Origin of the sequence: Novosphingobium guangzhouense, from assembly GCF_002896965.1 — a bacterium.
GTDB classification, from domain to species: domain Bacteria; phylum Pseudomonadota; class Alphaproteobacteria; order Sphingomonadales; family Sphingomonadaceae; genus Novosphingobium; species Novosphingobium guangzhouense.
This window is the reverse complement of the sequence record NZ_LYMM01000106.1, coordinates 108,874-165,203: the sequence shown is the minus strand read 5'-3', so window position 1 is coordinate 165,203 and position 56,330 is coordinate 108,874. Positions and strand designations below refer to the sequence as shown.

Below are 56,330 nucleotides of genomic sequence, written 5' to 3'. Positions count from 1 at the left end.
GCCAGGAGCGCGTTCGCCCCTCACGCGGCGATCCCCTTCCCGAGCAGCCCGTTCCGCGCCGAACCCGAAGCCGTGGACGACGCCGAAGAGGATACCGTGCTGCAGCAGGGCTATGCCTCGCTATTCAACCTTTCGCGCCAGACGGCGGTGCGCAAGCCCTTCCTCCAGTTCGGCGAAGCCGACGAGGACGGTGACGAGATCGCCCATGCCACGCCCGTCCTGCCCTCGGAACAGGCCGAAGAACCCACTCCGTTCGGTCGCCCTGTCCTGCTGCCCGACCCCACCGGCGAAGCGCCTGCGGAATATGAAGAGCGTCCTTTCGATGCCCCGCGCAACGATCCCGAAGCCACCGAACGCGCGCTGCGCGCGGCCTTGGCCACCCTTCAGAGGATGAGCGGAGCGGCCTGAAACACCCTTCCAGCGGATTCAAAAAACCCTGTCCGGCGCAATCCGGGCAGGGTTTTTGATAATAAAATGCCGAGAAATCCGTCATTCGCGCCATGTTGCTGCGCGACTGACCGTGTTCGCCATTGCAAAACCGTCCCGCAATCGTCATGGGGACCGTGGGGTCACTATGCCGCGTGGGGTCGTTTGCACGATTCGTGCGAATCCGCGGGCATGCCCAAGTGATCCCCGTCAAAAGAATATACAGGATGGGTTTTATCGATGGGATTTCCTAAGCCCCAGGGCCTTTATGATGCGCGCAATGAACACGACGCCTGCGGTGTAGGCTTCGTCGCCCATATCAAGGGCCAGAAAAATCACGCAATCATTACCCAGGCGCTGGAGATTCTGAAAAACATCGACCATCGCGGGGCGGTGGGCGCAGATCCCCTGCTGGGCGATGGTGCCGGAATCCTCACGCAGCTGCCCGACCAGCTGTTCCGCAGCTGGGCTTCGGCCGAAGGTCTCGAACTGCCGCAGCCGGGCGACTACGCGGTCGCCATGTGCTTCCTGCCGCAGGACGACGCCTCTCGCGAGATGATCGTCTCGATCTTCGAGAAGTTCATCAAGAAGGAAGGCCAGCACCTGATCGGCTGGCGCGACGTTCCCGTGACCACCGATGGTCTTGGCAAGACCGTGCTCGAATCGATGCCGGTCATCCGCCAGTGCTTCGTGGGCCGCGGTGAAAGCTGCGCGGATCAGGACGCGTTCGAACGCAAGATCCTTGCGATCCGCAAGCAGACCCAGAACCCCTTGAAGGCGCTGGCCGAAAAGCATGACATGCCGGGCCTGACCGAGCTGTACATGCCCAGCTTCTCGACCCGCACGATCGTCTACAAGGGCCTGCTGCTGGCAACCCAGGTTGGCTCGTTCTACGACGATCTGCGCAACCCGGAATTCGTTTCGGCCCTTGGCCTTGTCCACCAGCGCTTCTCGACGAACACCTTCCCCAGCTGGAAGCTGGCGCACCCGTTCCGCTTCATGGCGCACAACGGCGAAATCAACACCGTTCGCGGCAACGTGAACTGGATGAACGCCCGCCGTCGCACCATGGAATCCGAGCTTCTCGGCGCCGATCTCGACAAGATGTGGCCGCTGATCCCGCACGGCCAGTCGGACACCGCATGCCTCGACAACGCGCTGGAACTGCTGATCGCAGGCGGATACTCCATGGTTCACGCCATGATGATCCTGGTGCCGGAAGCATGGTCGGGCAACCCGCTGATGACCCCGGAACGCCGTGCGTTCTACGAATACCACGCAGCGCTGATGGAGCCGTGGGACGGCCCTGCTGCCGTCGCCTTCACCGATGGCCGCCAGATCGGCGCCACGCTGGACCGCAACGGCCTGCGTCCCGCACGCTTCCTTGTTACTGACGACGACCTGTGCGTCATGGCATCGGAATCGGGCGTCCTTCCGATCAAGGAAGACAACATCGTGCGCAAGTGGCGTCTCCAGCCCGGCCGCATGCTGCTGATCGACTTCGAGGAAGGTCGCATCATCGAGGACGAGGAGATCAAGACCAAGCTGGCCGAGGCCGAGCCTTACGAACAGTGGCTTGACCAGACCCAGTACAAGCTGGCCGATCTCGACGTGATCGAACCCGAACTGGCCGAGCTGCCGACCCCGGTGGGCACCCTGCTCGATCGCCAGCAGGCGTTCGGCTACACGCAGGAAGACACCACCCGCTTCCTCGAACCGATGGCCGTCAACGCCGACGATCCGCTCGGCTCGATGGGCACCGACACGCCGATCCCGGTGCTGTCGTCGAAGTCGCGCCTGCTTTACGACTACTTCAAGCAGAACTTCGCGCAGGTCACCAACCCGCCGATCGATCCGATCCGCGAGGAACTGGTGATGAGCCTGGTCACCATGATCGGCCCGCGCCCGAACCTGCTTGGCCATGACGCGGGCACGCACAAGCGCCTCGAAGTCAGCCAGCCGATCCTGACCGACCTTGGCCTTGCCAAGATCCGGTCGGTAGAAGCCGCGCTCGACGGCGCGTTCCGTACCGGCACGATCGACATGACCTGGGATGCCAAGAGCGGCGCCGCAGGTCTGGAACTGGCGATCAAGGAAATGTGCTGGGCCGCGACCGAAGCGGTGCTGGCGGACAAGAACATCCTCGTCCTGTCTGACCGTGCGGTCGGCCCGGACCGGATCGCCATGCCCGCCCTGCTGGCGACCGCCGCCGTCCACCACCACCTCGTCCGTCAGGGCCTGCGCATGCAGACCGGCCTTGTCGTCGAAACCGGCGAAGCGCGCGAAGTGCATCACTTCTGCGCTCTGGCAGGCTATGGCGCCGAAGCGATCAACCCTTACCTCGCGCTCGAAACCATCGAGGAAATGCGGGTCCGCAAGAACCTGCCGGTTTCGGCCGAGCAGGCGGCGAAGAACTACGTCTACGCCATCGGCAAGGGCATCCGTAAGGTCATGTCCAAGATGGGCATCTCGACCTATCAGTCGTACTGCGGCGCGCAGATCTTCGATGCGGTCGGCCTGTCCACCGCCTTCGTCGACAAGTACTTCTCCGGCACCGCCACCACGATCGAAGGTGCGGGCCTTGCCGAGATCGCGGAAGAAACCGTGCGCCGCCACGATGCGGCTTACGGCGATAACCCGGTCTTCAAGAACATGCTCGACGTGGGCGGCATCTACGGCGCGCGCGTGCGCGGCGAGGAACACGCCTGGACCAGCGAGAACATCGGCCTGCTCCAGCACGCGGTTCGCGGCAACGTACCCGAAAAGTACCGCGCCTTCGCGCAGACCATCAACGACCAGTCGGAGCGCATGCTCACGATCCGCGGCCTGATGGACTTCGTGCCCGGCCAGTCGATCCACATCGACGACGTCGAGCCCGCCAGCGAAATCGTGAAGCGTTTCGCCACCGGCGCGATGAGCTACGGTTCGATCAGCTGGGAAGCGCACACCACGCTGGCACTGGCGATGAACCGCATTGGCGGCAAGTCGAACACCGGCGAAGGCGGCGAAGACCCCAAGCGCTTCAAGCCGCTGGACAACGGCGACACCATGCGCTCGTCGATCAAGCAGGTCGCCTCGGGCCGCTTCGGCGTCACCACCGAATACCTCGTCAACGCCGACGACATCCAGATCAAGATGGCGCAGGGCGCGAAGCCCGGCGAAGGCGGCCAGCTGCCGGGCGACAAGGTGGACAAGACCATCGGCGCCACCCGTCACTCGACGCCGGGCGTCGGCCTGATCTCGCCGCCGCCGCACCATGACATCTACTCGATCGAGGATATCGCGCAGCTCATTCACGATCTCAAGAACGTGAACCCGACCAGCCGCGTCTCGGTCAAGCTCGTGTCCGAAGTGGGCGTGGGCACCGTGGCTGCGGGCGTGTCCAAGGCGCGTGCGGACCACATCACGATCTCGGGCTACGAAGGCGGCACCGGCGCTTCGCCGCTGACCTCGCTGACGCACGCTGGTTCGCCCTGGGAAATCGGCCTCGCCGAAACCCAGCAGACCCTGCTGCTCAACAACCTGCGCAGCCGCGTGGTGGTGCAGGCCGACGGCGGCCTGCGCACCGGCCGTGACGTTGCCGTGGCCGCGCTGCTCGGCGCTGAGGAATTCGGCTTCGCCACCGCGCCGCTGATCGCGGCGGGCTGCATCATGATGCGCAAGTGCCACCTCAACACCTGCCCGGTGGGTGTCGCCACGCAGAACCCGGTGCTTCGCAAGCGCTTCACCGGCCAGCCCGAGCATGTGATCAACTACTTCTTCTTCGTCGCAGAGGAACTGCGCGCGATCATGGCCGAGCTGGGCTTCCGCACGCTCGACGAAATGGTCGGCCGCGTCGATCGCCTCGACATGAAGAAGGCGATCCACCACTGGAAGGCCAAGGGCGTCGATCTGTCCAAGGTGCTCTACCAGGCGCCTCTGGGCGACAGCCCCTCGCTGGGCTGGAGCGAAGTGCAGGATCACGGCCTCGAACACGCGCTCGACAATGCGCTGATCGCGGGCGCTGCCGATGCTCTGGACAACCGCCAGCCGGTCCGCATCGAAAAGCCCGTCATCAACGTCAACCGCACGGTCGGCGCGATGCTTTCGGGCGAAGTGGCCCGTCGCTACGGCCATGAGGGCCTGCCCGACAACACGATCAACGTGAAGCTCACCGGCGTCGCCGGCCAGAGCTTCGCCGCCTGGCTCGCCCACGGCGTCACGCTCGACCTGACCGGCGATGCCAACGACTATGTCGGCAAGGGTCTCTCGGGTGGCCGCGTGATCGTGCGCCAGCCCGGCCACGTCGATCGTGATCCCACGAAGAACATCATCGTCGGCAACACCGTGCTTTACGGCGCGATCTCCGGCGAGGCGTTCTTCAACGGTGTCGGCGGTGAGCGCTTCGCGGTCCGCAACTCGGGCGCGATCGCGGTCGTCGAAGGCTGCGGCGATCACGGCTGCGAATACATGACCGGCGGCGTGGTGATGGTGCTGGGCAAGACCGGCCGCAACTTCGCGGCAGGCATGTCGGGCGGCGTCGCCTACGTCTACGACGAGGACGGTGAATTCGACAAGCTGGTCAACCCCGCGATGGTCGACCTGGTCAAGATCTCCGCCGAAGCCGACGAAGATGAGGGAACGGGTCGTCCCCAGCAGCGCACCGTCTCGGTCCGCGACCTGGGCATGGGCGACATGCTGCGCCACGATGCAGAGCGTCTGCGCATCCTGCTCGAACGCCACCACCTGCACACCGGCTCGAAGCGAGCCCGCGCGCTGCTCGACGACTGGTCGAACACGCTGGGCAAGTTCGTCAAGGTGATGCCGCGCGACTTCGCGAAGGCCCTGCGCCAGCAGGAGGCCGAACGCCTCGAAGCCGCCTCGGTCGCAGCAGAATAAGATTTAGGAACGTAAGAAGATGGGCAAGGAAACCGGCTTCCTCGAACTCGACCGCCAGGACCGTACTTACGGTCCGGTCGAGGATCGCCTGAAGAACTACAATGAGTTCGTCGTCCCCCTCTCGCCCGAGGCGCTGAAGGCGCAGGCGTCGCGCTGCATGAACTGCGGCGTGCCGCACTGTCACACCGGCTGCCCGGTCAACAACATCATCCCGGACTGGAACCACCTGGTCTACGAGGATGACTTCCGCAACGCGCTGGAAGTCCTCCACTCCACCAACAACTTCCCCGAGTTCACCGGCCGCATCTGCCCCGCCCCGTGCGAGGCCGCCTGCACGCTGAACATCATCGACGAGCCCGTGACCATCAAGTCGGTGGAATGCGCGATCGTCGACAAAGGGTGGCAGGAAGGCTGGATCACGCCGCAGGTGCCTGAAAAGCGCACCGGCAAGTCGGTGGCCGTCGTCGGCTCCGGCCCGGCGGGCATGGCTTGCGCCCAGCAGCTGGCGCGCGCCGGCCACTCGGTAACGCTGTTCGAGAAGAACGATCGCGTCGGCGGACTGCTGCGTTACGGCATCCCCGACTTCAAGATGGAAAAGCACCTCATCAACCGCCGCCTCGTGCAGATGATGGCGGAAGGGGTCGAGGTGAAGACCTCGGTTGAGGTTGGCGTCACCGTCTCGGTCGCTTCGCTGAAGGAAAACTTCGACGCGGTGGTATTTGCCGGCGGTGCGGAAGACCCGCGCCCACTGGCGATCCCCGGCTTCGAGCTTCCGGGCGTGCGCTACGCGATGGAGTTCCTGACCCAGCAGAACAAGCGTAACGCGGGCGACGACGAACTGCGCGCGGCGCCGCGCGGCACCCTGTCGGCCACCGGCAAGCACGTCATCGTCATCGGCGGCGGCGACACCGGTTCGGACTGCGTGGGCACCTCCAACCGCCAGGGCGCCGCTTCGGTGACCCAGCTGGAAATCATGCCCAAGCCTCCCGAAAAGGAGAACAAGGCGATGTCGTGGCCGTTCTGGCCGCTCAAGCTGCGTACTTCTTCCAGCCACGAGGAAGGCGCGGACCGCGATTGGGCCGTACTGACCAAGCGCGTCATCGGCGACAACGACGTCAAGGGTCTGGAATGCGTCCGTGTCGAGTGGAAGAACGGCAAGATGCAGGAAATCGAAGGCAGCGAGTTTACGCTCAAGGCCGACCTGATCTTCCTTGCCATGGGCTTCCTCGGCCCCCGCAAGGCAGGCATGCTTGATCAGTCGGGCGTCGAACTGGACGCACGCGGCAACGTCAAGGCGAACGTCTTCGAATACCGCACCAGTGACGAGAAGATCTGGTCCTGCGGCGACATGCGCCGTGGCCAGTCGCTGGTCGTCTGGGCGATCCGCGAAGGCCGCCAATGCGCCCGTTCGGTCGACGAAGCGCTGATGGGGGCAAGCAACCTGCCGCGCTGATCCTTCCGACATCGCGGATCAAGAGAGGGCGTGCCGCAAGGCGCGCCCTTTTTTGCTGGGCGATACGGCGATTTCGAGGCAGAATGGCGGGCAGGCCGGGGCATTTGCCCCTCACTTGCGGGAAGATGTCTCATGACACATTCCAGAACCCCATGGCTCGTTTGCATGCTGGCCGTGCTGCCTGCAGTCATCGGCCTGCTGGTCGGCTCACTGGCCGGCAGACACGCCATGATCGGCGCCAATCCACAGACCTTCTTCGTCCTGGGCATGCTGGCCGGCATTTCGCTGTGCGGGGTAGCCCTGGGGCTCTGGCAGGGCCTGCGCGCGATCCGCACCGGCACCCATCCCCTGTCCGAAGCGTGATGACGCTGGCGCGATCACTGCCTTGCTCGCCTTGACCGGCGGCACTGCACCCGGCTCATTCCTCCCGTAAAAGGGAGATCCGTCATGCTGCTCGAAATCGCAGAGATCGAAGTGCGCCCCGGCGCCGAAGATGAATTCGCCGCCGCCATGCGCAACAGCGGCGTCGCACATCTGGCTGCCTGCGAGGGCGTTGTCTCGGCCCGCTTCGGACGCGGCGTGGAGAATCCTTCGAAGTTCACCTTCAATGTCGTGTGGACATCCATGGAAGCCCACCAGAACGCCCGCACCCTTGACGCTTTCGGCAAGTTCCGGGCCTGCTTCGGAGACCTGTCGGTCGGCGGCGCGATGAGCCATTACCTGATGGACGATGCGCAATCCGGTCCATCGACCTGACCCGCACCGCGAATCAGCAAATCACCATTCGATCGTGCCGCGCCCGTTCTTGGCAAGGAACGCGTTCGCCTTGCTGAAATGGCCGCAACCGAAAAAGCCCTGATAGGCCGACAGCGGGCTGGGATGCGGAGCCGTCAGCACCAGATGCTGGCTTTCCAGCAAACCGGGGACGCTCAGCGCCTTCTTCTTCGCGTGGCTGCCCCAGAGCATGAACACGCACGGCTCGACCTTGGCTGCCACGGCCGCCACTGCGGCATCCGTGATCGCCTCCCACCCACGCTTCTGGTGCGAACCGGCCTGCCCGGCCTCCACCGTCAGCGCATTGTTGAGCAGCAGCACGCCCTGCCTTGCCCAGTGTTCAAGGTTCCCGTGCCCCGGCGCGACGACGCCGCAGTCTGCGCTAAGTTCCTTGTAGATATTCACCAGCGAAGGCGGCACCTTCACCCCTTCCTGCACCGAAAACGACAGGCCGTGGGCCTGTCCCGGACCATGGTAGGGATCCTGCCCCAGAATCACGACGCGCACGTCATCCAGCGGGGTCAATTCCAGCGCCCGCAGGCGTGAGCCGCGAGGGGGATAGATGACCTTGCCTGCAGCTTCTTCCGCCTGGAGCCAGCCGCCCAGCCGCCGTGCCTCGGGCGTGCCTAGCGCCGGTTCCAGCGCAGCCGCCCAGCTATCGGGGACCGTCTGGACATCCTGTGTTGCCGTCATGCCCTCGCCCTTCCGAAAAACCCGCATGGAAACGCGGCCACCATTGCGAAACCGCCAGCCAGTCCCTAAGCATTTTTGGATCATGGCTGTCTATCTCCACGAAGAAGATCTTCCCGAAGGCGTGCTCGCCGCAGGCCCCGTCGCTGTCGACACCGAAACCATGGGCCTCATCACCGCCCGTGACCGGCTCTGCGTCGTACAGATTTCCGACGGCAAGGGTGACGAGCACCTCGTCCGTTTCAACCCCGGCAGCGCTTACGCCGCCCCCAACCTGAAGGCGGTGCTGGCCGATCCGGCGCGCCTCAAGCTGTACCACTTCGCACGGTTCGACCTTGCCGCGATCGAGCATTACCTTGGCGTCACCGCAGCGCCGGTATTCTGCACCAAGATCGCCAGCAAGATGGTCCGCACTTACACCGATCGCCACGGCCTTAAGGATCTGGTGCGCGAACTGCTCGGCAAGGAAGTGTCCAAGCAACAGCAGTCGAGCGACTGGGGCGCCCCCGAACTGACCGATGCGCAGAAGGACTACGCAGCGTCGGACGTTCGCTACCTCCATGCGATGCATGACATCCTGGTGGTGCGCCTTGCCCGCGAAAACCGTACCGAACTCGCTCAGGCCTGTTTCGATTTCCTTCCGGCGCGCGCCCGTCTGGACCTTGCCGGCTGGCCGGACCACGACATCTTCAGCCACGAAGCAGCCTGACCCGTCCACGGGAGTTACCTGAACCACCATGTCCGTCGAAGCCGTCCAGATCCGCAACCGCCGCCGGCACTTCGCCGCGCCCGGAGGGTCGCATGATCGGCTCGTCAGCCTGCTGGCAAAAGTGCTCCCGGCCGGGATCGGTCTGGTCGCGGCCGTGATGATCCTTGTGCCGCTATCGCCGCGCGGAGAGATCAGCTTCCTGCTTGATCGCAACAAGGTGGCCGTGACGAGCGAACGCCTGCGCGCGGACGATGCCGCCTATCGCGGCAAGGATAGCAAGAACCGTGACTTCACGGTCAATGCCGGCACCGCCGTGCAGAAAAGCGCGACCACGCCCATCGTCGAGATGCTGGGCCTCAAGGCACTGCTGAACCTCAACGACGGCCCGGCCGAAATCGTCGCCCCGCGCGGTGCATATAATTACGATAGCGAGCAGATCGCGATCGACGGGCCGGTGAACTTTTCCGCCCCGGATGGCTACAAGATGACCACCCGCAATGTCGCCGTCGATATGAGGGGCCGCACTGCCGTCGGCTCCGGCGGGGTTGACGGCACGGTTCCGACCGGCACGTTCCGTGCCGAAACGATGAAGGCCGATCTGGAAAACCGTACCGTGACCCTTGAAGGCAACGCCCGCCTGCGCATGACGCCGGGCAAACTCAGGATACCGCAATGACCGCCGCCCCCCGCAAGTTCCACCGTGCCGCGCTGGTCGTCCCGTGCCTGGCGCTTGTAGCCCTTGCCGGATCGCAACAGCTGGGCGCACAGGTCCTGAGCGGCCACGATTCGAACGCGCCTGTAGACTACGCCGCAGACCGGATCGAACTGCAGGACAAGCAGGACCGCGTGATCCTTTCGGGCAACGTGGACGTCAAGCAGGCCGATCTGCGGCTGCGCGCGGCGCGCACGGTGGTGAACTTCACCAATCAGGGCTCGATGCAGATCCAGCGCATCACCGCCAGCGGCGGAGTGGTCGTTTCCCGCCCTGCCGAAACCGCAACCGGCGATGTCGGGGTCTATGACTTCAACCAGCGCATCATCACGATGACCGGCAATGCCACCATCAAGCGCAGCAACGGCGACGTGCTACGTGGCGGCCGTCTGGTCGTCGATCTGAAGAGCGGCGTGTCATCGGCATCGGCAGGGCCTAACGGGCGCGTGTCGGGCACTTTCTCGGTGCCCAAGCAGAACGGCAACTGATAGACCGCATCAAACGCAGTCACACAAAAAAGGCCGCGACACACGTCGCGGCCTTTTTTGTTGTAGCAGTCAGAATAGTTTAGAATGCCCGGTCGTGGACCAGCACCCGCATGGTCAGGAAGATGATCTGCAGATCGCGCATGATCGTCCAGCCCTCAAGGTACTCCAGATCAGCCTGCAGGCGGTTCACCAGATCCGATTCGTGGTCAGTAGCACCGCGGAAGCCCCGGACTTGCGCCAACCCCGACAGGCCGGGCTTGAGCGAGTGGCGCTGCCAGTATCGCAGGTCGACTTCCCAGAACAGCTTGTCGCCCGCCAGCGAGCCGGTAGCGTGCGGACGCGGGCCTACAAGGCTCATGTCACCCAACAGCACGTTGAACAGCTGCGGCAGTTCGTCGATGCTGGTGCGGCGGATAAAGCGCCCCACGCGGGTGATGCGCTGGTCGTCCTTCGACGCCGAGACGTTCCCGTTCGAGTCGCAAAGCGCCTGCGTCATCGATCGAAACTTGTACATGTTGAAGAAGCGGTTGCCCCGGCCCATCCGGCGCTGGGTGAAGAACACCGGCCCACCGTCCTGCAGCTTCACCGCCAACGCGACGACAATCAGCAGCGGCGACAGAGCAAGGATCGCACCGCCTGCAAAGGCTACGTCGAACAGACGTTTCACCGCGCGATCACGAAGGCCAAGCGGGCCTGCAGACACCAGCAGCAGGCCATGCTTGCCCACCACGCGAGCGCCCTGTGCACCCAGCCGCGCAACTTCATCGTCCAGCACTTCGCCATCGACGTTGGCGCCCTTGAGCATCATCGCCCACTCCGCCCGGCGGCCTGCGGGGCAGCTTACAATCACGCGGTCGATGTTGCGAAGGACAAGGCCGATGCGATCAAGAGCATTGGGGTCGTTGAGGTTGGGGCGCAGGCCCATTGCCGCCGCGGAGATGCGAATCGCACCACGCAGCTGCACTTGCGGGCCGCCATCGTCGATGATCAGTTCATTGATGATGTTTTCACCGCAACGCCAGCGCACGAAGCTGCGCAGTTGCAGGCGCATCCACGCGATCACCGCCATTGCAGCCAAAGCACCACCATTGAAACCGGAACGCGAAACATCCGCGTCGGGCCGGATCAGGAACTGCACGAAGACGACAACCACCACCGCAACGATTACGGCCAGCAACGCGCGAAACACACCCTTCCAGCCGTCCTGAAGCGCCGGAGTCGAATAAGCGCCGTTATAAAGCGCCAAAGTCAGGAAGATCGGGAGAATAAGCTGCGCGTGGACCAGGCTTTCACGAAGTCCCGTTGCCCCGGCAAGCAAGTAGCCGGTTGCAGCAAAGCCGATGAACGTTGAAACGACATCGCCTACGACCAATGAAAGATAGCACTGCAAGCGACGCCGTTCGAGCGACGGCGCGACGAGAAGGTCGTCGGCATCTGTACGCTCGCGCGCGAGCGAGCCAGTGGCAAACGGAGCATTCATGCTGCCAGCAACCAGACTTGCGAATTCACGCTGAATGCCTCCCTCATCAGAACCTCAGCGCGTGCAACATGGACACCATGCTGCGGCGCAATACGTATATGCTCGTATGTACTGAAGAGGCAACCCGAAAAGTAAATTCAGTCAGGACGTGGTAATTGTCGGTCGTTTCGAATTAGGACGCGCTGACCTTGCGATTGTCAGAAGTTCGTCAGCTAATAACAGTTCTGCATCCTGGCTGTTGGCAAGCAATGTCTGATGCAAAGCGACCAGCCGCGCCACCAGCCGTTCAAGCCGGTGCCCGCGCCAAAGTTGCAACTGGGCGGTCATCGCCCCCTGTTCTTTCCAGAAGATCCTCCGCGCGCCCGCTTCCGCCTTCACAAATCCGGCGACATCACGCCCGTCACCCAGCCGCGCATTGAGCCCGGCAAGCTGCGCGGCGCGTCGTTCGAAGGCCAGCAGCAGGCCGACCGGATTCATGCCCTGCTCGCGCATACGCCTGAGTTCAGGGCCGATCGCGTCACGTTTTCCGCCCAGCACGGCATCCACCAGCGGCGAGAAATCGTCATCCTCGGTCGATGCGCCGATCGCGTCGAGATCGCCCGCAGCGACCGGACGTGGCGTTTCGGGCGAAGCATCGAGGTACAGCGCCAGCTTGCTGACTTCCGAACGGGCAAGGCGGGTATCGAGCCCCGCTCCGCGCGCGATCCGTTCAGCAATCTCGCTACCCAGCTTGAGCCCGGCCGCGTTCGCCATCGTGCGGACCGACGCCGTCACCGAAGCAAGGTCCGGCGGATAGAACATCGCGACAAGCCCGTCCGGACGCGCGGCAAGCAGCTTGGCCGTGCGCGACTTGTCCGTAGCCCCGGTGGCGACGATCAGAACCGGGCAGCCTTCAACCTCGTTATCCAGAAGCGTCTGGACCGCGTCATGCGCCTCGTCGCCCTGGGCTCGCACCCAGATGTGACGCGCACCGCCAAACAGCGACGTCGAACGCGCCTCATCGCCCAGCCGCACAGGATCGCGCCGTAGTTCGGCCCCTGACATCTCGATGCGTTCACCGGGATCGGGGAGAAACGACAGGATTTTGGCTGCCGCATCCGACGCGCCCGATTCGTCCGGCCCGCAAAAGAAGAACACGCGGGCGTCTCGGGCCGCGCGCTGTGCAAGGCCGGAGAATTCCTTCTGGGTAGCCTTCACGACGCCTTACTGGGCGGTTTCACCGCGCAGGCGCAGCGCGATGTTGGTAACGATGCGCGAGGCAATGTCCTTGGACATGTTTTCCAGCGCAGTCTGTTCGGCAGCGATAGTCGCATAGTCGGAGGAAACGACATCCATGCCCGCGTCCGATCCTGCCGTCTGGTCCAGCACCACTTCACCGCTGCCCACGTCAACGAGCTGATAGCGAGCACGCAATGTGCGCCTTTCACGACCCACGGTATCGTCCGACAGCAGCGCGAAGCTTTCCAGCTTATCGTCAAGACGCACGTCGAGACGATACTTCGGCACGACGCCCCTGGCGCCGGAAACCCCAAGTTCATCGACCAGCGCATTGCGTACCAGCCAGCCCGCCTTGCCCTGGATCGCCGAAACCTCGACGGCGGCAAGCCCCTGCGCGACGGCAGCGCTGCCGCCGCCCGCATACATTGGCTGCAACCCGCATCCGGCGAGCAGCACCGCTCCAGTGAGGGCAACTAAAGCCTTCACGCGACGAGATTTACCAGTCGGTCGGGCACCACGATCACCTTGCGAATTTCCGCACCATCAAGCGCACGCTGCACCTTCTCGCTGGCGAGGGCAAGCGCTTCCAGCTCCTCCTTCGAGGTGCCCTTGGCGACGGTCAGGGTGTCGCGCAGCTTGCCCTTGACCTGGACGGCGACGGTAACCTCATCATCCACCAGCAGCGCCGGATCGACTGCGGGCCATGCCGCGTCGGCCACGAGACCTTCGCCGAACACCGACCATGCCTCTTCGGCAAGGTGCGGCATCATCGGCGAGATGAGCAGCAGGACGGTGCGGATCGCGGCGGTACGGCTGGCCGAAGGGGCTGCCTTCTCCACCGCGCCGGTCAATTCGTAGATGCGCGCCACGGCCTTGTTGAAGCCGAGCGATTCAATGTCGGCGGCAACGGCCGCAATGGTCTGGTGGACCTTGCGATCGAGCGCCTTATCGTCGCCGGTCGCGGCGGCGTCGAACTGGCCGAACAGGCGCCACAGGCGCTGCACGAAGCGGCCGCAGCCCTCGATGCCGGCTTCGGACCAGGGCAGGTCGCGCTCGGGCGGGCTGTCGGACAGCATGAACCAGCGGATCGCGTCGGCGCCATACGTCGCGACGATCTCGTCGGGGTCGACGACGTTCTTCTTCGACTTCGACATCTTGATCACGCGGCCCACGTCGACGGGCGCGCCGTCGGCCTTGAGCGTCGCGCCTTCGCCGGTGCGGTCGATCTCGCCGGGCGAGAAGAACACGGGCTGGCCGTTGGCGTCGTTGATGCGGCTATAAGTCTCGTGCGTGACCATGCCCTGCGTGAACAGGCTGCCGAACGGCTCCTTCACCTCGATCTTGCCGATGCGGGCCAGCGCGCGGGTCCAGAAGCGGGCGTAGAGCAAGTGCAGGATCGCATGCTCGATGCCACCGATGTACTGTTCCACCGGCAGCCACTCGGCGATCTTTGCGGGATCGAACGGGCGGTCGTCGGGCTGGCTGGCGAAGCGCAGGAAGTACCACGAGGAATCAACGAAGGTATCGAGCGTGTCGGTCTCACGCCGCGCCGGCTTGCCGCACTGCGGGCAGTCCACATGCTTCCAGGTCGGGTGGCGCACCAGCGGGTTGCCCGGCGTCTGGAAATCGACGTCCTCGGGCAACACGACGGGCAGGTGCTTCTTGGGCACCGGCACCACGCCGCAGACCTCGCAGTGGATGAACGGGATCGGCGTGCCCCAGTAGCGCTGGCGCGAAACGCCCCAGTCGCGCAGGCGCCACACCGTCTGGCCCGAACCCCAGCCTTCGCCCTCGGCACGCGCGATCACGGCGGCCTTGGCGTCGGCGACGGTCATGCCGTTCAGGAAGTCGGAGTTCACCAGAACGCCGTCACCCGCCTCGGCCTCGCCTGCGAAGGGCTTGTCGGCTTCCTCCGCGCCCGATGCTACGACGCGCACGATGGGAAGGGCGTATTTGGTGGCGAACTCGAAGTCGCGCTGGTCGTGGCCGGGAACCGCCATGACCGCGCCGGTGCCGTAGTCCATCAGCACGAAGTTCGCGATGAAGACCGGCAGGTCGGCACCGGTGAAGGGGTGCTTCGCGGTGATACCAGTGTCGAAGCCCAGCTTCTCCGCCGTTTCAAGCTCTGCGGCGGTGGTGCCGCCCTGCTTGCACAGCGCGATGAAGTCCTCGACCTCTGCGCGGCCCACGGCCGCAGCCTGCGCGATCGGGTGATCGGCGGCAACTGCCACGAAGCTGGCGCCAAAAATCGTGTCGGGGCGGGTCGAGTAGACCTCAACCTTACCGCCGGTCGACAGGTCGAAGCTGAACTGCAGGCCCTGCGACTTGCCGATCCAGTTCTCCTGCATCGTGCGGACCTTTTCAGGCCACTTGTCGAGCGTGGAGAGCCCTTCGAGCAGTTCGTCCGCGAAGTCTGTAATCTTGAGGAACCACTGGGAAAGCTTGCGCTTCTCCACCAGCGCGCCCGAACGCCATCCGCGCCCGTCGATCACCTGTTCGTTGGCGAGCACCGTCTGGTCGACCGGGTCCCAGTTGACCGCCGATTCCTTGCGGTAGACGAGGCCGTGCTCGTAGAGGTCGAGGAACAGCGACTGCTCCTGCCCGTAGTATTCGGGCTCACAGGTCGCGATCTCGCGGCTCCAGTCGAGCGCGAAGCCGAGGCGCTTCAGCTGGGCCTTCATGTTGGCGATGTTCTCGCGCGTCCAGCCACCGGGGTGGACGCCCTTTTCCATCGCCGCGTTCTCTGCCGGCATGCCGAAGGCGTCCCAGCCCATCGGATGCAGGACCTCGAAGCCCTTCATCCGCTTGTAGCGGGCCAGAACGTCGCCCATCGTGTAATTGCGGACGTGACCGATGTGGATGCGGCCCGAAGGATACGGGAACATCTCAAGCACATAGCTGCGCGGCTTCGAGGACGTATCATCGGCACGGAAGCTCTGCGCTTCGTCCCACGCAGCCTGCCAGCGCGTGTCCGCCTGTGCGGGATCGAACCGCTCGGTCATTGTACTCAGATCTCCTGCGGGGGCACCCGCCTAAATGAACGGGCGACGCTGATGGCCGCCCGGTAAACCTTATCCGCCGATCGAATCGCGGCGCAGATCGCGGGCGCGGGTGAGGATGATGTCCTCAAGCTTCTGCACGGTGGCTGCCTGAACCGGCGCGGCCACCCAGCCGCCGCCCTGCTGCACTTCGCGCACGGCAGTGACGCGCAGCGCGTCGGCGCGCAGATCCTGGTCGAGAATCGCGATCGATACCTTCACGCGCTCGGTCGGGGTCTTGGGGTTCACGTACCAGTCGGTGATGATCACGCCGCCGGCACTGTCCGACTGGAGCAGCGGCATGAACGAAACCGAATCGAGGCTGGCGCGCCACAGGTAGCTGTTCACGCCGATGGTGGTGACCTGCGAAGGTGCGAGCTTGGCCTCTTCCTTCTTCCTGCCGCCGCCGCAACCGGCCAGCGCAAGCGCTGCCGCGGCGCAGATGCCCACGGTCGTCAGCGTGCGCACGGTGAAGAGGCCGTTGTCGGTGCTGCCTGTCATGTTCGTTCCCAAATCCGGTGTCAGAAGCTGCAGGCGCGGCTTGCGCCGAACCCGTCGTCAAAACGCCTCTATAGCCGCAGGTGGGCCAGCGGCAAGAGCGCCTTTCCGATGGCGCTGTCCCAAGCAGGGCCCGCATGAGCGCGCCCTGAACGACGAGGCCACGCCTGCGGCATGCTTGCCCTCCACTCAGGCGATGTTAATCTGTGATCGCGATCCTATATATGGCGGGGCCGCGAAGAGTCCGTGATGCCGCCGCATCGCAGAGAAGCGAACAGGGACCTGTAATGAGTACCGAGCGTGAGGGCACTTCGAAGGGAAGCATGAAGGGAAGCATGCTGCTGGCCGGCTGCGTGACCCTTCTGGCGCTGCCCAGCGCCGTGCTGGCCTTCTCGACGGACTTCAAGAACAGCCCTTCCGCTGGCTCCGGCCAAATCGATTCGCTGGCCTCGGAGACCACGCAGGAAAACCTTTCGCAAGCAATCGCAATGCGCTCCCTCGCCAAAGGCGATCTGTTTCCCTACACGCCGGCGGGGACGCCCAACCGGGCCGACCGGGCAGTGACCGTGGCGGTACGCGTCGACCCGGAGGCCGCGCAGGCCATCATCGTCCATGGCCGCGCCCCACTGGCGCAGGCCATCCAGGACCCCGGTCGCCTTCGCATCGCACCCACTGCATTCAACCTCGGCGTCTCGCGCGGTTACCAGAACTTCGCGCAGAATCTGGTGCCTCAGGCGCCAAGCCGGCCGATGGCCGAACTGCCGGATCTCAAGAAATTCAGCCTTTCGCCCGGACCGACAAAGCACGACGAATCGCGGTTTAGCCCGCGCATATCGCTGGATGAGAAAAAGGCGTCCGGCCGTGCGCCCCGAACCTTCGCGATCGATGGAAGCGAAGTCGATCTGGGCGGATCTTACCGCGTGACCGAAAACCTCGATGTGACCGCCGGTGTGCGGTACTCTCAGGATCGCGAAAGGCTGGTGCCGCTGACGGACGGCAAGCAGGATAGCCAGGCAGTCTACGTTGGGACGCAGTTCAAGTTCTGATCCAAGCAATATTACTTGCAAAATCCGCAACCAGGAATGCCGCGTTTAAGTCAATGGTCGGCCTTGCCGCCGTCATAATCCTTCCATAGCCTTGTTGTCGGTGGATGCTCACAACGAAAGGCTAACTGAATGGCGCGCGTTGCAATTGTAACCGGCGGAACCCGGGGTATCGGCGAAGCAGTATCGCTTGCACTGAAGGAACGCGGTCATACCGTAGTTGCGAATTACGCTGGCAACGAAGAAAAGGCAGCGGCATTTACCGAACGTACCGGCATTCCTTCATACAAGTGGGATGTGGGCGATTTCGACGCCACGCAGGACAGCTGCGCGCGCATCGCAGCCGAAGTCGGCCCGATCGATATCGTCATCAACAACGCCGGCATCACCCGCGATGGCGTCCTCCACAAGATGAGCTTCGACGACTGGAACGACGTCATGCGCGTCAATCTGGGTGGCTGCTTCAACACCGCGAAGGCGACGTTTTCCGGGATGCGCGATCGCGGCTGGGGACGCATCGTCAACATCGGTTCGATCAACGGTCAGGCCGGTCAGTACGGGCAGGTCAATTACGCTGCGGCAAAGAGCGGCATCCACGGCTTCACCAAGGCGCTGGCGCAGGAAGGCGCCAAGTATGGCGTGACCGTCAACGCGATCGCGCCGGGCTACATCGATACGGACATGGTCGCGGCCGTACCCGCCCCGGTGCTTGAGAAGATCGTCGCCAAGATTCCTGTGGGCCGCCTTGGCAGCGCCTACGAAATTGCACGCGGCTGCGCATTCCTTTGTTCGGAGAACGCTGCGTTCGTCACCGGGTCGACGCTGAGCATCAACGGCGGTCAGCACATGTACTGATGCGGCAGGCCAGCCGAGTGCCGAGGAAAACTGCCGCGGCTTGAACTGACAACGCGAAAAGCGTAAAGTTAATGCCAGCAAACGACACCGGGCCTGTCCCGCGTCAATTAAACCCCCGCCGCGTCAACGGCGGGGGTTTATCATTTGGGGGACACGCATCCCCCTGTCTTCAGCTACTTCCGGCCCTTCACGTCGACCACCTTCAGGATGAGGGTTGCAAACGCAAACAAGGCACCAAGGAAGAGGCACAAGTCAGCAAACGACACCGGCTTTTCCTCCAGAGGACCGACGGCAGGGGCACCGCCATCGACTCTCATAAAGGAAAAATCCTACATGTTCCATCTTTGTTCTTATGGTTGCGCGAAGATCAGACGAACCCTTGCTCCGTAGCGACTACGGGCATCGGGTCGGCCGGAAGCGCTCGCGCGATGGCCAGCCAGAACGCCAGTTCCAGCCCCCGCCCGATCTTGCCTTTGAGCAGATACTGACGGCCGACAAAGGCGAACGGCAAGGGCGAGCACGATTCCATTTCCATGCGATAGCGGTGCAGTTCCGCGCGCGTGTGACGCCAGTTGGAGGAGCCCGTCCCTCCTCGTATCAGCCGCTTGGCGATCTTGGTGAATTCACGCGCAACGAAGCGGGCCACGACGAAGTTTGTCTCGGGCGCAGCATGCGGCACCGCAGTTGCCATTGCTTGCCCGAACCCTGCAAGAGCCCGAGCCATGTCATCATTGCCGCGACGATCGAAGCCTGCACACGCTCTGTTGATCCGCGCCATGATGCTGCCGGGCCGAGAACGGTAGAATACCCAGGGATCGGCGGCATAGTAGAAGCAGCGGGCACGCAACAACAGCCGGGGAACGACGGCCACGTCTTCGAAATGCGCACCGTCTGGAAAGCGGATGTCGTCAGCAAACAGATCCCGACGCCAAATGCGCGACCACAAATGCAGCCGCCGCTTCGCAAACGTCCCGGCGATCAGCGTCTCGATACAGCGCGTGTGGCAGCCGCCCTCTCCCGCGAAGGTCGTGTAGCGAACGCTGTCCTGCCGCAGATAGTCGCAAAGAACGACGTCGGGCCGCGCCTTATCCATGACCGCGCGCAAGGCTTCAATAGCGCCCGGCAACAGCATGTCGTCCGAATCGACAAACCACAGATAATCGCCTCGTGCGGCGTCGAGCAGAGAGTTTCGTGCTGCGGCGATACCGCGGTTTTCCGGGTGTTGCAGCAAGCGAACATCGACGCCGCAGTCTTCGATCAGTCGCCGGCACACGGCTTCCGAGCCATCGGTCGACTTGTCGTCAAGAAGGATCAGTTCGATACCGGGGCAAACCGCAATCTGGGCAAGAATGGATTCCAGACATGCTCCGATGAACGGTTCCACATTGTGGAACGGCACCAGCACGCTCAGCCACGGCTGGCCATGTGGGACGGGCGATATCGCCGACACACTTTCCCCTGAGCCGTCCGCCACGGCCCGTGCAGTTTCGAAATCCATAACCCCCTAAGCCGGAAGCCCCCCGCTCCCGATGGAAAATTAGCGGTCGCGACCATGCCATTCGCTGTGGCGTGGTCAAGCCGATCTATCCTTAACGGATGCATTTCAGGCACAAAAAAGGCCGCGGTTTCCCGCGACCCCTTTTGTAGCCGAAGCTCTCGAAAAGCTTAGCGCTTCGAGAACTGGAAGCTGCGGCGTGCCTTGGCGCGGCCGTACTTCTTACGCTCGACCACGCGGCTGTCGCGGGTGAGGAAGCCGGCTGCCTTGACGGCCGAGCGCAGGGCCGGCTCGTACTTGGCGAGAGCCTGAGCGATGCCGTGCTTCACAGCGCCGGCCTGACCCGACAGACCACCACCCTTGACGGTGGCGACAACGTCGTACTGGTCTTCGCGGCCTGCGACCTGGAAGGTCTGGTTGATCACGAGACGCAGGGTCGGACGAGCGAAGTAGACTTCCTGGTCGCGGCCGTTGACGATGATCTTGCCCGAGCCGGGCTTGATCCACACGCGGGCAACGGCGTCCTTGCGGCGGCCGGTGGCGTAAGCGCGGCCCTGCGCGTCGATCTGCTGTTCGCGCAGCGGAGCGTTCGAGACGGGAGCAGCGACGATGGCTTCGTCAGCAACGGTCACGTTGCCGGCGATCTCGCCCAGGTCGGACAGGCTCTGCACGGTTTCGTTGTCGGACATTATGCGCCCACCTTGTTCTTGCGGTTCATCGAAGCGACGTCGAGCGCTTCGGGCTGGGTGCCACCGTGCGGGTGCTCGGTGCCGGCGTAGACGTGCAGGGCGCGCATCTGGTCACGGCCGAGCGGGCCACGGGGGATCATACGCTCGACAGCCTTTTCAAGCACGCGCTCGGGGAAGCGACCGGCGAGAACCTTGTCCGCGGTGACTTCCTTGATGCCGCCGGCATAGCCGGTGTGCTTGTAGTAGGTCTGCTGCTTGAGCTTGTTGCCGGTGAAGCGAACCTTCTCGGCGTTGATGACGACGACATGGTCGCCGCAGTCAACGTGCGGGGTGAAGCTGGGCTTGTGCTTGCCGCGCAGCAGGTCGGCGATGATGACGGCCAGACGGCCTACCACCAGATTTTCGGCATCGATCAGATGCCACTTCTTCTCCACCTCGGCCGGCTTGATCGACCGGGTGACCTTCGTGAGCGCCTTCATGGCTGGTCTATCCCTATAATTCGAGCGCCAGCCACGGGAGCGAATCCCCTGATAGCGCGGAAGGCGGCCAAATCGTCGAAATGGCCTGCGAAGTCAAGCAATGCGCGGGATTGCAGGGAGGTAAAATAATACCGTCAGGAAAGCTGCGGCAATTCGCCCAGCCATGCCAGCGTCTGGGGCGCTCCGGCATCGCAGCGCCAGCCGAGCACCGCCGGGTCATCATAAGGGTGCAGGTACGCTACGCGAGCAATGGCTGCGTCCAGCAGATCCGCGCGGGTTTTGAACAGCACGCCGACCTCGCGCGAGGTTCCTCGCTCACCCTTCCAGACATAAACGCTGACGATGCCCGGTACGATGTTCGCACAGGCCGCCAGAGATTCGGTCAACAGGGTGTCGATTACCGCGAGCGCCGCATCCTCGTCCGGGAAAGGGCACCAGATGAGCGCGCCGACCGTCATCCCCGGCGGCCCAGGGCATGCGCGCCCCAAACCGTCGCAGCCACCAGCAGCGCGCCGCAAAGCTGGTGCGCAACGGCGATCCACAAGGTAACGCCCGACCATACGGTGAAGATACCGAGCAGTACCTGCGTTCCGAACGCGCAGTGAACCGCCACCGAAACCAGCCGCTCATGCCTGGCCTTGAGCTTGCGCCCCATGACGACCAGCACCGCGACGACGGCCCAGGCCCACCAGCGATGAATGAAATGCGTCAGGTACGGGTCGTTGACCAGCGAGGAGAAGAACCCGCGCGCCCATTCAACGCCTTCAGGGAAGAAGCTGCCCTGCATCAGCGGCCAGGCGTCCCAGCTCCACCAGCCGGCACCGGCGACATAACCGGCACGCAGACCTGCCACCATGGCACCCATGAACAGCTGAAGCGCCAGCATGCCCAGCGCCACTGCGCCAAATCCGGTCAGCCGGGCGCGCTGCTCTCCACGCTCCATCGCCTTGAGGTCCAGCGCCGTCCAGACAAGGCCGCCAAGCGTGAACAAGGCGACCAGCAAGTGCGCCGCAAGGCGGAAGTGGCTGACCCGGTCCAGCGCCTCGGCACTAAGCCCTGAAGACACCATCCACCAGCCGACGACGCCCTGCAGCCCGCCCAGCGCCAGCAGCGCCAGCAGGCGCGGCTTGTACCCGCCGGGGATCGTGCGCTTGAACCAGAACCACGCCAGCGGCAGCGCGAAGACCAGGCCGATGGTACGCGCCAGCAGGCGGTGGAACCATTCCCAGAAGTAGATGAACTTGTACTGCGCGAGCGTCATCCCTGCCGGGCCGTTGACGTCGAGGTACTGGGGGATCTGCTTGTAGCGATCGAATTCCGCCTGCCACTGCGCATCCGTCAGCGGCGGGATGGCGCCGGTCAGCGGCTTCCATTGGGTGATGGAGAGACCCGATTCGGTAAGCCGGGTAATTCCGCCCACCGCAACGATCAGCACCACCAGTACCGCCACGGTAAGCAGCCAGCGTACCATCGGGGCGATATCGTCACTCGTCCCGATGATCGGGCGGCCGTCGTTCACTCTCATGCGTCTGCTTCTTCCGTCATGACCGCGTTCCCTGCGATTTCGCGGCCGTTAACGCAAGGGCAACATCGACGGCCCGTGTTTTGTGGGAGTCCTGATCCGAACCTGACAAAGATTTATTCACTCGCCCCTTGCACGATGTTACAACGTTACATAAATCCGCCCCATGCGTACTGCCTTGCTTGCGATTCGTAACCGCCTCGACCGTGCCGGAATCATCCTGAGCGGCCTGTGCGCGGTGCATTGCATCCTTGGCGTCGTGCTTGTCGGCGTGCTTGGTCTGGGCGGTGAAGCGCTGCTTTCGCCCAATATCCACCGCATCGGCCTTGCCCTCGCCCTGGTGGTGGGCCTGATCTCGCTCGGCTTCGGCGTGCTGCGCCATGGCCGAGTCGCACCGCTGGCGATTGGCGCCTCGGGCCTGACGCTGATGGGCATCGCGCTGATCGTGCCGCATGGCATCGAAGAGACCGTGCTGACGATCGCCGGTGTCTCCCTTGTCGCCATAGCGCACATTCGGAACTTGCACGGCGCCTGTTGAGCGCTATTCGCAGGCACATGGCTGCCGAAATTCTGCTTACCGTGAATGGCGAACCGCGTCGCATTGCCGCCGGTTCCAGCATTGCTGACCTCGTCGCCGACATCGGCCTCGATCCGAAGAAGGTCGCGGTCGAACACAATGCCGAGATCGCGCCGCGCTCTACGCTGGCCGACGTGATGCTGTGCGATGGTGACGTTCTGGAAATCGTCCATTTCGTCGGCGGCGGCTGAACAGACCGCCCTTCCCCGCCTTATCCTGACTTTCCGCTTCCCCGAAAGGACGCGCTCCGTGACCGATTTTCCCGCCGACACCTGGACCGTAGCAGGCCGCACCTTCACCTCGCGTCTCATCGTCGGCACCGGCAAGTACAAGGACTTCGCGCAGAACGCCGCGGCCGTGGAAGCATCGGGCGCAGAGATCGTCACCGTCGCGGTGCGCCGAGTCAACGTGTCGGACCCCAAGGCGCCGATGCTGACCGACTTCATCGACCCGAAGAAGATAACCTACCTTCCCAACACCGCAGGCTGCTTTACCGCAGACGACGCCATCCGCACCCTGCGCCTTGCGCGTGAGGCAGGCGGCTGGGATCTGGTGAAACTGGAAGTTCTGGGCGAGGCGCGCACTCTCTACCCCGACATGCGCGAGACGCTGAAAGCCACAGAGATTCTCGCCAACGAAGGCTTCCTGCCGATGGTCTATTGCGTGGACGATCCGATCGCAGCCAAACAACTGGAAGATGCCGGCGCAGTGGCCGTGATGCCGCTGGGCGCGCCGATCGGCTCGGGCCTGGGCATCCAGAACAAGGTGACCGTGCGCCTGATCGTAGAAGGCGCGAAGGTGCCGGTGCTGGTCGATGCGGGCGTGGGCACGGCATCCGAAGCCGCCGTCGCCATGGAACTGGGCTGCGACGGCGTACTGATGAACACCGCCATCGCCGAAGCGAAGGAGCCGATCCGCATGGCCCGTGCGATGAGGCTGGCGGTCGAAGCCGGGCGTCACGCCTACCTTGCCGGCCGCATGGGCCAGCGGCGCTATGCCGACCCGTCGAGCCCGCTGGCCGGCCTGATCTGATAAGGTCGATTAGGGAACGGGAAGGTCAAACCCTTCCCGGTTTCTCCCGGCCATCTGCGCGTACAAACGTTTGCACCGTAAACCCTCCAGAAAGATTGTTCGTGGTTAAATCCGATTCGTGACGGGGATCATCCCTTCACGACAAGGACGACCACGATGACCCATGCAGGTACGGCTAGTCTGACGATCAACGAGCTGCGTGAATTCGCCAGCTTCACGGCCAGCGAGCAGCGCTACATCCGGCGCAGCCTCGATATCGGGCTTGGTCGCCAGGACGCCTTCAAGCGGTGGGCGCGAGACGAGACGGAACTGGCATCGATCCGCAGGCAGCATGTCGCCTATCAGGATCTCAAGGCGTTGCGCGCAATGCGGCCGGACGACTATAACTTCGACGATGTCGATGCCTTCATGGGCAAGCTGGTGCGCATGGCCGCCTTCGATCTCGCGCAGGAGCGCCTGACCAGCTTCTCGGCTTTCCGATTCCTTTATGAACGCCTGCTCGGCGGCTGGTCGCGGCCGTGGCTGCCCGGCGCCTTCTGCGGAGCCGCAGCGCTGCCCCAGATTCGCCCGGACCGCCGCCGCACCCTGCTGCATTCGATCAGCGAAGCAGCCGCCACCGCGCCGGGCTGGTCGGACCGCGAGCCCAGCTTCTACCCCGAGTTCATCGAGAAGGAAGCCGCTTAGGCCGGAACCGCCTCGCCCTGCAGCGGCCCAGCCCCGGCAGGGGCCACTTGCCGCGCTTTCACAGCCAGATTGTGGATGTAATCCAGCTTGGCGACGATCGCGTCGGACAAGTGAAACGGGTAAAGGTCCGGCTGCCCCATGGATCGGTTGATCGCATTCATCGCGAAGGACAACGGACCCATCGCCTCGGCCAGCGCGCGCGTGTCCGCGGTATAGGGGTTGAAATCCAGCTCCACCTCCAGCCCGGCATCATCGCCCGGAAGCGGCGCCAGCGACAGGTCGAAGCCACCTGCGGTTGCCAGCACATCTACAATGTGGAGATAATGGGCGAACGTCTCGGCAAAGTCCTCCCACGGGTGAGAGGTGGCATAGAAGCTGACGAAATCGTCGGTCCACACTTTTGACCCGTCATCACTGTAATGCGCCTGCAGGGCTTGTGCATAATCGATCCGCTCATCACCGAAGACGGCCCGGAACGCTTCCAGTTCTGCGGGGTCCGTCTCCACCAGACGCGACCAGTAATGATGGCCAACCTCGTGTCGGAAATGGCCAAGCAGGGTGCGGTACGGCTCGCCCATGGCGTGCCGCATCCGTTCACGCTCGGCATCATCCGCCTCGATGAGATTGAGCGTGATCACCCCGCCGTCGTGGCCGGTGTATATCTGCGGATTGCCCGCCTGTTCGGCCGCCGCGTCGTAAAGGAAATCGAACGCCAGCCCCTGAGCGCCGGGCACTTCCTCGGCCTTGGTTTCCAATGGAAGGCCCAGTTTCATCAGCGTGTGGAACAGGCGCCGCTTGGCCGCCTCGATCTTGCCCCAGCGTGGCGGCACCGAAGGTTCGGACAAGTCCGGTATCGTGCGATTGTGGCGACAGGCACGGCACATCGGCGTCGTATCGTCGCTCGCCACCAGCCAATTGCAGATCTGATAGTCGTTGTTGTTGGCGCAGACGACGACATCGGCAACCTCTCCGTCCCCATCGCGCCATACGGTGGCACCGTCGGCAAGGAACCGGAAGGCATCCACCGCCGGGTCGTAGCCCAGGGTGGCATTGCACCCCGGACAGACCCGGACCTCGAAGTGGTTCAGGCGGCGGCAGTTCGGGCAGGGGAAGGCACGCATGGCGCACTCGCTGTCGTTGACGTTCGCCCGGTCAACGCAGGAAATGCGCCGGCGTTTCCGAAAAGCCGCCCGGCACAAAGCCTGGCCCTATCCGCGATAGAGCGCGTCGAGCCGCGCGCCGTAGCGCTCCTTGAGCTTGTGGCGCCTGATCTTGAGGCTTGGCGTCATTTCCTCGTTCTCGATGCTGAACGGCTCATCGGCGAAGGTATACTGGCGCACCTTTTCGATCACCGAAAGGTCGCCGTTCACCCGGTCGATGGCGCTGCGCAGCGCCGTGCGGAAGGCCGGAAGCGCCTGCAGACTGCGAAAATCGAACGTCTCGCCGTTGTCGCGCGCCCATTGCAGCGCCCAGTCGGCGTCCGGCACGATCAGGCCGACGATGTAGGGCTTGCGATCACCGTAGAGCATCGCCTGCGCGATCTCCGGCTGGAGCGTCAGCATCGATTCGACCTTTTGGGGCGATACGTTGTCGCCCTTGTCGTTGACGATCATGTCCTTCTTGCGATCGGTGATGGCGATGCGGCCGCGCCCGTCGATATGGCCGATGTCTCCGGTATGAAGCCAGCCGTCCTTCAGCACGTTCGCAGTCGCCGCCTCGTTCTGCCAGTAGCCGGACATGACCAGTTCGCCGCGCACCAGAATCTCGCCGTCTTCGGCGATCTTCACTTCCGCCCCGCGCAGCGGCGGGCCGACGGTGTCGAACTTCACTCCCGCCGCCGGGCGGTTGCAACTGATGATCGGCCCGGCCTCCGTCTGGCCGTATCCCTGCAGCAGCATCAGGCCCATCGCGTCGAAGAACACACCGATTTCGGGATTGAGCGGTGCCCCGCCCGATACCAGAGCCTTGATCCGGCCGCCGAAACGCGCGCGGATCTTGGGCCGCAGGGTCCGCTCTATCAGCAGGTCGAGCGGATGATCCAGCAAGCCGCGCTTGCCGTTGAGGCGGCGCATACCGGCACCGATTGCCCAGTCCATCAGGCGGTTGGGCAGAGCGCCCTGCTTTTCGATCTGCTTCATGATCCGCGTGCGAAGCACTTCGAAAAGGCGCGGCACCACCACCATCACGGTCGGGCGCACTTCCTCGATGTTGGCGGCCAGCTTGTCGAGCCCTTCGGAATAGTAGATCTGCCCACCCAGCCCGATCGGCAGAAGCTGTCCGCCGGTATGTTCGTAAGCATGGCTAAGCGGAAGGAACGAAAGGAATATCTCGCGCTTGGCGGGCCCCTGATCCCAGCCGAAGTCCTGCGCGATGATCTGCGCCGCGCCCGCCACGTTCGACAGCAGCATGCCATGATGCTGGCGCACACCGCGCGGCGCGCCGCCGGTGCCGCTGGTGTAGATGATGCAGGCAAGGTCGGCCCGCCCTATCCCGGCAAGGCGCCGGTCCACTTCGGCGCGGGCCGCCGCGGCATCGCCTTCAAGCAGTTCGTCCCAGACGTGCGTTTCAAAGGCGCCGCCCTGCATCGGGGCAAGCGGCTCCATGCCGATGACCTGACGGCACATGTCGGTCTGGACGATCGCAGGCAGCAGCGCCTTGCCCAGCTTTGCGGTGGAGACGATCGCGGCCCGCGCGCCGGAATTCTCCAGGATGTGAAGGTGATCGCGGGTCGTGTTGGTGGTGTAGGTCGGCACCGTGACGCAACCGGCCGCCATCACGCCAAGATCGGCAAGGCACCATTCAGGCCGGTTTTCCGAAACGATAAGCACCCGCTCGCCATCGCGCAGGCCCAGCCGACGCAGCGATGCCGCGATCAGGCAAACGCGGCGTGCCGCCTCTGCCCAGCTGATCGAGCGCCATTGCCCGTCGCGCTTGGCCCACAGCATCGGCGCATCGCCCAACGCATCAGCGCGGGCGAGAAACAGCGACACGACATTCGCGCTGCGGTCGAAATCGGCAATATCCATGGCGACCCCCATTGTCCCTTCAGGCAATCCTCTGGTCTTTCTCTTGTTGGCGAACGTTCAGGCGGGCTGCCCGGTTGCCACACGCTTACTGCGAAACCGCGACACCTTCGGTACGCGGGTCGCCCGAACCGACCAAGTGGCCGTCTACCACCAGCACGCCGTTGGTCTTCAGCGGCATCTCCACCGCCCGAACCGACGCGTGGCCCAGCGCCTGCAGCGCCGGGATCATGGCTTCAAGCCGGGTGCCCTTCTCGACGTTGATCGTGTCAGTCGGGGCGAACAGCACCGGCAGGGCCAGCGCCTTGTCCACCGGCAGCTTCCAGTCGAGCACGCCGACAAGCGCACGGATCACCTGCACCGGGATCGTTGCCCCGCCCGCCGCGCCGACGACAAACAGCAGCTTGCCATCCGGGCCATAAACGATGGTGGGCGCCATGGAACTGCGCGGCCGCTTGCCGCCCTCCACCCGGTTGGCAACGATGGCCCCGTCCTTCTCGGGTGCGAAGCTGAAGTCGGTCAGTTCGTTGTTCAGGTAGAAACCGCCGACCATGATGCCCGAACCAAACGCGCTTTCAATCGTCGAGGTCCATGAGGCGACATCACCCTGGCGGTCGACAACGACAAAGTGCGACGTGCCGTGCTCCACATAATGCCTGCCCGCAGACAGCTTCGGCGCAGGCAGGCCCGCGCTTACCGTGGGCATCGTGCGATCGGCGGAAATCAGCGCGCCACGCCGCTTGAGATAGGCAGGATCGAGCAATGCGGCGACCGGCACCTTCACGAAATCGGGATCGGCCAGAAACAGTTCGCGATCGGCGTAAGCCAGCCGCTCCGATTCGGCGATGAGGTGCCAGGCTACAGGCGAATCGGGGCCAAGCGTGCCAAGGTCGAAGCCTTCCAGCTGGATCAGCGTGGCCAGAACCGTGGTCGCGCCTGAAGACGGCGGGCCCATGCTGCAGATGCGGTAAACGCGGTACTTCGCACAAGTGCTCGGCCGCTCCTTTGCGGCGAACGCAGCGATGTCCTTCTCGGTCATCCTGCCGTCAGCGGGAGTCTCGGCGGCAACTTTCGTGGCGATTTCGCGCGCCAGATCACCTTGATAGAAGCCGGCAGGCCCCTTGGCGGCCAGCATTTCCAGCGTACTGGCCAGCGCCGGGTTCCGGATCGTCGTCCCTACCGGAAGCGGCTTGCCATCCGCACCGTAATAGATGCCGCGCGCCTGCGCATCGTGCGCGCCAGTGTCGGGCTGTTTCGAAAGCGACTGGAAGCCGCGCGGCGAAAGCACGAAGCCTTCGCGCGCAAGGTCGATCGCGGGCTGGAACAGATCCGCCCAAGGCAAACGCCCATGTTCGGCATGAATCTTCGCCGCCAGTGCGATGTTGCCCGGCACGCCGACACTGCGACCGCCGACAACGGCGGTGCGGAAGGGCAGCGGCTGGCCGGAAGCGTCCAGGAAACGCGCCGGGGTTGCGGCGGCCGGCGCAGTCTCGCGCCCGTCCCACGATTCGACTTCGCCCTTCTCGTTCCCGAGCATGAGGAAACCGCCGCCGCCGATGCCGGAGCTTTGCGGTTCCACCACCGTAAGCGCCAGCATCGTCGCGATCGCCGCGTCCGTGGCGCTACCACCTCGGCGCAGGATAGAGGCACCTGCCTGCGCCGCGCGCGGATCAGCCGCGCTGACCATACCCGCATCGAAGACGGCAGGTACATTCGCAACCGGTTGCGATGGAGCGGTCGCCGTCGTAGCGGCACAACCAGACAGGGCGAGCGAGGCAGTAAGCCCCAGGATCAGCTTTCCGGACATTGTAGAAAGGCTTATTCGCTTCCCACCGCCTCTGCAATCGATGCGAAGCCATCGCGACGCATCAGTTCGAGCAGCCCCTTGTTGATGGCCTTGGCAATGCCCGGCCCTTCGTAGACCATCGCGCTGTAAAGCTGGACCAGGCTTGCCCCTGCCCGGATGCGCGCCCATGCATCTTCTGCATTGGCGATCCCGCCCACGCCGACCAGCGGCACCGCGCCTCCGGTCGCCTTGCGGAAATCCCGCAATCGCTGCTGCGCCAGTTCAAGCAAAGGCGCGCCTGATAGACCGCCCGTCTCGTCCTTGTACCGCGAAGCCAGCGGCGGTCGCGATATCGTGGTGTTGGACACGATCAGCGCACCCAGTTTCTTGTCGATGGCGATCCGCGCGATCGCGTCGATGTCCGCGGGCTCCAGATCAGGTGCCACCTTGAGGAAAACCGGGGGGCGTCGCCCTGCCCCGCAAGCCGCATCGCGCGACTCGATTACCGCATCGAGCAGCCCGGTCAGCGCGGATTCATCCTGCAGTGCCCGCAGGCCCGGCGTATTCGGGCTGGAGATGTTGACCGCAAGATAACCCGCCAGCGGGGCCATCAATCGGGCCATGACCGCATAGTCGTTGACGCGGTCGACCGAGTCCTTGTTCGCGCCGATGTTGATGCCGACAACACCGGGCCGCTGCGCGCGCGCTTCCAGCCGGTAGACCGCATCCTGCGCGCCACCATTGTTGAAGCCCATGCGATTGATCACCGCGCGGTCCTCTACCAGTCGGAACAGGCGCGGCTGAGGGTTACCGGCCTGCGGCAGCGGCGTGATCGAGCCGACTTCCGCAAATCCGAAGCCAAGCCCCAGCAGCGCGTCGGGGACTTCGCCATCCTTGTCGAATCCGGCGGCCATGCCGACGGGGCTGGGGAAGGCGATCCCGGCGACCGAGCTTGCCAGCGCCGGGTCGGCACGCGGCGGGCTGCCCCTTGCGGACAGCTTCAGCGCCTTGAGCGCAAGGCCGTGGGCCTTCTCGGCCTCGATTCGGAAAAGGGCGGGTCGGATCAGGGAATACAGCACAACGGCCGCATAACGCGCTCGTCAGTGTTGCTCAAACGCTTCTTCTTGCTGCGCTGCGAGATGAAAAAGGCCGTTAAGGGGCATCCGGGGCTGTGGGACCTGCGAACGTGTCGCGTTTATACAATAAATCGCCCCTGCCGGAGCATACACGAGTCCTGCGACCCGAAGGGCTCGTAGCGGGATGCGCTCGAGTTCTTTATAACTTAGGCGGTTTCCGACTTCGGTTGGGAACCGCCTTTTTTCAGTGCCTTCCAAGGCAGGGTCCCACAGATCCACTGCCAGACAAGCGTTTTTCCATGGCTTGCGTATCTTTTGCGACGAGCTATGGCGCCCCGGCGGTCAACCATGCGAACCGCTCGCAGGTGTGAAACGGCCATTGAATCCGGCTTCGCGCTGCACTAGGTGCAAATCGGAAAGAATTGATCCGATTTAAACACAGGAACCCGAAAGCCAGCTCATGCGCCTGTCGAGTATGACAGACTATGCCGTCGTGATAATGTCCGCTGCGGCGCGACATTGCGGCACCTGCTCGCTCATCGAACAGGCAGGCGGCCAGTTTTCCGGCAAGAATCGCGCGCGGGTTTCCGCCGCGCAGCTTGCGCAGGAAACCGGCCTGCCCGCTCCCACGGTGCAAAAGCTGGTGAGCAAGCTTTCCGCGGCGGGCCTTATGCGATCATCGCGCGGGGTCGGCGGCGGGCTGCGGCTCGCCCGTCCGCCCGCCGCGATCTCGTTGGCGGACATCATCGAGGCTGTGGAAGGGCCGATTGCGCTCACCACCTGCATCGACCGGGTGAAGAGCGACTGCACGCTGGAATCCTGTTGCAACGTCAAGGGCCATTGGCCGCAAGTGAATGCAGCTGTGCGCGGGGCTCTGGCCCAGGTGGCGCTGACCCAGCTCGTCGAGGAAGTTTGAGATGACCGAAGAGACCCTCCCCATCGCGCCCGAACGCGATCAGGCCGCGCGCGAAGCCGCTGCGCGCGTTGCGGAATACGAGCACGGCTGGGTTGCCGATATCGAGCAGGAATACGGCCCCAAAGGCCTGTCCGAAGACACCATCCGCTTCATTTCGGCCAAGAAGGACGAACCGGAATGGATGCTCGACTGGCGCCTGAAGGCTTATGCCAAGTGGCTGGAGATGACTCCGCCGGACTGGGCCAAGTTGGACGTGCCGCCGATCGATTATCAGGACGCTTACTACTGGGCCGCGCCCAAGAAGAAGGACGGCCCTGCCAGCCTCGATGAAGTCGATCCCGAAATCCTGCGTGTCTATGAAAAGCTCGGCATTCCGCTGGAAGAGCAGAAAGTGCTCGCCGGCGTCGAAGGCGCGCGCAAGGTCGCGGTGGACGCGGTGTTCGATTCGGTCAGCGTCGCCACCACCTTCCGCAAGGAGCTGGAACAGGCGGGCGTTATCTTCCGCTCGATCTCCGAAGCGATCCGCGAATTCCCCGATCTCGTGAAGAAATGGCTGGGCCGTGTGGTCCCGGTTCATGACAACTACTTCGCGGCGCTGAACTGCGCGGTCTTCTCGGACGGTACCTTCGTCTACATCCCCGAGGGCGTGCGCTGCCCGATGGAACTCAGCACCTACTTCCGCATCAACGCGGAGAATACCGGTCAGTTCGAACGTACGCTGATCGTCGCCGAAAAGGGCAGCTACGTCTCGTACCTCGAAGGCTGCACCGCCCCGCAGCGCGACGAGAACCAGCTTCATGCCGCCGTGGTCGAACTGGTCGCGATGGAAGATGCGGAGATCAAGTATTCCACCGTCCAGAACTGGTATCCCGGCGATGCCGAGGGCAAGGGCGGCATCTACAACTTCGTCACCAAGCGTGGGCTCTGCCAGGGCGCCCGCTCGAAGATCAGCTGGACCCAGGTGGAAACCGGCTCTGCCGTCACGTGGAAGTACCCCAGCTGCGTCCTCAACGGCGAGGATTCGGTGGGCGAGTTCTACTCGGTGGCTGTCACCAACAACTACCAGCAGGCCGATACCGGCACCAAGATGATCCATAACGGCAAGGGCAGCCGCTCCACGATCATCTCCAAGGGTATCTCGGCCGGCAAGTCGAACAACACCTATCGCGGCCTCGTGCGCGTTTCCGCCAATGCCGAAGGCGTGCGCAACTTCACCCAGTGCGATTCGCTGCTGCTCGGCAAGGAGTGCGGCGCGCATACGGTGCCCTACATCGAAGTGCGCAACCCCAGCGCCCAGATTGAGCATGAGGCGACGACCAGCAAGATCAGCGACGATCAGCTGTTCTACGCCATGCAGCGCGGGCTCGACACCGAGCAGGCGGTGGCGCTGATCGTCAACGGCTTTGCCAAGGAAGTTCTGCAGCAGCTGCCGATGGAATTCGCGGTGGAAGCGCAGAAACTGCTGGGCATCAGTCTTGAAGGGAGTGTGGGCTGACGCCCCTCACCCGCCATGAATAACGAAGGACAAAAATCCATGACCGCCGCCCGCAAGACCCTGGGCATCAGCCGCGCCGAAAGCGCGCCCAAGGACGCCAAGGCCAGCTTCGCCCTTACCGGCGCACGGCTTGAAACGCTGAAGGAACGCGCGCGCGACCAGCGCCGCAATCCCACTGATGCGCAAAAGGCGCTGTGGGAACAGCTTTCCGGCTCCAAGCTGGGTGGGGTAAAGTTCATCCGGCAGTCGGTGGTGGGTTCCACCATCGTTGATTTCGCCTGCCCGTCGCGCTGGATCGTCGTCCAGATCAGCGCCGAGGACTCGAACGCCGACGTCAACGAGTTGCAGGACCGCAAGCTGATCGAAGTCGGCATCCGCGTGCTGCGCTTCTCGGAAGAGGAAGTGATCGGCAACGTCGACACCGTGGTCCGCGAAATCAATACCGAAATCAACGTGCCCTTCGACAAGCGCTCTGCGCGCAAGAAGGCTGGCTCGCGTCCGGCTGCGACGTTCGTGAGCGACGAAGGATAAGCCATGCTCAAGATCGAAAACCTGACCGCGAACGTCGCCGACAAGCAGATCCTCAAGGGCCTGTCGCTCACCATCAATCCGGGTGAGATTCACGCCATCATGGGCCCCAACGGCGCGGGCAAGTCGACGCTGGGCTACACGCTCGGCGGCCGTCCGGGCTATGAAGTGACCGGCGGATCGGTGGACTTCGACGGCGTCGATCTGCTCGAACTCGAACCGCATGAGCGCGCTGCGGCGGGCCTGTTCCTGGGCTTCCAGTATCCGGTCGAGATTCCCGGCGTCTCGTTCGTCCAGTTCCTGCGCGAAGCGGCCAATGCCCAGCGTAAGGGCCGGGGAGAAGAACCGCTTTCGGGCGGTGAATTCCTCAAGCTTGCCAAGGAAAAGGCCGGCCTGCTGCGCATGGACATGGACATGCTCAAGCGCCCGGTGAACGTCGGCTTCTCGGGCGGCGAGAAGAAGCGCGCTGAGATGGTGCAGATGGGCATCCTGAACCCCAAGCTGGCCATCCTCGACGAAACGGACTCGGGCCTCGACATCGACGCGCTTCGCATCTGCGGTGAAGGCATCAATTCGATCATGCGCGCCCCTGACAAGGCCGTGCTGCTGATCACCCACTACCAGCGCCTGCTGGACTACGTGAAGCCGGACTTCGTGCACGTCCTCGCCGCCGGTCGCATCGTCAAGTCGGGTGGCCCCGACCTTGCGCTGCGGCTTGAGGAAGAGGGTTACGAGGCGGTGGTGCAGGAAGCGGCATGAACGTCGAAATGGCCCTTCCCACCCGTCGGGACGAGGATTTCCGTTATTCCGACATCGCGGCACTGAGCACCGTTTGGCCGATCGTGACCGAAGAGATCACGATCGCGGACGGCGCCGAAGACGCGTTGCAGATCGTCGAAACCGGCACCGGAGCCGTCGCCCGCCACATCGCCATCACGCTTGGCAAAGGCGCGAAGTTCGATCTTCGCGTTCTCACCGCCGGGCCTGCCTATGGCCGCATTGCGGTGGACGTGCGTCTGGCTGAAGGCGCCGACTTCACGCTCGGCGCGGCGCAGCTGGCGACAGGGGACGAGACGCTGGAAGTCGTCACCGAAGTCACCCACGCAGGGCTGAATGCCACGTCGGAGCAGATCGTGCGCACGGTGCTGGCCGGAAAGTCGGTCGGCACCTATCTTGGCCGTATCGCGGTTGAGCGCGGCGCTGACGGCACCGATGCCGAACAGTCCGTCCGCGCCATGCTGCTGGAACGCACCGCGACCGCCAATGCGCGCCCGGAGCTGGAAATCTACGCCGACGACGTCAAGGCCGCGCATGGCTGCGCGGTTGGCGAACTCGACGCGCAGGGCCTGTTCTACCTGATGAGCCGTGGGCTCACGCCGCCGCAGGCCAAGCGCCTGATGCTGCAGGCATTCATCGCCGAAGCCTTTACCGGCGCGGCGGGAGAAGAGGAACTGAGCGCAGCGGCGATCGCCCGTCTGGAGGCGATCCTGTGACGCTGGATACCGCAGAACTCGTCCTCAAGGACCAGTTTCCGGGTCTGGCGGGCGACTGGCACTATCTGGATACCGCCGCCACGGCGCAGAAGCCGCAGGCTGTTATCGACGCGACCGTCGCCGCGATGGGCCGTGACTACGCGACCGTGCATCGCGGGGTCTATGCCCGCTCCGCCGACATGACGCTGGCATTCGAGGCGGCCCGCCGCCGTACCGCGCAGTTCATGAATGCGCACGAAGACGAGATCGTCTTCACGCGTGGCGCGACCGAGGCGATCAACCTGGTCGCGCAGACCTGGGGCGTCGAAAACCTCAAAGCCGGCGACCGCATCCTCGTCTCGATGCTGGAGCACCACTCCAACATCGTGCCCTGGCAGTTGCTGCAGGCGCGTACCGGTGTGGCCATCGACGTATGCCCGCTCGACGCCGAGGGCCGCATCGACCTTCAAGCCGCCGAGCGCATTCTGACCTCTGCGCACAAGCTGGTCGCGCTTGCCCACGTCTCCAACGTGCTGGGCAGTGTGCTCCACGTGGAACATGCCGCAAGGCTGGCCCATGCCGTCGGCGCGAAGCTGCTGATCGACGGCTGCCAGGCCGCGCCGCGCCTGGCGCTGGACATGGCCGCGTTCGGTTGCGACTTCTACGCCTTTTCCGCGCACAAGCTTTACGGCCCGACCGGCATCGGCGTGCTGTGGGCGCGCAAGGATATCCTTGACGGTATGCCCCCGTGGCAGGGCGGCGGCGCGATGATCGACAAGGTCACGTTCGAAAAGACCACGTTCGCCCCCGCCCCCCAGCGTTTCGAGGCGGGCACGCCCAATATCGTCGAGGCCATCGGCATGGCAGCGGCGATGGACTGGCTTTCCGGCGTGGGCCTGGACCGGGCCGAAAAGCATGAGCGCGACCTTGCCGTCCTGCTGCGCAGCGAACTGCGCAAGCGCAACGACGTGACGCTGTTCGGCCCCGACGATTCGCTCGGCATCGTCAGTTTTGCGCTCGACGGGGTTCACCCGCACGATCTGGGCACCATATTGGACGAAGAAGGCGTGGCGATCCGCGCCGGGCACCACTGTGCACAGCCGCTGATGGAGCACCTTGGCGTCCCCGCCACGGCGCGGGCCAGCTTCGGCCTCTACAGCGATGAAAGCGATATCGATGCGCTTCTGAAAGGGATCGAGCGCACCAGGAGAATTTTCGGATGAGCGATCAGAAGCCAACCTTCACCGTCGAGGAAGTCGATGCGGCTCCCCCCGCGCCCCGCGCACGGGTGGATGATGCGCCTGCTCCGGTGGAAGAGCGCAAGCGCGACTATCTCGATGGGTTCCTGGCCGAAAAGCCGCAGGACATCGACCCTTCGGCTCCCGGCGGTGCGATCTACGATGGCGTCATCGATGCGCTGAAGGAGATTTTCGACCCCGAAATTCCGGTCAACATCTACGATCTTGGCCTGATCTACGGCGTCGAGGTATCGCCCGAAGCATCGGTGGCGGTGACGATGACGCTCACCACCCCGCACTGCCCGGTGGCCGAATCGATGCCGGGCGAAGTCGAACTGCGCGTATCCGCCGTGCCTGGCGTGCGCGACTGCGAAGTGAATCTTGTCTGGGATCCGCCGTGGGACATGGCCAAGATGTCCGACGAGGCCAAGCTTGAACTGGGGATGCTGTGATGACCACCGCAACGACCACGCGCGCGCGCCCTGCTGCCGTCATCCTGACGCCCAGCGCCGAAGCCCGCATCGCCAAGCTGATGGGTGACGCTCCGGAAGGCGCAATCGGCGTCAAGCTGTCCACCCCGCGACGGGGCTGTTCGGGCCTTGCCTACTCGGTCGATTACGTCACCGAGGAAGCCAAGTTCGACGAGAAGATCGAAACCCCCGGCGGCCTGTTCTACATCGACGGGGCCTCGGTGCTCTATCTTATCGGCAGCACGATGGACTGGGTGGAAGATGATTTCACCGCCGGGTTCGTGTTCAACAACCCCAATGCCAAGGGCGCCTGCGGGTGCGGGGAAAGCTTTACGGTCTAAGTCCCGTCCTTGTTTCGGGGCTTACGCAGCCCAATCAGTTCTTCGGGAACAGCGCCAGCAGCGTGCCCAGTTCGTCATGCACCTCGCGCTCCTGCGCGGGGTCGCTGTGGCCGATCCGCACGACCGTCAGCAACTGATCGGGCGATCCAACCACGAACTGGCCGTACTCGCCCAGACATGCGAAGACGGTCTTCGCCGCCGCGCCCGGCCAAAGCCGCGCGCCCTCTCCTGCCTCACCGCCATTCAGCCAGACGCCTGCGCCGTATCCCGGCTCACGCGGGGACGGCTCCAGCATGAACTGCACCCAGCGGCGCGGCAGGATCTGCGCGCCGCCCACCGATCCGGTGTGGCGGATGAACTCCCCAAGGTTGCCCCAGTCCCGCGCGGTCATGGCGATCATGCCTGACCCGATCATAGTGCCCGCACGGTCGTAACCGACGATCGCAGAGCCCATGCCGGTCGGCTGAAGCACCCGGTTACGCAAGTAATCGTTCACCGCCTGCCGCCGCCGTTGCGGATCGCGGTCAGGCCACAGGACGCGCGCGGCAAGGTCCGACAGGATCACCGCGCTGGCAGAGGAATGTTCGAAGAATTTGCCCGCCGGGGCTTCGAGCGGCTGCGCCTCGGCATAGGAGGCCATGTCGTCGCGCCCGTCGAGGAACAGCATGCGCATGCGATCCGATTCGCCTTCGACCCGGCCGGTGCCCGCACTGGTGGCCTCGACATGGCGCAGGCCCGAACGCATCTGGAGCAGTTGCCGCAGCGTGATGACGCCGCGTGGATCGCCGGGCCGCTGCCATTCGGGCACCGGGGCGGACTCGTTCAGGCGCAGGCGACCATCGCTGACCAGTTGGCCGATCATCAGCGCGGTCACGCACTGACCCGCAGACCAGCCCGGCAGCCGCGAATCGGGCTTTACGCCTTCGCCATAGCGCTCTGCGATGACCGATCCGCGTTTCAGGATGACGAGGGCGTCGGTCTTGCCCACCGCCTCTTCGTTGAACAGCCGGTCGATGGCGCGCCCCAGCGATTCGCGCGGAGCCCCGCCGTCATCCTTGATTGCGGCAAGCGATTCGGTGCTCGCAGGCGGCGGCCCTTCGGGCGCACCCGACCCACAGCCCCACAGGGCTGGCAGCGCAAGCATCACGGCGATAAGGGGAAGACGGCGTACCGACATGGTGCGCCGGTCATGTGCGAGGCGTTTGAGAATGGCAACATCCGGGCAACCCGGACCGGGGGACAAGGTCACGGGCGGGATGCATCCTGTACGACAGCCTTCGCGATGGAAGCGCAACCTGATCCTCCTCACGCTGCTTGGCCTTGTATTGTGGCTCGGCTGGACCTGGCGCGGCCTGCGCGAAGAAGCGCTGGTCGGCGCGGCTTACGGCGCGCGGGTGGGCTGCGTCTGCCGCTACGTCTCGCAACGGCCGATGGATACCTGCGAAGGCGATCTGAAGGTCGTGAACCTCAAGGGGGCAGGACGCTGGGTTTCGCTATCGGAAGATGCGCAGACCCGCACCGTCAAAGCCTCGGTCCCGCTGCTGGCAAAGCAGAGCGCCGACTTCGATCCGGCGCGCGGTTGCCGGCTTGAACCCTGGCAGGATTGATTCAGATCGCGCTCTGCGTCGAATCGATCCAGCCGCCGCCGATCACCCGCTCTCCAGCATAGATCACCGCGGCCTGCCCCGGCGCAACGCCGTATTCCGGTTCGGCAAAGCGGATCGTCGTGTCCGCACCATCGCCCAGCGGGCCGTCGAGCACGATCGGCACCGGCTTGGCCAGCGAACGGACCTTGGCCGTCAGCGGCGTATCGGGAATCGGCCCGATCCGGTTCGTCTCAACCAACCGCGCCGAAGCCGTGGCCAACAGACGGCGCGGGCCGACGCGGACCTGCCGGCTTTCCGCCTCGATCCCGGTAACGTAGAGCGGCTCCGGCTGGCCGCCGATCTCAAGGCCCCGGCGCTGGCCCACCGTGTAGTGGATGACACCGCGATGGCTGCCCAGCACCGCGCCGGTTTCAGCATGGACGATCTCGCCCGGAGCCTCGCCTTCAGGACGCACCGACCGCACGATCTTGGCATAGTCGCCATCCGGCACGAAGCAGATGTCCTGACTGTCCGGCTTGGCGGCGACGCGCAGGCCCGCCGCCTCGGCCAGCCGCCGCGTCTCGGTCTTGGGCAGGCCGCCAAGGGGGAAACGCAGGAAATCAAGCTGGGCCTCGGTGGTGCCGTAGAGGAAGTAGCTCTGGTCCCGCGCCGGATCGAGCGCGCGATGCAGTTCCGAACCGGCCGCGCCGATCACGCGGCGAACATAGTGGCCGGTTGCAAGGCAGTCCGCCCCCAGTTCGCGCGCCATGCTGAGCAGGTCTGTGAACTTGGGGCCCATGTTGCAGCGGATGCAGGGGATCGGCGTGCGCCCGGCGAGATAGTCATCGGCGAACCGCTCAACCACCTCTTCGCGGAAGGCGCTTTCATGGTCGAAGACATAGTGGGCAATGCCGAGCCGATCGGCCACCGCACGCGCATCGCGGATATCGTCGCCCGCGCAGCAAGCGCCCTTGCGACCGGTCGCGGCGCCATAATCATAGAGCTGAAGCGTCACACCGATCACTTCCGCGCCGCTGGCGGCGGCCAGTGCCGCCACAACGGAGCTGTCCACCCCGCCCGACATGGCCACCACCACGCGGCGGCCGGAAAGCGGGGCATCAAGCTGAAACAGGTCTGCGGGGTCGAGCCCGGAAAGAAGATCGGAAGAGACGGTCATGGTGGGGCCGCTCATACAGCGGAGCGCGCCGGATTCCTATCCTTTGCCTGCACGGCCGCCGGTTCGGCTCATGAAGAAAGCGTAAAGCGGCCTTTTACGATCCCTTGACGATCGCCGGGTTATAGGCAGCCATCATGAACGTCGCACGTAATCACATTGCCCCGAAAACCGGGGATGCACCGGATCGCACGCAGAGTCGCGCACCGGGGCTTGCTGTCGACGGGGCGATCGGCGGACTGTCTGCGGAGCACTTGCCCGCCGACCCGGCCGGGATCGACTGGCAGGCATTGCGCTCGCGCCTGTTCGCAACGCACGACCGACTCGGCGTGCTGGGCGACGACGCGGTCGCTACGCGCCTGCGGCTGCGCGGCAGCTTCGACGGCTGCGCAGCCTCGGCACTTAATGCTTACGAAGAATGCTCAAGGAACGTTAACCTTGATGCTTCAAGCAATGGCAAGCCCAGTGGATGTAAGGATTCTCCAGTCGCCGATGTGAACGGTAGCGGCGAACGAGGGTAAATATGATCGAGAACCAGAAAATCCGTCCGGCACAGGTGATCGGCCCGCTCGGCGAGCCGCTGACGGTTGCCGACCTTCCCCCCCCCAACACCACCCGCTGGGTCGTGCGCCGCAAGGCCGAAGTCGTGGCTGCCGTCAACGGCGGCCTGCTGACCATCGACGAAGTCTGCGAACGCTATGGCCTGACGCTTGAGGAATTCGCCTCGTGGCAACGCGCCGTTGATCGTTCGGGCATGCAGGGCCTGCGTGTGACACGAATCCAACACTACCGCGATCTCTACGAGCGCCAGCAAAAGTTCTGAGCGCACCTGTTCAGGTCCAGCAAAGTCAGAGGCGGGCGCGAAGCATTTTCGCACCCGCCTTTTCATGTTCTTACGCAATAAAAGTACGCGTCGCCCGATAATCAGCACGATGAAGTCGTTCGTCGATGGCTATCGACACGAAGCCGAGTACGCGTTGCCACCCTGTTCCCGCGAGTATATGAATCCAGCAGTTTAGGCCACATCGGCAGCCCGCCTGAATACAGGCGCAAGCGGTCCGTGCGGCGGGAGAGCACGCCGCCAGGGGGCGCGTGCATGCGTGCGGTGAACAGATGAATTACGACGGCAAGATTGAACCCGGCCACTCTCACGTCGGCGGGCAGGCCGGCGATCTCGACGCGTTCGACGCGGCGGGCACCTCGCTGGATACAGACGATGCGATCGACCGGCGCTCGCGCAGGGTCATCGTGCTCGTCATCGTCACCGTCGTGCTGCTGGCGGCCGCGCTGTGGTTCGTGCTTCACAAGGGGGACGCGGGTGACGCTGCCGGCGCCGACACCACACAGGTGCCGGTCGTCTCGGTCGTCGTGCCGGGCCGTTCGAGCGTCGCCGGGGAAATCACCGGCACCGGATCGCTGGCAGCGCGCCGTGCGATGCCGGTTGGATCGGTCGGCGAGGGCGGCGAAGTGCGCGAAGTGCGCGTCGATGCCGGTGACTGGGTCCAGAAGGGCCAGGTTCTCGCCGTCATCGACCGTTCGGTGCAGGTCCAGTCCGCTGCCAGCCAGTCTGCCCAGATCCGCGTGGCCGAAGCCGATGCCCGGCTGGCCCAGGCCAACCTCGATCGCGGCCTCAAGCTGGTCGATCGCGGTTTCATCTCCAAGGCAGACATCGATCAGCTGACCGCGACCCGCGATGCCGCAGTCGCCCGCGTCGGCGTGGCCCGCGCCACGCTGGGCCAGTTGCAGGCGCAGAACGCCCGCCTGAACATCGTAGCGCCCGCCTCCGGCCTCGTGCTGGCGCGCAACGTCGAAGTCGGCCAGGTGGTGAGCGGCGGCAGCGGCGTGCTGTTCAACCTTGCCCGCGATGGCGAAATGGAACTTCTGGCACTGCTTTCGGAAGACGATCTTGCCAAGCTGCATGTCGGCGTCACGGCCAGCGTCACCCCGGTCGGTTCGGGCCGCAGCTTCACCGGACAGGTCTGGCAGATCGCCCCGACCATCGACAACACCACCCGTCAGGGCACCGCACGCATCGCGATGAAATACGATCCGGCGCTGCGCCCCGGCGGCTTTGCCACTGCCGTCATCGAAAGCGGTACGGTGGTCGCGCCGATGCTGCCCGAATCCGCCATCCAGAACGACGCCAAGGGCTCTTTCGTCTATGTCGTCGGCAAGGATGACCGGGTCCGTCGCCAGCCGGTGAAAACCGGCCTCGTGACCCCGCAGGGCATTACCATCACCTCCGGCCTGAACGGCGACGAGAAGATCGTGGTGCGCGCAGGGGGCTTCCTCAACGACGGGGACAAGGTCAAGCCGCGCGCCTCGGCCGCTCCCGGCAAGTAATCGGACCAGACCGCACATGCGCAATATCTCGGCCTGGTCGATCCGCAATCCGATCATCCCGATCGTCTTCTTCATCGGCCTGATGATCGCCGGCATCGTCTCGTTCAACCGGATGGACGTGAACAACATGCCGGACGTCGAATTCCCCGGCGTCCACATCGGCGTTTCACAACCAGGTGCCGCTCCGACCGAGATCGAGACGCAGATCACCCAGATCGTCGAAGGCTCGGTGCGCTCGATTCCGGGGGTGGAGGAAATCCAGTCGACCGCCTCGGAAGGCCGCTCGACCACGCTGGTGTTCTTCTCGGTCGGCACCAACGTCGATGTGGCGACCCAGCAGGTCAAGAACGCGGTCGATCAGGTGCGTGGCCAGTTGCCGGACGGCATTCTTGAACCGCAGGTCCAGAAGATCGAAGCCGGCGGCGGTGGCTCGCTCGCCTATTTCGCGGTGCGTGCCGACGACATGACGATCGAGCAGCTCAGCTGGTTCGTCGATGATACCGTGGCCAAGACCCTGCTGGGCGTTCCCGGCATGGCGACCGTCAGCCGCGACGGCGGTGTCAACCGCGAGATCCGCGTCGTCGTCGACCCGCAGCGCATGCAGGCGCTGGGTGTCAGCGCCGAAGCGCTCAACAACGTGCTGCGGCAGGTCAACGTCGATGCTGCGGGCGGCCAGGCGGAGATCGCCGGATCGCGCCAGTCGGTTCGCGTACTCGGCAATGCCGAAACCGCTTACGACCTCTCGCAAAAGCGCATCAACCTGGGCAACGGCCGCTCGGTGAAGCTGTCCGACGTTGCCAGCGTCTATGACGGCTATTCCGAACAGACCGACATCGCCCGCGTCAACGGCCGCGAAGTCGTCACCTTCGGGTTCGAGCGCGCGCGCGGCGCATCCGACGTCGCCGTCTATGACGCGGCGATGGAAAAGCTGAAGCAGATCCAGAAGGACAATCCGCAGGTTCACGTCACCCGCCTGTTCTCGCAGGTGGACTACACGCGCGGGCAGTACACGTCCTCGATGGAGGCGCTGGTCGAAGGCGCAGTGCTGGCGATCGTCATCGTCTTCCTGTTCCTGCGGGACTGGCGCGCAACGCTGATCTCGGCCCTCGCCATCCCGCTTTCGGCGATCCCGACCTTCTGGTTCATGGACCTGCTGGGCTTCACGCTGAACTTCCTGTCGCTGCTTGCGCTCAGCCTTGTCGCGGGCGTGCTCGTCGATGACGCCATCGTCGAGATCGAGAACATCGTGCGCCACATGCGCATGGGCAAAAGCGCTTATCAGGCATCGATCGACGCCGCCGACGAGATCGGCCTTGCCGTGGTTGCCACCACTTTCTCGATTGTGGCGGTGTTCCTGCCCGTGGGCCTTATGCCCGGCATTCCGGGGCAGTTCTTCAAGGCGTTCGGTCTGACCGTCGTGGTCGCGGTGCTGATGAGCCTTGCCGTGGCGCGCGTGATCACGCCGATGGTCGCGGCCTACTTCCTCAAGGCGCACGGCCATGCCGAACACGGCGGCGGCAAGGCCATGGATATCTACATGAAGATCCTGGCCTGGACGCTCGACAGCACCGAAGCGCACCGTCGCAAGGCCGCACTGGTGCGCCAGCCATTCCATCCCGCCTATGCAGTGATCGCCATAATAGCGTTCATCCTGCTGATCGCTGCGGGCCTTGGCGCCGCAGGACTTCTGTTCACGGCCCTGCAGACAGGTATCACCAAGATCGGGCTCAAGGGTGCCGCCTTCGTGATCGCCGCGATCCTGTCCCCCCTCGCCATTCCCGTGGCGATCTGGTTGCTGGGCAAGCTGTTCCGCTTGCTGGCGAGCGCCATGGGCGCGCTTGGCCGCTGGTATCGCTACTTCACCGATCGCGTGATCGCGCGGATGCACGATCACCGCTTCTATGCTTTCTGCGCCTCGGTCTACGCGCTCGTCGTGACTTTCGCGCTGCTGGCCGGCCTGCCGCAGCAATTCCAGCCCAGCACCAACAACGACACCAGCGAGGTCAAGATCGAACTGGTGCCCGGCACCACGCTGGAACAGTCCGAAGCGATCGGCGGACGCGTATCGCGCCTGCTTGAAAAGCAGCCCGAGGTCGAACGCGTTCTGCAGTTCGCGGGCGAGGGTTCAGGCACGCTCTACATCGCGCTCAAGCCCGCCAAGGAGCGCGAGGCGACCAGCATCGAATTCGAACGCCGCATGGCCCCGCAGTTGCAGGACATCGCGGACGCCCGCGTCAGCTTTGCCTCGCAGTCGGGCGGGTTCGGTTCGGGGCGCGATTTGTCGATCATGCTTTCGGGTAGCGATTCGGAACTTCTCAACAAGACCGCGCAGACCCTTGTGGAGCAGATGCGCGCCATCCCCGGCGTCGTTGCTCCGCGCATCGCCGCAGACCTGCAGCGGCCCGAACTGCTGATCGTTCCGCGTCCCGATCTTGCCGCGCAGCTTGGCGTCACGACGGCCGCGCTCAGCCAGACGATCCGCATCGCGACCTTGGGCGAGATCGACCAGAACGCCGCCAAGTTCTCGCTGAGCGACCGCCAGGTACCGATCCGCGTGATCCTTGACCGCGCCTCGCGCCGGGACTTCTCGACGATCGAGAACCTGCCGGTCTCCACCGTCAGCGGCGGCACCGTGCCCCTCAAGCGCGTCGCCGAAATCCGCTTCGGTGCAGGGCCCACGCAGATCCAGCGCTACAACCAGTCGCGCCGCATCTTCGTCGGCGCCGACCTTGGCGAAGGGCAGGTCAAGGGACCGATCATGACGCAGATCCAGAATCTGCCGATCATGAAAAAGCTGCCGATGGGCGTGTCCAACGCCCCTGTCGGCGAGGACAAGTGGCAGGGTGAGATGATCACCAACTTCGTCACTGCCGTCATCTCCGGTATCTTCCTGGTCTTCGCGGTGCTGGTCCTGCTCTACAAGCGCTTCGTTTCGCCGCTGGTGAACATGGCCTCGCTGCTGCTGGCGCCGCTGGGCGGCATGCTGGCGCTGACCGTGGCGGGGCAGCCGATCTCGATGCCGGTCTACATCGGCATCCTGATGCTGCTTGGCATCGTCGCCAAGAACTCCATCCTGCTGATCGACTTCGCGATCGAGGAGATGGCCAAGGGCGTCGACAAGCTCACCGCGATCATGGACGCAGGGCACAAGCGCGCGCAGCCGATCGTCATGACCACCGTTGCGATGACGGCAGGCATGGTGCCCACCGCGCTGTCGATTTCGGGGGACGGAGCCTTCCGCGCGCCGATGGGTGTGACGGTGATCGGCGGCCTGGTGCTCTCCACCCTGCTTACGCTGGTCATCGTTCCTGCAGCCTTCAGCCTTGCCGATGGTTTCGAAAAGCGGGTCGGGCCTAAGTTGCGCAAGTCGCTGCTGACGTATGACCCGGATCAGCACCACGCCGGGACGCCCACTCACGCGCATCCCGCCGAATAAGGAAGGGGCCAGCTTGCCGCCGAAAGGGCGCCGTAACACGGGGATCGCGCTGGACGGCACGGGGCCGGACAGAGGCCGCCGGATGCGCCTGTTCGCAACCGGGTTGCTGCTGGCCATGGCGCTGGCCTTTCTTGTGCTGCGCAAGCTAGCGGGCGTTCACCCTGCCTGGGCACCAGCGCTGGAATGGGCGATCGCCTTCACCGAAGCGGCGATGGTGGGCGGACTGGCGGACTGGTTCGCGGTGACCGCTCTGTTCCGCCGCCCCCTTGGCCTGCCCATCCCGCACACCGCGATCATCCCGGAAAACAAGGACCGCATCGCCGATTCGATGGCGACGTTCCTGCGCGACAACTTCCTGACCCCCCAGGTCGTTGCGCGGCGGGTCAACAGCTTCAACTTTGCGGCGGCAGCGGGCAACTTCCTTGCCGATCCGGGGCGCGGCGGCCAGTCGCGTATCCGCGCGGGCGCGGCGAACCTGATTGCCGACATACTCGAATCGCTGGACCCGGACCGTCTGGGCAACCAGGTCCGTGCCGGACTGGCCCGCCAGCTTGAGCGGGTGGAGGTATCCCCCCTCCTTGGCCAGATGCTTTCGGCGATGATCGCCGACCGCCGCCACCTGCCGCTTATCGAAGGTTCGGTGCGCTGGGTGGGAGAAGCGCTTGAAGCCAACGAGGACATGGTCCGCACCATGATCCGCGAGCGCGCCAACAGCCTGCTGCGCCTGACCGGCCTTGACGCCCGCATCGCCAATTCCGTGCTCGATGGCCTCTACAAGCTGCTGGCGGAGATGATCGTGCAGCCCGACCATCCACTCAAGCTCAAGGTCGAGCAGATGCTGGAAAGCCTTGCCGAACGCCTTGCCAACGATCCCGAAACCCGCGAGCGGGTGGAAAATGCCAAGCGCGAAATGATCGCCAACCCGGCGGTCGGCCGGTGGTGGCAATCAGTGTGGGAGCGCCTGCGCCACAAGCTGGTCGATGCCGCCCGCAACCCCGATGCGGCGCTGGCCGGACAACTGACGACAATGCTGGGCGAACTGGGCGCCGCCCTGCAGGGCGACCCACGGCTGCAGGCCCAGATAAACCGCTTTGCGCGCCGCACCATCGTCGGCGTCACCGCGCGCTATGGCGAAGAGATAGTCGGCCTTGTCTCCGGCACGGTGAAGCGCTGGGATGCACGCACGATCAGCAACCGCCTGGAAGGTGCAGTCGGCCGAGACTTGCAGTTCATCCGTATCAACGGGACGCTGGTGGGCGGCTTGTTTGGTGTCTGCATCCATGCCATCGACCGGCTGCTATGACCGATGGACCGCTGCTGAAGACCGACCGTTTCGACTTGTGGCGCCCGGTGGCCACGGACCTGCCGCAGTTGTGCGCCCTGATCGATGATGAGGAAACCCTGCGCTACCTCGGCCCTGCCTCGCCGGAAAGGCAGTCTCAGTTCGACCGGTTGATGCGCAACGCGGGATCGTGGGCGCTTTACGGGTACGGCACCTTCATGGTCCGCCCACGCGGAAAGGACGATATCGTCGCCACCTGCGGCGTATTCCATTCCTGGCGAGGATTCGGAGAGCAATCCGGCATGGATGACGTACCGGAGGCGGGCTGGATCGTCAGGCGAGACTGGTGGCGCAAGGGTGTCGCGCCCGAAGCAATGGAAGCGGTATTGCACTGGTTCGACCAGGAGCACGGGCCGAAGCGCATCGCCTGCATGGTGGAGGAAGGCAACGAGGCATCGGAACGGGTGGCGGCAAGGCTCGGCTTTGTGCGGTACGCCACGCGCCTGACCGAGGATGGCGATGACCCCACCACGCTTACACTGTTCGAGCGAGGCCAGCCGCTCACAACGTCAGCTCAGCCGGTAAAGTAGATCACCGTCTGGGCATAGTATGAGGGCACGGGCTTGCCGGCCTTGTCCAGCGCCGGATCGAACCGGGTGCGCTGAACCACCTTGCAGGCCAGTGCATCGAACGCAGGTTCGTTGTAGGACTTGAGCGTGTCGCACCGGGTCACGACGCCTTCGGCATTCACCAACGCGCGAAAATTGACGCGGCCCTGATTGCCCTTCGCCAACATCGAGGTTGGATAGACGTCCTGAATGGATCGCACCATCGGCTTGAGGTGGGCAGGCTTTGCGTGGCGGGACAAGCTGGCCTGAACCGCCGGATCCAGATCCCATGCCTTGAGCAGCGCATCGGTGCAGCCCCGCAACGCTGCGAAAGGCTTGCCAAGCGACCCGGTCGCGAGAGACACCCGATGATCCCCCCAGATGAGAGCGATCTGCTTGACGCTGTCTTCCATGGCCGGCGTGACGAAATCCTGCTCGCCTTCGGTATCATCGTCAGTCTTGCCGTTCTCCGGCTTCATAAGCGCGGAGGTCAGGAAGATCGAAGGGACGGCATCCCGGTCCCCCCGCTTGGCCGTACCAGGCTGAAACCAGGTATCCTCGTCCGTCCACAAGGTACTGTATTGCACGGTTACCTTGTGACGCATGACAAGGCTGGCCAAGTCATCACCGTCAACCACCAGCTGAAACCGGTCCCCGGGCTCGTAGCGGCGAATTTCCAGCACGACAGGACGATCCGCAGGGCCAAACGTGCGTCTCAACGCGCAACCGGATTCAGAGCCGTCCAGATTCCACGGCGAGGACGCCGACAGCCTGACCTCCGGCCGGGCGGCTGCCGAAACGGCATCGGTCCCCCCGACAAGCGCAGCAACGGCTGCAATCGTTCCGATCGTTGCCCTGATCACAAAAAGCCCCCGCTTTGAACCCGCAAAAGCCATCCCTGCCCGATTCGTCGCACATGAAAAAGGCCCCGGAGCAAAACTCCGGAGCCTTTTCATTGTTGGCGAACGCCGTGCCTCAAAGCTTGCCGGTCAGTTCCGGCACCGCGTTGAACAGGTCTGCCACCAGGCCGATGTCTGCGACCTGGAAGATCGGGGCATCCTCGTCCTTGTTGATGGCGATGATGGTCTTGGAGTCCTTCATGCCCGCAAGGTGCTGGATCGCGCCCGAAATGCCCACCGCGATGTAGACTTCGGGGGCAACGATCTTGCCGGTCTGGCCGACCTGGTAATCGTTCGGCACATAACCTGCGTCGACCGCGGCGCGCGATGCACCAACGGCAGCGCCCAGCTTGTCGGCGAGCGGCAGGATGGTGGCCTCGAAGGTTTCGGAGTCCTTCAGCGCGCGGCCGCCCGAGACGATGATCTTGGCGCTGGTCAGTTCCGGACGCTCCGACTTGGCGATTTCCGCGCCCACGAAGCTGGAAAGACCCGCATCACCGGCGCCCGTCACGTCTTCGACCACGCCCGAACCGCCGGTCGCTTCTGCCTTGGCAAAAGCAGTGCCGCGTACGGTGATGACCAGCTTGGCATCGCTCGATTCAACGGTGGCGATGGCGTTGCCGGCGTAGATCGGACGGGTGAAGGTCTTCTCGCCTTCGACCGAAAGGATGTCCGAAATCTGCGCGACGTCGAGCAGCGCGGCAACGCGCGGCGCAACATTCTTGCCGGTGGTGGTGGCCGGCGCAACGAAGGCGTCGTGATGGCCCATGAGGTCCACGATCAGCGGCGCGACGTTTTCCGCCAGCGCATGTTCGTAGGCCGCGTCGTCGGCGAAGTGGACCTTGCCCACGCCTGCGATCTGCGCGGCGGCATCTGCTACGGCGCGCGCACCGGAGCCAGCGACGAGGAGGTGGACTTCACCCAGCTTTGCAGCGGCGGTGACGGCGGAGAGGGTAGCGTCCTTGACCGACGCGTTGTCGTGTTCAACCCAGACGAGCGTCTTCATCAGGCTACTCCCAGTTCCTTGAGCTTGGCGACAAGACCGTCGACGTCGGCAACCTTGATGCCTGCGACACGCACCGGCGGCTCTGCAACCTTGAGGGTCTTGAGGCGCGGGGTGATGTCCACGCCGTAATCGGCGGGCGACTTCACATCGAGCTGCTTCTTCTTGGCCTTCATGATGTTGGGCAGCGAAGCGTAGCGCGGCTCGTTCAGGCGAAGGTCGGTGGTCACGATGGCGGGAAGCGACAGCTTCACCGTCTCAAGCCCGCCGTCGACTTCGCGGGTAACGGCAACCGAATCGCCTTCAATGACGACCTTGCTGGCGAAAGTGCCCTGCGGACGGCCCAGCAGCGCAGCGAGCATCTGGCCGGTCTGGTTCGAATCGTCATCGATCGCCTGCTTGCCGAGGATCACGAGGCCGGGGTTTTCTTCACCCACGATCGCCTTGAGAATCTTGGCGACGGCCAGCGGTTCGACCTCTGCGTCAGTCTCGATCAGGATGGCGCGGTCGGCGCCCATGGCCAGCGCGGTGCGCAGGGTTTCCTGCGCCTTCGTCGGGCCGACCGAAACGGCGATGACTTCTTCGGCCTTGCCCGCTTCCTTGAGGCGGATGGCTTCCTCGACGGCGATTTCGTCGAAGGGGTTCATGCTCATCTTGACGTTGGCAAGGTCAACGCCGGTACCGTCGGCCTTGACCCGCGGCTTCACGTTGTAATCGATGACCCGCTTCACGGGCACGATGATCTTCATTGCGAACTGTCCTCTCACTTCTGGGACGGCAAATTTAACCGCACGATTAAACTCTGAAGGGAGCTATCGCGTTCCTCTGCCCCGACGTCAAGCCTCGCAGAAGCGCTAAGAGCTTGAGGCGGGAAAAGAGAAACTTCGCGCATCCCCTACATGCAGAAACGGCGGGGGTCGCGAAACCCCCGCCGTTCCGATATTCGCTATGTGATCGCGCGCATGATGCACCCGACCGATCATCGCATGATTCAGGCGACGGCCTGAACTTCCGCAACGATTTTCTTGGCAGCGTCGCCCAGGTCGTTGGCGGGGACGATCGCGAGGCCGGAATTGGCCAGGATGTCCTTGCCCTGCTGGACGTTGGTGCCTTCGAGGCGGACAACGAGCGGAACCGACAGGTTCACTTCCTTCGCCGCGGCAACGATGCCTTCAGCGATGATGTCGCACTTCATGATGCCGCCGAAGATGTTCACGAGGATGCCCTTCACGGCCGGATCCGCGAGAATGATCTTGAACGCCGCGGTCACCTTTTCCTTGTTAGCGCCACCGCCGACGTCAAGGAAGTTGGCCGGGAACATGCCGTTCAGCTTGATGATGTCCATCGTCGCCATGGCAAGGCCGGCGCCGTTGACCATGCAGCCGATGTCGCCGTCGAGCTTGATGTAGGCGAGGTCATACTTCGAAGCTTCGATCTCGGCCGGATCTTCCTCGGTCTCGTCGCGCAGGGCGAAGATGTCGGGGTGACGGGCAAGAGCGTTCGAATCGAAGCTCATCTTGGTGTCGAGAACGAGCAGTTCACCGCCCTTGCTCTGAACCAGCGGGTTGATCTCGACCATGTCGCAATCCATCGCGATGAACGCGGTGTAGAGCTGCTTAGCAAGCTTCTGAGCCTGCTTGTTGAGGTCGCCCGAGAGCTTCAGTGCGAACGCAACGGCGCGGCCGTGGTGGGCCTGGAAGCCTTCGGCCGGATCGATCGTGATCGTGGCGATCTTTTCCGGCGTGTTGTGAGCGACTTCCTCGATGTCCATGCCGCCTTCGGTCGACACGATCATGGCCACGCGGCCGGTCTTGCGATCGACGAGCATCGACAGGTAGTATTCCTTGTCGATGTCGACGCCGTCGGTCACGTACAGACGGTTGACCTGCTTGCCCGCTTCACCGGTCTGGATGGTGACGAGCGTGTTGCCGAGCATTTCCTTGGCGAAAGCTTCGACTTCCTCGATCGACTTGGCAAGGCGCACACCGCCCTTGGCGTCGGCGGGGAGTTCCTTGAACTTGCCCTTGCCGCGGCCGCCGGCGTGGATCTGCGCCTTGACGACGTAGAGCGGTCCGGGAAGCTGCTTGGCAGCAGCGACTGCCTCTTCGACGGTGAGGGCGGCGATGCCGGCGGGAATGCCCACGCCGTACTTCGCGAGGAGTTCCTTGCCCTGATATTCGTGAATGTTCATCGCTCAAATCGCTTTCTGCTGGAGGTTCCCGGGGAAGGCGCCGTAGCCATATGTTCGCCTGCCGCCTAAGCACATCCGGGCGGGCTTGAAAAGGCCCGGAGCCTGCGCAAATGCATAGCTCCAACGAATTTGATCGAACTTATTTGATATCAGTTCGCAATAGCAATTAAATACGGGGACGCGGCCGGATGATCGACCGACACAGACTCGAAGCCATCGTCCGCGAGGCCGGGCGCATTGCCTTGTCCGGCTGGCCGGGCGACGGCCACGATCTGAAATCGTGGGAGAAGACTCCGGGAAGCCCGGTCTGCACCGCCGATCTTGCGGTCGATGCCTACCTCAAGCGCGAACTGGGTGCATTGCTTCCTGCGGCGGGATGGCTCTCCGAAGAGACGGCCGACACACAAGAGCGGCAAGATCACGAACTGGTGTGGCTGGTCGATCCGATCGACGGAACGCGCGACTATATCCATGGTCGCAAGGGCTGGGCGATCTCCGTCGCGCTGGTGAACACCAGACGGCCCTTGCTGGGCTATCTTTTCGCCCCCGTCCGCCAGCGCGAGGCCGGTGGCGAGTTCTGGTCGGCGGAGGCAGGCAAGGGCGCCTGGCTTAACGGCGCCCGACTGGTTGCCAGCAACCGCGATAGATTGTCGGGATCACGCGTCCCGGCACACAAGCTGGCGGCAGAGGATGCAGACCTTGTCCTTGTCGACCAGCCCAACTCGATCGCACTGCGCATGGCGATGGTAGCGGCGGATCAGGCCGATCTCCTCGCCACGCTGCGCTGGGGCTATGAATGGGACATTGCCGCCGCGGGGCTGATCGCGCGCGAAGCGGGCGCTGCTGTGACCGATGCCTTCGGGCAACCGCTCAATTACAACAAGCACGATCCACGGGCGTTCGGCGTACTGGTTTCATCGAACGGAATCCATGCCGCTGCAGTAGAGCGACTCGCCGAGCGAGCCCGGCGCTATTCCGCCTGAACCGTCGGCAGGCCTTTACTTGTCTGCGTCACCTTCCGCTTCGGGTTCTTCAGGCGCTTCCTGACCCATGCCCTCGCCCTTCCAGGACGGATCTTTCTCCATCCGTTCGATCAGGCTGCGCGCGAAGCGGCTGCCGGAATTGACGTGCGGGTTGTTTGCGACCGGCCCCAGCACGATCCGCGCTTCGGGTGAGCGGCCCAGGCGCAACAAAGCGGTGCCCAGGTTCATCCGAAGGCCAAGGTCGAACGGCGCCAGCTCCACCGCCCGGATCAACCCGCTGATAGCCAGATCAGACGGCGTCTGTCCCTGCTCCACAAAGCTGCGGTAGAAGTAGACGAGCGGCAGCGGATGGTCGTTCTCGATCCGGTTGAGCGCGATGAAGGGAGCCCGCGCGGCCTTGTACGCCGCCGCGCGTTCCTTGTCGTCGCCCCGGTTGTCCTCCGCCTCGCGGAAAAGTGCATAACCTTTCTGGATGTAGGCGTTGACCTGAGAGGGGTCGTGCGCGATCGCGCTGTCCGCTGCGGCGATGGCTTCCCTGTCATGGCCCGCATCGAATTCGCATTCGGCAAGCGCGGCCAGCACCGCAGGGTCCTGCGGATACTTTGCCGCGATCTGGCGCGCCTCCACCAGCAGGGTTGCCGCTTCCTCGCTCGACACGCCGCGACGCGAGCGGATACGCACCGGCATGATCTCCGCCTCACCGGCAGAAAGCGTGCGCAGGCTCACCGGACCGATCGACAACACCTCTGGCGTCAGCGTCAGCGCAGTCATCCGCCGCTTCTTCAGATAGCTGTCGAGATTCTTCTCCAGTACGTCGAAGTCACCGAAAGCCTCCAACGCGGCGTCTCGCTGCCCCCGTCCCTTGGCGAGCAGTTCGACATAGCGGGTCATCTGCCCTTTGCGGTCACCGCCGAAGGTCAGGTAATGATACAGGAGCCAGCTCTTGCCGTAGAACGCGTCGTAAGTAGTGTGCTTGCGCTTGTCGTACTCGGTGGGGTCGAGCAGATCGGCGGCCTTGACGTCCTGTGCGTAGAACAGTTCACCCGCGCGGTGGCTGGCCGGGCGGCCAAGCCACAATCCACCGTCCGCCTCGAACTTGGCGGATGCAAAGAATTCCGCCGCGCCTTCGCTCAGCCAGCGGGGCATCGCCGCCGAACTGGTGGAGATCAGGAAGTGGTGCGCATATTCATGCAGCAGCACGATCATCGACCAGGTGACGGTGCTGCCGCTGCCACTTTGCACGGAAGGCACGATCGCCAACGAGCCGCCCGCGCTGGGGACGTAGAACCCCCCGACGAACTTGTTGTCACCGCCGTGGAGTTGGCGCACTTCGCGCTCGTTCTTGACGACGTAGACGGTCACCCGGTTCGACGGGCTTGGCTTGGCCACCTTCTGGCCAAGCACGAAGGCCATGCCGGCATGATAGCGTTCAAGCTGCTGCGAAAAGCGCGTGATGTCCTTGTCGGAATCGTTCGCGTAGATGACGAAATGGTCGCTGGACGCCTCGATCCAGGCCGCCCGGGCCTGTCCGCCCCAGAAGCACACAGCCAGCGCCGCAACCAGTATTCCAAAACGCATCAAGTCCCCCCGAACCCTTTACGGATACGGAGACTAGCCAAATATTGTTACGTTTCAAGTTACTCGTCTGAAATCGCAGATCCATGAAGAAGGGGCCGGTGTACTTTCGCACACCGGCCCCTTCCCCGATCCCGCTTCCTGCGGAAGCTCTTTACTTCGCCGCGTTGGCGTCGTCCGTGGTCACCGGGGTGATCTTGATTTCGACGCGGCGATTGAGGGCGCGACCCTCGGCCGTGTTATTGTCCGCGACCGGATAGTTCATCCCCATGCCCTGCGTCTGGATACGCGAGGACGAAACGCCCCGGCTGATCAGGTAACGCGCCACCGAATCGGCACGGCGCTTCGACAGGTCCATGTTGTACGAGGCCGAGCCGGTGGAGTCGGTGTGGCCGTAGACGTCGACGAGGCTGTTCGGATACTGCACCATCGACTGCGCGACCTTGTCCAGCGACGCCTGGAACGAGGGGCTGACAACGGTGGAATCAACGGCAAACGTCACGTCCGGCAGGTTCACGAGGATGCCGTCGCCCTGCTGGGTAACGTCGATGCCCGAACCGGCGGTCTGTTCCTTCAGTTCCTTGATCTGCTTGTCCATCTGGTAGCCGACGACGCCGCCCGCGACGCCGCCGATGCCTGCGCCGACGATACGCGCGGTCTTGCCGCCGATGACGCTGCCGAGCAGATAGCCCAGACCGGCGCCGCCGGCACCGCCGATGGCCGTTCGCGAAACCTTGCGCTCACCGGTGTTCGGGTCCGTGACGCAAGCCGAAACCGTAACCATCGCAAGGACCGCGGCGGCCGAGGTGATCAGGCGCGAATTCTTCATTTCCTGGGTGTCCCTTCCTCTTGATGTGCCCTTATACCGGGCATCTGTGCGGTAGTGAACATGAACGGCGAATGGCTCACGGGCGCTCAACCCACCGCACTACGTTGAGTTCCCGGGCACACTGCGAATGTGCCGCGCTTTTCAAGGTCCATTGCAAAACATTGCAATGCAGCAATCGGATTACGCGGGTTCTTCGCGCGGCGCACAATCTCTGCTAGCGATGGAAGCACTGTGACACCCTTTCCCTGGACCGACGTCCTCATCATCATCGGGCTCATTCTATTGAATGGCCTGTTCTCGATGTCCGAACTGGCCATCGTTTCCGCGCGCACGCCGCGCCTCAAGCTTTCTGCCGACAAGGGCAGCCGGGCCGCCCAGACCGCCATGGATCTGGCCGCCGACCCCGGCAGGTTCCTGTCGACCGTGCAGATCGGCATCACCCTCATCGGCATCATCGCGGGCGCCTATTCGGGCGCCAGCCTGGGCCAGCCGGTGGGCGACCGCCTTGCCATGCTGGGCGTTCCGGTACGCTTCGCGGGCGAACTGGGCTTTGCGCTGGTGATCATCGCCACGACTTACGCCAGCGTCGTCGTCGGCGAACTGGTGCCCAAGCAGCTGGCCCTGCGCATGGCCGAACCCGTAGCCGTGATCATGGCCCAGCCGATGAGCTGGCTGGCGCGCATCATGGGCCCGTTCGTCTGGCTGCTGGACCGGTCCTCCGGACTGATCCTGCGCCTCTTCTCGATTCGCACCGGCGATGCAGAGCGTCTGACCGCGGAAGAACTCCAGATGATCTTCGCCGAGGCGACCCGCACCGGCGTGATCGAGGAGGAAGAACGCGCGATGATGACCGGGGTCATGCGCCTGGCCGAACGGCCCGTGCGCGAACTGATGACCCCGCGCAACCAGATCGACTGGATCGATGCCGATGCGGACGAGACTGCCCTTCGCGCCAAGATCGCCGCATCGCCCCATTCGCTGCTGCCGGTGGTGGCCGGAGACGGCGCGCCCGACAATGTGGTTGGCATCCTCAAGGTCAAGGAAGTGCTGGCCGCGCTGATCGACGGACGCACCGTCGAAGTGCGCGCAATGATGCGCAAGGCCGAAGTCATTCCCGACCAGCTCGACGCGATGGACGCCTTGCGCAAGCTGCAGACCGCCGAAGTGGCGATGGCCGTGGTGCACGACGAATACGGCCACCTCGAAGGCGTGGTCACGCCCTCTGACGTGCTGGCGGCGCTGGCGGGCAACTTTGTTTCGCACCAGGACGAGGGCGATGAGCCCATGGTGACCGAGCGCGAGGACGGATCGTTGCTGATATCGGGCGCGATGCCTG

54 protein-coding genes (2 of these 54 only partly in view) are annotated in these 56,330 nt (G+C 64.1%); 31 read left to right on the top strand and 23 right to left on the bottom strand.

The features are described 5' to 3' along the window. The 5 genes from A8V01_RS27855 to A8V01_RS27835 form a co-directional block, all read left to right on the top strand. Window positions 1-408, top strand: partial view of a hypothetical protein gene (locus tag A8V01_RS27855; protein WP_103099479.1) — the final stretch only. Its footprint begins 1,407 nt before the window's first position; the window shows 408 of its 1,815 coding nt (coding positions 1,408-1,815); its start codon lies beyond the left edge, outside the window; the stop codon is at window positions 406-408. Between the two features lie 258 nt (window positions 409-666). Next, on the top strand, window positions 667-5,304 hold the full coding sequence (gene gltB, locus A8V01_RS27850) for a glutamate synthase large subunit (RefSeq protein WP_103099478.1): 4,638 nt from the start codon (window positions 667-669) through the stop codon (window positions 5,302-5,304). A gap of 19 nt (window positions 5,305-5,323) precedes the next feature. Then, window positions 5,324-6,757, top strand: a complete 1,434-nt coding sequence (locus A8V01_RS27845; RefSeq protein WP_103099477.1) for a glutamate synthase subunit beta — start codon at window positions 5,324-5,326, stop codon at window positions 6,755-6,757. A gap of 132 nt (window positions 6,758-6,889) precedes the next feature. Beyond that, window positions 6,890-7,120, top strand: coding sequence for a hypothetical protein (locus A8V01_RS27840; RefSeq protein ID WP_146037400.1), 231 nt, complete (start codon window positions 6,890-6,892; stop codon window positions 7,118-7,120). Window positions 7,121-7,204: 84 nt separating this feature from the next. Further along, the gene (locus A8V01_RS27835) at window positions 7,205-7,513 is read left to right on the top strand and encodes an antibiotic biosynthesis monooxygenase family protein (RefSeq protein ID WP_103099475.1); all 309 of its coding nucleotides are present in this window, start codon (window positions 7,205-7,207) and stop codon (window positions 7,511-7,513) included. 21 nt (window positions 7,514-7,534) lie between these two features. Here the strand turns inward: A8V01_RS27835 and A8V01_RS27830 are convergent, their stop codons facing one another. Continuing rightward, entirely contained in the window at window positions 7,535-8,224 is a 690-nt protein-coding gene (locus A8V01_RS27830) for a uracil-DNA glycosylase (RefSeq protein ID WP_103099474.1), read from the bottom strand. Between the two features lie 82 nt (window positions 8,225-8,306). Here A8V01_RS27830 and A8V01_RS27825 point away from each other — a divergent pair, with 82 nt between their 5' ends. From A8V01_RS27825 to A8V01_RS27815, 3 genes are read left to right on the top strand one after another with little or no spacing between them, the layout of a single operon-like run. Then, window positions 8,307-8,930 (top strand): ribonuclease D, encoded by a 624-nt coding sequence (locus tag A8V01_RS27825; protein WP_103099473.1) that lies wholly within the window; start codon window positions 8,307-8,309, stop codon window positions 8,928-8,930. A 28-nt stretch (window positions 8,931-8,958) separates the two neighbouring features. Continuing rightward, complete coding sequence (lptC, locus tag A8V01_RS27820; RefSeq protein WP_103099472.1) at window positions 8,959-9,606, top strand: LPS export ABC transporter periplasmic protein LptC; 648 nt, start codon at window positions 8,959-8,961, stop codon at window positions 9,604-9,606. After that, window positions 9,603-10,130 (top strand): LptA/OstA family protein, encoded by a 528-nt coding sequence (locus A8V01_RS27815; protein ID WP_103099471.1) that lies wholly within the window; start codon window positions 9,603-9,605, stop codon window positions 10,128-10,130. Before lptC ends, A8V01_RS27815 begins: the two co-directional genes overlap by 4 nt. A 79-nt stretch (window positions 10,131-10,209) precedes the next feature. Here A8V01_RS27815 and A8V01_RS27810 read toward each other — a convergent pair whose 3' ends face one another. The 5 genes from A8V01_RS27810 to A8V01_RS27790 form a co-directional block, all read right to left on the bottom strand. Next, window positions 10,210-11,610: a sugar transferase gene (locus A8V01_RS27810; RefSeq protein WP_103099470.1), complete on the bottom strand. Its 1,401-nt coding sequence runs from the start codon at window positions 11,608-11,610 to the stop codon at window positions 10,210-10,212. 141 nt (window positions 11,611-11,751) lie between these two features. Further along, window positions 11,752-12,807 (bottom strand): DNA polymerase III subunit delta, encoded by a 1,056-nt coding sequence (gene holA / locus A8V01_RS27805; protein WP_103099469.1) that lies wholly within the window; start codon window positions 12,805-12,807, stop codon window positions 11,752-11,754. Between the two features lie 6 nt (window positions 12,808-12,813). Beyond that, window positions 12,814-13,314 carry an LPS assembly lipoprotein LptE gene (lptE, locus tag A8V01_RS27800; RefSeq protein ID WP_103099468.1) on the bottom strand — a complete coding sequence of 167 codons (501 nt, stop codon included), beginning with the start codon at window positions 13,312-13,314 and terminating at the stop codon, window positions 12,814-12,816. Continuing rightward, the gene (gene leuS, locus A8V01_RS27795) at window positions 13,311-15,830 is read right to left on the bottom strand and encodes a leucine--tRNA ligase (protein WP_103099467.1); all 2,520 of its coding nucleotides are present in this window, start codon (window positions 15,828-15,830) and stop codon (window positions 13,311-13,313) included. Before leuS ends, lptE begins: the two co-directional genes overlap by 4 nt. 69 nt (window positions 15,831-15,899) lie before the next feature. Beyond that, entirely contained in the window at window positions 15,900-16,367 is a 468-nt protein-coding gene (locus tag A8V01_RS27790; protein ID WP_103099466.1) for a DUF3576 domain-containing protein, read from the bottom strand. Between the two features lie 284 nt (window positions 16,368-16,651). On the opposite strand from A8V01_RS27790, the gene A8V01_RS27785 reads away from it, so the two are divergent. Continuing rightward, on the top strand, window positions 16,652-17,410 hold the full coding sequence (locus tag A8V01_RS27785) for a hypothetical protein (protein WP_245892865.1): 759 nt from the start codon (window positions 16,652-16,654) through the stop codon (window positions 17,408-17,410). A gap of 129 nt (window positions 17,411-17,539) precedes the next feature. Further along, window positions 17,540-18,262: an acetoacetyl-CoA reductase gene (gene phbB, locus A8V01_RS27780; RefSeq protein ID WP_103099465.1), complete on the top strand. Its 723-nt coding sequence runs from the start codon at window positions 17,540-17,542 to the stop codon at window positions 18,260-18,262. A gap of 367 nt (window positions 18,263-18,629) precedes the next feature. Here phbB and A8V01_RS27775 read toward each other — a convergent pair whose 3' ends face one another. From A8V01_RS27775 to A8V01_RS27755, 5 genes are all read right to left on the bottom strand, one after another. After that, the gene (locus A8V01_RS27775) at window positions 18,630-19,760 is read right to left on the bottom strand and encodes a glycosyltransferase family 2 protein (protein WP_103099464.1); all 1,131 of its coding nucleotides are present in this window, start codon (window positions 19,758-19,760) and stop codon (window positions 18,630-18,632) included. Between the two features lie 167 nt (window positions 19,761-19,927). Further along, a complete protein-coding gene (rpsI, locus tag A8V01_RS27770) occupies window positions 19,928-20,446 on the bottom strand; it encodes a 30S ribosomal protein S9 (RefSeq protein ID WP_103099463.1) in 519 nt (172 codons plus the stop codon). After that, window positions 20,446-20,925, bottom strand: coding sequence for a 50S ribosomal protein L13 (gene rplM / locus A8V01_RS27765; RefSeq protein WP_103099462.1), 480 nt, complete (start codon window positions 20,923-20,925; stop codon window positions 20,446-20,448). Before rplM ends, rpsI begins: the two co-directional genes overlap by 1 nt. Window positions 20,926-21,059: 134 nt before the next feature. Continuing rightward, a complete protein-coding gene (cutA, locus tag A8V01_RS27760) occupies window positions 21,060-21,383 on the bottom strand; it encodes a divalent-cation tolerance protein CutA (protein WP_103099461.1) in 324 nt (107 codons plus the stop codon). Beyond that, entirely contained in the window at window positions 21,380-22,450 is a 1,071-nt protein-coding gene (locus A8V01_RS27755; RefSeq protein WP_103099460.1) for a COX15/CtaA family protein, read from the bottom strand. Before A8V01_RS27755 ends, cutA begins: the two co-directional genes overlap by 4 nt. Window positions 22,451-22,613: 163 nt before the next feature. Between A8V01_RS27755 and A8V01_RS27750 the strand changes: the two genes are divergently transcribed. From A8V01_RS27750 to A8V01_RS27735, 4 genes are all read left to right on the top strand, one after another. Then, window positions 22,614-22,985, top strand: a complete 372-nt coding sequence (locus A8V01_RS27750; protein ID WP_103099459.1) for a MerC domain-containing protein — start codon at window positions 22,614-22,616, stop codon at window positions 22,983-22,985. Window positions 22,986-23,002: 17 nt separating this feature from the next. Further along, entirely contained in the window at window positions 23,003-23,215 is a 213-nt protein-coding gene (gene thiS / locus A8V01_RS27745; RefSeq protein ID WP_103099458.1) for a sulfur carrier protein ThiS, read from the top strand. Between the two features lie 58 nt (window positions 23,216-23,273). Further along, on the top strand, window positions 23,274-24,056 hold the full coding sequence (locus tag A8V01_RS27740) for a bifunctional sulfur carrier protein/thiazole synthase protein (protein WP_103099457.1): 783 nt from the start codon (window positions 23,274-23,276) through the stop codon (window positions 24,054-24,056). Between the two features lie 156 nt (window positions 24,057-24,212). Further along, a complete protein-coding gene (locus tag A8V01_RS27735) occupies window positions 24,213-24,740 on the top strand; it encodes a hypothetical protein (RefSeq protein ID WP_103099456.1) in 528 nt (175 codons plus the stop codon). Here the strand turns inward: A8V01_RS27735 and A8V01_RS27730 are convergent. From A8V01_RS27730 to A8V01_RS27715, 4 genes are all read right to left on the bottom strand, one after another. Continuing rightward, a complete protein-coding gene (locus A8V01_RS27730) occupies window positions 24,737-25,861 on the bottom strand; it encodes a zinc-binding metallopeptidase family protein (RefSeq protein WP_103099455.1) in 1,125 nt (374 codons plus the stop codon). The two genes, A8V01_RS27735 and A8V01_RS27730, sit on opposite strands and share 4 nt — an antisense overlap. Before the next feature lie 87 nt (window positions 25,862-25,948). Then, window positions 25,949-27,766, bottom strand: coding sequence for an AMP-dependent synthetase/ligase (locus tag A8V01_RS27725; RefSeq protein ID WP_103099454.1), 1,818 nt, complete (start codon window positions 27,764-27,766; stop codon window positions 25,949-25,951). 85 nt (window positions 27,767-27,851) lie between these two features. Beyond that, the gene (ggt, locus tag A8V01_RS27720; protein ID WP_103099453.1) at window positions 27,852-29,570 is read right to left on the bottom strand and encodes a gamma-glutamyltransferase; all 1,719 of its coding nucleotides are present in this window, start codon (window positions 29,568-29,570) and stop codon (window positions 27,852-27,854) included. Window positions 29,571-29,581: 11 nt separating this feature from the next. Continuing rightward, window positions 29,582-30,628: a quinone-dependent dihydroorotate dehydrogenase gene (locus A8V01_RS27715; RefSeq protein WP_103099452.1), complete on the bottom strand. Its 1,047-nt coding sequence runs from the start codon at window positions 30,626-30,628 to the stop codon at window positions 29,582-29,584. A gap of 457 nt (window positions 30,629-31,085) precedes the next feature. Between A8V01_RS27715 and A8V01_RS27710 the strand changes: the two genes are divergently transcribed. The 8 genes from A8V01_RS27710 to A8V01_RS27675 are packed head-to-tail and all read left to right on the top strand — an operon-like array spanning window position 31,086 to window position 37,085. After that, window positions 31,086-31,541, top strand: coding sequence for an RrF2 family transcriptional regulator (locus tag A8V01_RS27710; RefSeq protein WP_103099451.1), 456 nt, complete (start codon window positions 31,086-31,088; stop codon window positions 31,539-31,541). 1 nt (window position 31,542) lies between these two features. Then, the gene (sufB, locus tag A8V01_RS27705) at window positions 31,543-33,036 is read left to right on the top strand and encodes a Fe-S cluster assembly protein SufB (protein ID WP_103099450.1); all 1,494 of its coding nucleotides are present in this window, start codon (window positions 31,543-31,545) and stop codon (window positions 33,034-33,036) included. 39 nt (window positions 33,037-33,075) lie between these two features. Beyond that, entirely contained in the window at window positions 33,076-33,567 is a 492-nt protein-coding gene (locus A8V01_RS27700) for an endonuclease domain-containing protein (RefSeq protein ID WP_103099501.1), read from the top strand. A gap of 3 nt (window positions 33,568-33,570) precedes the next feature. Beyond that, the gene (gene sufC, locus A8V01_RS27695) at window positions 33,571-34,323 is read left to right on the top strand and encodes a Fe-S cluster assembly ATPase SufC (RefSeq protein WP_103099449.1); all 753 of its coding nucleotides are present in this window, start codon (window positions 33,571-33,573) and stop codon (window positions 34,321-34,323) included. Next, window positions 34,320-35,057 (top strand): SufD family Fe-S cluster assembly protein, encoded by a 738-nt coding sequence (locus A8V01_RS27690; RefSeq protein WP_103099448.1) that lies wholly within the window; start codon window positions 34,320-34,322, stop codon window positions 35,055-35,057. The genes sufC and A8V01_RS27690 overlap by 4 nt, the downstream gene beginning before the upstream one ends. Beyond that, window positions 35,054-36,259: an aminotransferase class V-fold PLP-dependent enzyme gene (locus A8V01_RS27685; protein ID WP_103099447.1), complete on the top strand. Its 1,206-nt coding sequence runs from the start codon at window positions 35,054-35,056 to the stop codon at window positions 36,257-36,259. Before A8V01_RS27690 ends, A8V01_RS27685 begins: the two co-directional genes overlap by 4 nt. Further along, a complete protein-coding gene (locus A8V01_RS27680; protein ID WP_103099446.1) occupies window positions 36,256-36,726 on the top strand; it encodes an SUF system Fe-S cluster assembly protein in 471 nt (156 codons plus the stop codon). Before A8V01_RS27685 ends, A8V01_RS27680 begins: the two co-directional genes overlap by 4 nt. Beyond that, the gene (locus A8V01_RS27675) at window positions 36,726-37,085 is read left to right on the top strand and encodes a HesB/IscA family protein (RefSeq protein ID WP_103099445.1); all 360 of its coding nucleotides are present in this window, start codon (window positions 36,726-36,728) and stop codon (window positions 37,083-37,085) included. Before A8V01_RS27680 ends, A8V01_RS27675 begins: the two co-directional genes overlap by 1 nt. 34 nt (window positions 37,086-37,119) lie before the next feature. On the opposite strand, the gene A8V01_RS27670 is transcribed toward A8V01_RS27675, so the two are convergent. Continuing rightward, complete coding sequence (locus A8V01_RS27670) at window positions 37,120-38,262, bottom strand: serine hydrolase domain-containing protein (RefSeq protein ID WP_103099444.1); 1,143 nt, start codon at window positions 38,260-38,262, stop codon at window positions 37,120-37,122. A 31-nt stretch (window positions 38,263-38,293) separates the two neighbouring features. On the opposite strand from A8V01_RS27670, the gene A8V01_RS27665 reads away from it, so the two are divergent. Beyond that, a complete protein-coding gene (locus tag A8V01_RS27665) occupies window positions 38,294-38,692 on the top strand; it encodes a hypothetical protein (RefSeq protein WP_103099443.1) in 399 nt (132 codons plus the stop codon). Between the two features lies 1 nt (window position 38,693). On the opposite strand, the gene mnmA is transcribed toward A8V01_RS27665, so the two are convergent. Further along, a complete protein-coding gene (gene mnmA, locus A8V01_RS27660) occupies window positions 38,694-39,848 on the bottom strand; it encodes a tRNA 2-thiouridine(34) synthase MnmA (protein ID WP_103099500.1) in 1,155 nt (384 codons plus the stop codon). A gap of 134 nt (window positions 39,849-39,982) precedes the next feature. Here mnmA and A8V01_RS27655 point away from each other — a divergent pair, with 134 nt between their 5' ends. From A8V01_RS27655 to A8V01_RS27630, 6 genes are all read left to right on the top strand, one after another. Then, the gene (locus A8V01_RS27655) at window positions 39,983-40,366 is read left to right on the top strand and encodes a hypothetical protein (RefSeq protein ID WP_103099442.1); all 384 of its coding nucleotides are present in this window, start codon (window positions 39,983-39,985) and stop codon (window positions 40,364-40,366) included. A gap of 2 nt (window positions 40,367-40,368) precedes the next feature. Beyond that, window positions 40,369-40,668, top strand: coding sequence for a CtrA inhibitor SciP (gene sciP / locus A8V01_RS27650; protein WP_103099441.1), 300 nt, complete (start codon window positions 40,369-40,371; stop codon window positions 40,666-40,668). A gap of 290 nt (window positions 40,669-40,958) precedes the next feature. Next, complete coding sequence (locus tag A8V01_RS27645; protein ID WP_103099440.1) at window positions 40,959-42,188, top strand: efflux RND transporter periplasmic adaptor subunit; 1,230 nt, start codon at window positions 40,959-40,961, stop codon at window positions 42,186-42,188. A gap of 16 nt (window positions 42,189-42,204) precedes the next feature. Then, window positions 42,205-45,624 carry an efflux RND transporter permease subunit gene (locus tag A8V01_RS27640; RefSeq protein WP_103099439.1) on the top strand — a complete coding sequence of 1,140 codons (3,420 nt, stop codon included), beginning with the start codon at window positions 42,205-42,207 and terminating at the stop codon, window positions 45,622-45,624. A gap of 82 nt (window positions 45,625-45,706) precedes the next feature. Continuing rightward, window positions 45,707-46,927 (top strand): DUF445 domain-containing protein, encoded by a 1,221-nt coding sequence (locus A8V01_RS27635; RefSeq protein WP_103099438.1) that lies wholly within the window; start codon window positions 45,707-45,709, stop codon window positions 46,925-46,927. Beyond that, window positions 46,924-47,496, top strand: coding sequence for a GNAT family N-acetyltransferase (locus A8V01_RS27630; protein WP_103099437.1), 573 nt, complete (start codon window positions 46,924-46,926; stop codon window positions 47,494-47,496). Before A8V01_RS27635 ends, A8V01_RS27630 begins: the two co-directional genes overlap by 4 nt. On the opposite strand, the gene A8V01_RS27625 is transcribed toward A8V01_RS27630, so the two are convergent. The 4 genes from A8V01_RS27625 to sucC all read right to left on the bottom strand — a co-directional run bounded on the left by A8V01_RS27625 (window position 47,481) and on the right by sucC (window position 51,607). Beyond that, the gene (locus A8V01_RS27625) at window positions 47,481-48,197 is read right to left on the bottom strand and encodes a TonB family protein (RefSeq protein ID WP_170066086.1); all 717 of its coding nucleotides are present in this window, start codon (window positions 48,195-48,197) and stop codon (window positions 47,481-47,483) included. The genes A8V01_RS27630 and A8V01_RS27625 overlap by 16 nt on opposite strands. Window positions 48,198-48,489: 292 nt before the next feature. Further along, window positions 48,490-49,419, bottom strand: a complete 930-nt coding sequence (locus A8V01_RS27620; protein ID WP_103099435.1) for an electron transfer flavoprotein subunit alpha/FixB family protein — start codon at window positions 49,417-49,419, stop codon at window positions 48,490-48,492. After that, window positions 49,419-50,165 (bottom strand): electron transfer flavoprotein subunit beta/FixA family protein, encoded by a 747-nt coding sequence (locus A8V01_RS27615; RefSeq protein WP_103099434.1) that lies wholly within the window; start codon window positions 50,163-50,165, stop codon window positions 49,419-49,421. The genes A8V01_RS27620 and A8V01_RS27615 overlap by 1 nt, the downstream gene beginning before the upstream one ends. A 242-nt stretch (window positions 50,166-50,407) precedes the next feature. Further along, complete coding sequence (gene sucC, locus A8V01_RS27610; RefSeq protein ID WP_103099433.1) at window positions 50,408-51,607, bottom strand: ADP-forming succinate--CoA ligase subunit beta; 1,200 nt, start codon at window positions 51,605-51,607, stop codon at window positions 50,408-50,410. A 188-nt stretch (window positions 51,608-51,795) separates the two neighbouring features. On the opposite strand from sucC, the gene A8V01_RS27605 reads away from it, so the two are divergent. Further along, on the top strand, window positions 51,796-52,590 hold the full coding sequence (locus A8V01_RS27605) for a 3'(2'),5'-bisphosphate nucleotidase CysQ (protein ID WP_103099432.1): 795 nt from the start codon (window positions 51,796-51,798) through the stop codon (window positions 52,588-52,590). Between the two features lie 15 nt (window positions 52,591-52,605). On the opposite strand, the gene A8V01_RS27600 is transcribed toward A8V01_RS27605, so the two are convergent. After that, window positions 52,606-54,168 carry a DUF1570 domain-containing protein gene (locus A8V01_RS27600; protein ID WP_103099499.1) on the bottom strand — a complete coding sequence of 521 codons (1,563 nt, stop codon included), beginning with the start codon at window positions 54,166-54,168 and terminating at the stop codon, window positions 52,606-52,608. Window positions 54,169-54,319: 151 nt separating this feature from the next. Further along, window positions 54,320-54,994 (bottom strand): YiaD family glycine zipper/OmpA-like lipoprotein, encoded by a 675-nt coding sequence (locus A8V01_RS27595; RefSeq protein ID WP_103099431.1) that lies wholly within the window; start codon window positions 54,992-54,994, stop codon window positions 54,320-54,322. 231 nt (window positions 54,995-55,225) lie between these two features. Here A8V01_RS27595 and A8V01_RS27590 point away from each other — a divergent pair, with 231 nt between their 5' ends. Then, window positions 55,226-56,330: the 5' portion of a hemolysin family protein gene (locus A8V01_RS27590; protein ID WP_103099430.1), read on the top strand. The gene runs 233 nt beyond the window's last position; only the first 1,105 of its 1,338 coding nucleotides appear in the window; the start codon lies at window positions 55,226-55,228; its stop codon lies off the right edge, out of view.

Excerpts from the sequence above, each read along its gene's own strand:
- gltB (WP_103099478.1), top strand. The coding sequence starts at position 667 with ATGGGATTTCCTAAGCCCCAGGGCCTTTATGATGCGCGCAATGAACAC.
- A8V01_RS27845 (WP_103099477.1), top strand. The coding sequence starts at position 5,324 with ATGGGCAAGGAAACCGGCTTCCTCGAACTCGACCGCCAGGACCGTACT.
- A8V01_RS27840 (WP_146037400.1), top strand. The coding sequence starts at position 6,890 with ATGACACATTCCAGAACCCCATGGCTCGTTTGCATGCTGGCCGTGCTG.
- A8V01_RS27835 (WP_103099475.1), top strand. The coding sequence starts at position 7,205 with ATGCTGCTCGAAATCGCAGAGATCGAAGTGCGCCCCGGCGCCGAAGAT.
- A8V01_RS27830 (WP_103099474.1), bottom strand. The coding sequence starts at position 8,224 with ATGACGGCAACACAGGATGTCCAGACGGTCCCCGATAGCTGGGCGGCT.
- A8V01_RS27825 (WP_103099473.1), top strand. The coding sequence starts at position 8,307 with ATGGCTGTCTATCTCCACGAAGAAGATCTTCCCGAAGGCGTGCTCGCC.
- lptC (WP_103099472.1), top strand. The coding sequence starts at position 8,959 with ATGTCCGTCGAAGCCGTCCAGATCCGCAACCGCCGCCGGCACTTCGCC.
- A8V01_RS27815 (WP_103099471.1), top strand. The coding sequence starts at position 9,603 with ATGACCGCCGCCCCCCGCAAGTTCCACCGTGCCGCGCTGGTCGTCCCG.
- A8V01_RS27810 (WP_103099470.1), bottom strand. The coding sequence starts at position 11,610 with ATGAATGCTCCGTTTGCCACTGGCTCGCTCGCGCGCGAGCGTACAGAT.
- leuS (WP_103099467.1), bottom strand. The coding sequence starts at position 15,830 with ATGACCGAGCGGTTCGATCCCGCACAGGCGGACACGCGCTGGCAGGCT.
- A8V01_RS27790 (WP_103099466.1), bottom strand. The coding sequence starts at position 16,367 with ATGACAGGCAGCACCGACAACGGCCTCTTCACCGTGCGCACGCTGACG.
- A8V01_RS27785 (WP_245892865.1), top strand. The coding sequence starts at position 16,652 with ATGAGTACCGAGCGTGAGGGCACTTCGAAGGGAAGCATGAAGGGAAGC.
- phbB (WP_103099465.1), top strand. The coding sequence starts at position 17,540 with ATGGCGCGCGTTGCAATTGTAACCGGCGGAACCCGGGGTATCGGCGAA.
- A8V01_RS27775 (WP_103099464.1), bottom strand. The coding sequence starts at position 19,760 with ATGGATTTCGAAACTGCACGGGCCGTGGCGGACGGCTCAGGGGAAAGT.
- rpsI (WP_103099463.1), bottom strand. The coding sequence starts at position 20,446 with ATGTCCGACAACGAAACCGTGCAGAGCCTGTCCGACCTGGGCGAGATC.
- rplM (WP_103099462.1), bottom strand. The coding sequence starts at position 20,925 with ATGAAGGCGCTCACGAAGGTCACCCGGTCGATCAAGCCGGCCGAGGTG.
- cutA (WP_103099461.1), bottom strand. The coding sequence starts at position 21,383 with ATGACGGTCGGCGCGCTCATCTGGTGCCCTTTCCCGGACGAGGATGCG.
- A8V01_RS27755 (WP_103099460.1), bottom strand. The coding sequence starts at position 22,450 with ATGAGAGTGAACGACGGCCGCCCGATCATCGGGACGAGTGACGATATC.
- A8V01_RS27750 (WP_103099459.1), top strand. The coding sequence starts at position 22,614 with ATGCGTACTGCCTTGCTTGCGATTCGTAACCGCCTCGACCGTGCCGGA.
- thiS (WP_103099458.1), top strand. The coding sequence starts at position 23,003 with ATGGCTGCCGAAATTCTGCTTACCGTGAATGGCGAACCGCGTCGCATT.
- A8V01_RS27735 (WP_103099456.1), top strand. The coding sequence starts at position 24,213 with ATGACCCATGCAGGTACGGCTAGTCTGACGATCAACGAGCTGCGTGAA.
- A8V01_RS27730 (WP_103099455.1), bottom strand. The coding sequence starts at position 25,861 with ATGCGTGCCTTCCCCTGCCCGAACTGCCGCCGCCTGAACCACTTCGAG.
- A8V01_RS27725 (WP_103099454.1), bottom strand. The coding sequence starts at position 27,766 with ATGGATATTGCCGATTTCGACCGCAGCGCGAATGTCGTGTCGCTGTTT.
- ggt (WP_103099453.1), bottom strand. The coding sequence starts at position 29,570 with ATGTCCGGAAAGCTGATCCTGGGGCTTACTGCCTCGCTCGCCCTGTCT.
- A8V01_RS27710 (WP_103099451.1), top strand. The coding sequence starts at position 31,086 with ATGCGCCTGTCGAGTATGACAGACTATGCCGTCGTGATAATGTCCGCT.
- sufB (WP_103099450.1), top strand. The coding sequence starts at position 31,543 with ATGACCGAAGAGACCCTCCCCATCGCGCCCGAACGCGATCAGGCCGCG.
- A8V01_RS27700 (WP_103099501.1), top strand. The coding sequence starts at position 33,076 with ATGACCGCCGCCCGCAAGACCCTGGGCATCAGCCGCGCCGAAAGCGCG.
- sufC (WP_103099449.1), top strand. The coding sequence starts at position 33,571 with ATGCTCAAGATCGAAAACCTGACCGCGAACGTCGCCGACAAGCAGATC.
- A8V01_RS27690 (WP_103099448.1), top strand. The coding sequence starts at position 34,320 with ATGAACGTCGAAATGGCCCTTCCCACCCGTCGGGACGAGGATTTCCGT.
- A8V01_RS27680 (WP_103099446.1), top strand. The coding sequence starts at position 36,256 with ATGAGCGATCAGAAGCCAACCTTCACCGTCGAGGAAGTCGATGCGGCT.
- A8V01_RS27675 (WP_103099445.1), top strand. The coding sequence starts at position 36,726 with ATGACCACCGCAACGACCACGCGCGCGCGCCCTGCTGCCGTCATCCTG.
- A8V01_RS27670 (WP_103099444.1), bottom strand. The coding sequence starts at position 38,262 with ATGTCGGTACGCCGTCTTCCCCTTATCGCCGTGATGCTTGCGCTGCCA.
- A8V01_RS27665 (WP_103099443.1), top strand. The coding sequence starts at position 38,294 with ATGGCAACATCCGGGCAACCCGGACCGGGGGACAAGGTCACGGGCGGG.
- mnmA (WP_103099500.1), bottom strand. The coding sequence starts at position 39,848 with ATGACCGTCTCTTCCGATCTTCTTTCCGGGCTCGACCCCGCAGACCTG.
- A8V01_RS27655 (WP_103099442.1), top strand. The coding sequence starts at position 39,983 with ATGAACGTCGCACGTAATCACATTGCCCCGAAAACCGGGGATGCACCG.
- sciP (WP_103099441.1), top strand. The coding sequence starts at position 40,369 with ATGATCGAGAACCAGAAAATCCGTCCGGCACAGGTGATCGGCCCGCTC.
- A8V01_RS27645 (WP_103099440.1), top strand. The coding sequence starts at position 40,959 with ATGAATTACGACGGCAAGATTGAACCCGGCCACTCTCACGTCGGCGGG.
- A8V01_RS27640 (WP_103099439.1), top strand. The coding sequence starts at position 42,205 with ATGCGCAATATCTCGGCCTGGTCGATCCGCAATCCGATCATCCCGATC.
- A8V01_RS27635 (WP_103099438.1), top strand. The coding sequence starts at position 45,707 with ATGCGCCTGTTCGCAACCGGGTTGCTGCTGGCCATGGCGCTGGCCTTT.
- A8V01_RS27630 (WP_103099437.1), top strand. The coding sequence starts at position 46,924 with ATGACCGATGGACCGCTGCTGAAGACCGACCGTTTCGACTTGTGGCGC.
- A8V01_RS27620 (WP_103099435.1), bottom strand. The coding sequence starts at position 49,419 with ATGAAGACGCTCGTCTGGGTTGAACACGACAACGCGTCGGTCAAGGAC.
- A8V01_RS27615 (WP_103099434.1), bottom strand. The coding sequence starts at position 50,165 with ATGAAGATCATCGTGCCCGTGAAGCGGGTCATCGATTACAACGTGAAG.
- sucC (WP_103099433.1), bottom strand. The coding sequence starts at position 51,607 with ATGAACATTCACGAATATCAGGGCAAGGAACTCCTCGCGAAGTACGGC.
- A8V01_RS27605 (WP_103099432.1), top strand. The coding sequence starts at position 51,796 with ATGATCGACCGACACAGACTCGAAGCCATCGTCCGCGAGGCCGGGCGC.
- A8V01_RS27600 (WP_103099499.1), bottom strand. The coding sequence starts at position 54,168 with ATGCGTTTTGGAATACTGGTTGCGGCGCTGGCTGTGTGCTTCTGGGGC.
- A8V01_RS27595 (WP_103099431.1), bottom strand. The coding sequence starts at position 54,994 with ATGAAGAATTCGCGCCTGATCACCTCGGCCGCCGCGGTCCTTGCGATG.